The 57,671-nt window shown below is 37.7% G+C and carries 49 protein-coding genes and 1 riboswitch (1 of these 50 running past the window's edge); of the genes, 21 read left to right on the top strand and 28 right to left on the bottom strand.

Features of this window, described 5'->3' with window-relative positions; all coding sequences use genetic code 11:
- A partial coding sequence (locus tag VIG73_RS10895) for an HD domain-containing protein (protein ID WP_331641958.1) occupies positions 1 to 670 on the bottom strand: 670 nt, incomplete at its 3' end.
- Between the two features lie 130 nt (positions 671 to 800).
- Here VIG73_RS10895 and VIG73_RS10900 point away from each other — a divergent pair.
- The 5 genes from VIG73_RS10900 (at position 801) to VIG73_RS10920 (ending at position 4,276) form a co-directional block, all read left to right on the top strand.
- Positions 801 to 1,664 carry a lipoate--protein ligase family protein gene (locus VIG73_RS10900; protein WP_331641861.1) on the top strand — a complete coding sequence of 288 codons (864 nt, stop codon included), beginning with the start codon at positions 801 to 803 and terminating at the stop codon, positions 1,662 to 1,664.
- 398 nt (positions 1,665 to 2,062) lie between these two features.
- Complete coding sequence (gene hemQ, locus VIG73_RS10905; protein WP_331641863.1) at positions 2,063 to 2,812, top strand: hydrogen peroxide-dependent heme synthase; 750 nt, start codon at positions 2,063 to 2,065, stop codon at positions 2,810 to 2,812.
- A 268-nt stretch (positions 2,813 to 3,080) separates the two neighbouring features.
- Positions 3,081 to 3,503 carry a cell wall hydrolase gene (locus VIG73_RS10910; RefSeq protein ID WP_331641865.1) on the top strand — a complete coding sequence of 141 codons (423 nt, stop codon included), beginning with the start codon at positions 3,081 to 3,083 and terminating at the stop codon, positions 3,501 to 3,503.
- Positions 3,504 to 3,521: 18 nt separating this feature from the next.
- On the top strand, positions 3,522 to 3,956 hold the full coding sequence (gene gerQ / locus VIG73_RS10915) for a spore coat protein GerQ (RefSeq protein WP_331641867.1): 435 nt from the start codon (positions 3,522 to 3,524) through the stop codon (positions 3,954 to 3,956).
- Between the two features lie 71 nt (positions 3,957 to 4,027).
- Positions 4,028 to 4,276 (top strand): hypothetical protein, encoded by a 249-nt coding sequence (locus tag VIG73_RS10920; protein WP_331641869.1) that lies wholly within the window; start codon positions 4,028 to 4,030, stop codon positions 4,274 to 4,276.
- A gap of 3 nt (positions 4,277 to 4,279) precedes the next feature.
- Here VIG73_RS10920 and VIG73_RS10925 read toward each other — a convergent pair whose 3' ends face one another.
- From VIG73_RS10925 to VIG73_RS10935, 3 genes are all read right to left on the bottom strand, one after another.
- Positions 4,280 to 4,648, bottom strand: coding sequence for a DUF423 domain-containing protein (locus tag VIG73_RS10925; protein WP_331641872.1), 369 nt, complete (start codon positions 4,646 to 4,648; stop codon positions 4,280 to 4,282).
- Positions 4,649 to 4,693: 45 nt separating this feature from the next.
- The gene (locus VIG73_RS10930) at positions 4,694 to 4,957 is read right to left on the bottom strand and encodes a DUF5327 family protein (protein ID WP_331641874.1); all 264 of its coding nucleotides are present in this window, start codon (positions 4,955 to 4,957) and stop codon (positions 4,694 to 4,696) included.
- A 66-nt stretch (positions 4,958 to 5,023) separates the two neighbouring features.
- Entirely contained in the window at positions 5,024 to 5,200 is a 177-nt protein-coding gene (locus VIG73_RS10935; protein ID WP_331641876.1) for a hypothetical protein, read from the bottom strand.
- A gap of 326 nt (positions 5,201 to 5,526) precedes the next feature.
- Here VIG73_RS10935 and VIG73_RS10940 point away from each other — a divergent pair, with 326 nt between their 5' ends.
- Positions 5,527 to 6,870 (top strand): YjiH family protein, encoded by a 1,344-nt coding sequence (locus VIG73_RS10940; protein WP_331641878.1) that lies wholly within the window; start codon positions 5,527 to 5,529, stop codon positions 6,868 to 6,870.
- Between the two features lie 56 nt (positions 6,871 to 6,926).
- On the opposite strand, the gene VIG73_RS10945 is transcribed toward VIG73_RS10940, so the two are convergent.
- The 3 genes from VIG73_RS10945 to VIG73_RS10955 all read right to left on the bottom strand — a co-directional run bounded on the left by VIG73_RS10945 (position 6,927) and on the right by VIG73_RS10955 (position 10,548).
- Positions 6,927 to 8,216 carry a nucleobase:cation symporter-2 family protein gene (locus tag VIG73_RS10945; protein WP_331641960.1) on the bottom strand — a complete coding sequence of 430 codons (1,290 nt, stop codon included), beginning with the start codon at positions 8,214 to 8,216 and terminating at the stop codon, positions 6,927 to 6,929.
- Positions 8,217 to 8,224: 8 nt separating this feature from the next.
- A complete protein-coding gene (locus VIG73_RS10950; protein WP_331641880.1) occupies positions 8,225 to 8,812 on the bottom strand; it encodes a xanthine phosphoribosyltransferase in 588 nt (195 codons plus the stop codon).
- A gap of 178 nt (positions 8,813 to 8,990) precedes the next feature.
- A riboswitch (purine riboswitch) is annotated at positions 8,991 to 9,092 on the bottom strand.
- A gap of 622 nt (positions 9,093 to 9,714) precedes the next feature.
- Entirely contained in the window at positions 9,715 to 10,548 is an 834-nt protein-coding gene (locus tag VIG73_RS10955) for a Ku protein (protein WP_331641882.1), read from the bottom strand.
- A gap of 109 nt (positions 10,549 to 10,657) precedes the next feature.
- On the opposite strand from VIG73_RS10955, the gene ligD reads away from it, so the two are divergent.
- On the top strand, positions 10,658 to 12,427 hold the full coding sequence (ligD, locus tag VIG73_RS10960; protein WP_331641884.1) for a DNA ligase D: 1,770 nt from the start codon (positions 10,658 to 10,660) through the stop codon (positions 12,425 to 12,427).
- A 114-nt stretch (positions 12,428 to 12,541) separates the two neighbouring features.
- On the opposite strand, the gene VIG73_RS10965 is transcribed toward ligD, so the two are convergent.
- The 3 genes from VIG73_RS10965 to VIG73_RS10975 all read right to left on the bottom strand — a co-directional run bounded on the left by VIG73_RS10965 (position 12,542) and on the right by VIG73_RS10975 (position 16,433).
- Positions 12,542 to 13,936, bottom strand: coding sequence for an L-cystine transporter (locus tag VIG73_RS10965; protein ID WP_331641887.1), 1,395 nt, complete (start codon positions 13,934 to 13,936; stop codon positions 12,542 to 12,544).
- Between the two features lie 411 nt (positions 13,937 to 14,347).
- The gene (gene chrA / locus VIG73_RS10970) at positions 14,348 to 15,517 is read right to left on the bottom strand and encodes a chromate efflux transporter (RefSeq protein WP_331641889.1); all 1,170 of its coding nucleotides are present in this window, start codon (positions 15,515 to 15,517) and stop codon (positions 14,348 to 14,350) included.
- 130 nt (positions 15,518 to 15,647) lie between these two features.
- The gene (locus VIG73_RS10975; RefSeq protein WP_331641891.1) at positions 15,648 to 16,433 is read right to left on the bottom strand and encodes a TerC family protein; all 786 of its coding nucleotides are present in this window, start codon (positions 16,431 to 16,433) and stop codon (positions 15,648 to 15,650) included.
- A gap of 810 nt (positions 16,434 to 17,243) precedes the next feature.
- On the opposite strand from VIG73_RS10975, the gene VIG73_RS10980 reads away from it, so the two are divergent.
- A complete protein-coding gene (locus VIG73_RS10980; RefSeq protein WP_331641893.1) occupies positions 17,244 to 17,423 on the top strand; it encodes an SE1832 family protein in 180 nt (59 codons plus the stop codon).
- 45 nt (positions 17,424 to 17,468) lie between these two features.
- On the opposite strand, the gene VIG73_RS10985 is transcribed toward VIG73_RS10980, so the two are convergent.
- Positions 17,469 to 19,325 (bottom strand): sodium:proton antiporter, encoded by a 1,857-nt coding sequence (locus tag VIG73_RS10985; protein ID WP_331641895.1) that lies wholly within the window; start codon positions 19,323 to 19,325, stop codon positions 17,469 to 17,471.
- A 270-nt stretch (positions 19,326 to 19,595) separates the two neighbouring features.
- Between VIG73_RS10985 and recQ the strand changes: the two genes are divergently transcribed.
- Positions 19,596 to 21,743, top strand: a complete 2,148-nt coding sequence (gene recQ / locus VIG73_RS10990) for a DNA helicase RecQ (protein WP_331641897.1) — start codon at positions 19,596 to 19,598, stop codon at positions 21,741 to 21,743.
- A gap of 241 nt (positions 21,744 to 21,984) precedes the next feature.
- Here the strand turns inward: recQ and VIG73_RS10995 are convergent, their stop codons facing one another.
- Positions 21,985 to 23,223 (bottom strand): aminopeptidase, encoded by a 1,239-nt coding sequence (locus VIG73_RS10995; RefSeq protein ID WP_331641900.1) that lies wholly within the window; start codon positions 23,221 to 23,223, stop codon positions 21,985 to 21,987.
- A gap of 217 nt (positions 23,224 to 23,440) precedes the next feature.
- On the opposite strand from VIG73_RS10995, the gene VIG73_RS11000 reads away from it, so the two are divergent.
- On the top strand, positions 23,441 to 23,725 hold the full coding sequence (locus VIG73_RS11000; protein ID WP_331641962.1) for a winged helix-turn-helix transcriptional regulator: 285 nt from the start codon (positions 23,441 to 23,443) through the stop codon (positions 23,723 to 23,725).
- Between the two features lie 563 nt (positions 23,726 to 24,288).
- Here VIG73_RS11000 and hutH read toward each other — a convergent pair.
- The 5 genes from hutH to megL all read right to left on the bottom strand — a co-directional run bounded on the left by hutH (position 24,289) and on the right by megL (position 29,934).
- A complete protein-coding gene (hutH, locus tag VIG73_RS11005; RefSeq protein WP_331641901.1) occupies positions 24,289 to 25,770 on the bottom strand; it encodes a histidine ammonia-lyase in 1,482 nt (493 codons plus the stop codon).
- A gap of 263 nt (positions 25,771 to 26,033) precedes the next feature.
- Positions 26,034 to 26,267: an alpha/beta hydrolase family protein gene (locus VIG73_RS15755; protein ID WP_414648405.1), complete on the bottom strand. Its 234-nt coding sequence runs from the start codon at positions 26,265 to 26,267 to the stop codon at positions 26,034 to 26,036.
- A 204-nt stretch (positions 26,268 to 26,471) separates the two neighbouring features.
- Entirely contained in the window at positions 26,472 to 26,993 is a 522-nt protein-coding gene (locus tag VIG73_RS11010) for an acyl-CoA thioesterase (RefSeq protein ID WP_331641903.1), read from the bottom strand.
- A 99-nt stretch (positions 26,994 to 27,092) separates the two neighbouring features.
- Complete coding sequence (gene cls / locus VIG73_RS11015; RefSeq protein WP_331641906.1) at positions 27,093 to 28,535, bottom strand: cardiolipin synthase; 1,443 nt, start codon at positions 28,533 to 28,535, stop codon at positions 27,093 to 27,095.
- Positions 28,536 to 28,734: 199 nt separating this feature from the next.
- Positions 28,735 to 29,934: a methionine gamma-lyase gene (gene megL / locus VIG73_RS11020; RefSeq protein ID WP_331641909.1), complete on the bottom strand. Its 1,200-nt coding sequence runs from the start codon at positions 29,932 to 29,934 to the stop codon at positions 28,735 to 28,737.
- Positions 29,935 to 30,241: 307 nt separating this feature from the next.
- On the opposite strand from megL, the gene rarD reads away from it, so the two are divergent.
- The 4 genes from rarD (at position 30,242) to VIG73_RS11040 (ending at position 34,383) form a co-directional block, all read left to right on the top strand.
- Positions 30,242 to 31,162 (top strand): EamA family transporter RarD, encoded by a 921-nt coding sequence (gene rarD / locus VIG73_RS11025; RefSeq protein WP_331641912.1) that lies wholly within the window; start codon positions 30,242 to 30,244, stop codon positions 31,160 to 31,162.
- Between the two features lie 95 nt (positions 31,163 to 31,257).
- The gene (locus tag VIG73_RS11030) at positions 31,258 to 32,133 is read left to right on the top strand and encodes an SGNH/GDSL hydrolase family protein (RefSeq protein WP_331641914.1); all 876 of its coding nucleotides are present in this window, start codon (positions 31,258 to 31,260) and stop codon (positions 32,131 to 32,133) included.
- A 21-nt stretch (positions 32,134 to 32,154) separates the two neighbouring features.
- Entirely contained in the window at positions 32,155 to 32,784 is a 630-nt protein-coding gene (locus VIG73_RS11035; RefSeq protein WP_331641916.1) for a YpmS family protein, read from the top strand.
- A gap of 642 nt (positions 32,785 to 33,426) precedes the next feature.
- Positions 33,427 to 34,383, top strand: coding sequence for a nuclease-related domain-containing protein (locus tag VIG73_RS11040; RefSeq protein ID WP_331641918.1), 957 nt, complete (start codon positions 33,427 to 33,429; stop codon positions 34,381 to 34,383).
- Between the two features lie 545 nt (positions 34,384 to 34,928).
- Here VIG73_RS11040 and VIG73_RS11045 read toward each other — a convergent pair.
- Positions 34,929 to 35,909: a WYL domain-containing protein gene (locus tag VIG73_RS11045; RefSeq protein ID WP_331641920.1), complete on the bottom strand. Its 981-nt coding sequence runs from the start codon at positions 35,907 to 35,909 to the stop codon at positions 34,929 to 34,931.
- Positions 35,910 to 35,926: 17 nt separating this feature from the next.
- Positions 35,927 to 36,544 (bottom strand): hypothetical protein, encoded by a 618-nt coding sequence (locus VIG73_RS11050; RefSeq protein ID WP_331641922.1) that lies wholly within the window; start codon positions 36,542 to 36,544, stop codon positions 35,927 to 35,929.
- A gap of 233 nt (positions 36,545 to 36,777) precedes the next feature.
- On the opposite strand from VIG73_RS11050, the gene VIG73_RS11055 reads away from it, so the two are divergent.
- Positions 36,778 to 38,397, top strand: a complete 1,620-nt coding sequence (locus VIG73_RS11055; RefSeq protein ID WP_331641925.1) for an ABC-F family ATP-binding cassette domain-containing protein — start codon at positions 36,778 to 36,780, stop codon at positions 38,395 to 38,397.
- 110 nt (positions 38,398 to 38,507) lie between these two features.
- Here the strand turns inward: VIG73_RS11055 and VIG73_RS11060 are convergent, their stop codons facing one another.
- From VIG73_RS11060 to VIG73_RS11100, 9 genes are all read right to left on the bottom strand, one after another.
- Entirely contained in the window at positions 38,508 to 39,443 is a 936-nt protein-coding gene (locus VIG73_RS11060) for an L-threonine 3-dehydrogenase (protein ID WP_331641927.1), read from the bottom strand.
- Positions 39,444 to 39,485: 42 nt separating this feature from the next.
- Positions 39,486 to 40,676 carry a glycine C-acetyltransferase gene (locus tag VIG73_RS11065; RefSeq protein WP_331641929.1) on the bottom strand — a complete coding sequence of 397 codons (1,191 nt, stop codon included), beginning with the start codon at positions 40,674 to 40,676 and terminating at the stop codon, positions 39,486 to 39,488.
- Positions 40,677 to 40,960: 284 nt separating this feature from the next.
- Positions 40,961 to 41,731, bottom strand: coding sequence for a 3D domain-containing protein (locus VIG73_RS11070; protein WP_331641931.1), 771 nt, complete (start codon positions 41,729 to 41,731; stop codon positions 40,961 to 40,963).
- A 346-nt stretch (positions 41,732 to 42,077) separates the two neighbouring features.
- On the bottom strand, positions 42,078 to 43,898 hold the full coding sequence (gene opp4A / locus VIG73_RS11075; RefSeq protein WP_331641933.1) for an oligopeptide ABC transporter substrate-binding protein: 1,821 nt from the start codon (positions 43,896 to 43,898) through the stop codon (positions 42,078 to 42,080).
- A gap of 244 nt (positions 43,899 to 44,142) precedes the next feature.
- Positions 44,143 to 45,045 carry an ABC transporter permease gene (locus VIG73_RS11080; protein WP_331641964.1) on the bottom strand — a complete coding sequence of 301 codons (903 nt, stop codon included), beginning with the start codon at positions 45,043 to 45,045 and terminating at the stop codon, positions 44,143 to 44,145.
- A gap of 51 nt (positions 45,046 to 45,096) precedes the next feature.
- Positions 45,097 to 46,059, bottom strand: a complete 963-nt coding sequence (opp4B, locus tag VIG73_RS11085) for an oligopeptide ABC transporter permease (RefSeq protein ID WP_331641935.1) — start codon at positions 46,057 to 46,059, stop codon at positions 45,097 to 45,099.
- 6 nt (positions 46,060 to 46,065) lie between these two features.
- Positions 46,066 to 46,998 (bottom strand): ABC transporter ATP-binding protein, encoded by a 933-nt coding sequence (locus VIG73_RS11090; RefSeq protein WP_331641938.1) that lies wholly within the window; start codon positions 46,996 to 46,998, stop codon positions 46,066 to 46,068.
- A 15-nt stretch (positions 46,999 to 47,013) separates the two neighbouring features.
- The gene (locus VIG73_RS11095) at positions 47,014 to 48,009 is read right to left on the bottom strand and encodes an ABC transporter ATP-binding protein (protein ID WP_331641940.1); all 996 of its coding nucleotides are present in this window, start codon (positions 48,007 to 48,009) and stop codon (positions 47,014 to 47,016) included.
- A 503-nt stretch (positions 48,010 to 48,512) separates the two neighbouring features.
- A complete protein-coding gene (locus VIG73_RS11100; protein ID WP_331641942.1) occupies positions 48,513 to 50,021 on the bottom strand; it encodes an MFS transporter in 1,509 nt (502 codons plus the stop codon).
- A 270-nt stretch (positions 50,022 to 50,291) separates the two neighbouring features.
- Here VIG73_RS11100 and VIG73_RS11105 point away from each other — a divergent pair, with 270 nt between their 5' ends.
- The 6 genes from VIG73_RS11105 to VIG73_RS11130 all read left to right on the top strand — a co-directional run.
- A complete protein-coding gene (locus VIG73_RS11105; RefSeq protein WP_331641966.1) occupies positions 50,292 to 51,482 on the top strand; it encodes an MFS transporter in 1,191 nt (396 codons plus the stop codon).
- 424 nt (positions 51,483 to 51,906) lie between these two features.
- Entirely contained in the window at positions 51,907 to 53,565 is a 1,659-nt protein-coding gene (locus VIG73_RS11110) for a peptide ABC transporter substrate-binding protein (protein ID WP_331641944.1), read from the top strand.
- A gap of 324 nt (positions 53,566 to 53,889) precedes the next feature.
- A complete protein-coding gene (locus VIG73_RS11115) occupies positions 53,890 to 54,825 on the top strand; it encodes an ABC transporter permease (RefSeq protein ID WP_331641946.1) in 936 nt (311 codons plus the stop codon).
- A complete protein-coding gene (locus VIG73_RS11120) occupies positions 54,825 to 55,748 on the top strand; it encodes an ABC transporter permease (RefSeq protein WP_331641948.1) in 924 nt (307 codons plus the stop codon). The genes VIG73_RS11115 and VIG73_RS11120 overlap by 1 nt, the downstream gene beginning before the upstream one ends.
- A 16-nt stretch (positions 55,749 to 55,764) precedes the next feature.
- A complete protein-coding gene (locus tag VIG73_RS11125) occupies positions 55,765 to 56,796 on the top strand; it encodes an ABC transporter ATP-binding protein (RefSeq protein ID WP_331641950.1) in 1,032 nt (343 codons plus the stop codon).
- Positions 56,789 to 57,671, top strand: partial view of an oligopeptide/dipeptide ABC transporter ATP-binding protein gene (locus VIG73_RS11130; RefSeq protein WP_331641952.1) — the 5' portion only. The gene runs 110 nt beyond the window's last position; only the first 883 of its 993 coding nucleotides appear in the window; it begins with the start codon at positions 56,789 to 56,791; its stop codon lies off the right edge, out of view. The genes VIG73_RS11125 and VIG73_RS11130 overlap by 8 nt, the downstream gene beginning before the upstream one ends.

The raw sequence follows: 57,671 nt of genomic DNA on the forward strand, positions 1-57,671 counted from the left end.
GACTCATAATATAATCTTCTACAGCATGCATACCGGTGGACTTTATCACAACTTGGTCTTCTATCGGTCGCATCACTCGTAAGATCCGTTCCATATCAAAATGACCGTAACTGACACCGGTAAAGTAAGAGTCACGCTGTAAGTAATCCATTCGATCAGCATCAATTTGACTGGAAATTAAACTAACAACGAGTTTATTAGAATGCGTTTTATTAATGACATCAGCCACTTCTTGTGCAAATCCTGGATATACTTTTTCCAAGATTCGATTTGATTCTGTCTCTCCTAAAATAATTTGCTGTGTATAATGTTCATGATCCAGTTTGAAGACTTTTTCAAATGAGTGGGAAAACGGCCCATGTCCTAAGTCATGTAATAATGCTGCACAAAGACAGAGTAAACGATTCTCTTCATTCCAATGTTTTCTATGTCTAAAGTTATTGATGATGCGCCGAACAATTTCATACACCCCAAGAGAATGGTTGAAACGACTATGTTCTGCACCGTGAAATGTTAAATATGTTGTGCCGAGTTGTTTAATTCGTCTCAGTCGTTGAAATTCTGGCGTACCGATTAAATCCCATATCACACGATCACGCACATGGACATAGCGGTGGACGGGATCTTTGAATACCTTTTCTTCATGCAATTTTTCATCTTTGTATGCCATTTTTACCATTCAACTCGTTTCTTTTCGACGATGATTATGTATTATTATATAATAGTGTATCGAGAGTTAAAAGGGCAAATCAGATACGTCATTGTTTTTTCAAAATGAATGGTCTACGAAAGGAATTTATATGAAAACATTACATGATATTACCCAACATTCAATATTTCGTTATGTTGATCACACAAAAGAAACGACTTTTCAAAGCAAATCATATACAGCGGTTACATCTTTTGCGATTGATGATGCGATTGCAACAGCGGTTAGTCGCCATGCAGCGCCACCGACGATGCGATTATGGGTGCATCCAAAGACAGTTGTGCTTGGAATTCCAGACACACGTGTTCCTTATTTAGAGGAAGGGATTACGTTATTGAAAGAAGCAGGGTATCATGTCATTGTTCGTAATTCAGGTGGACTGGCTGTTCTATTGGATGAAGAGATATTAAATATTTCATTGATATTGCCAAATATGGGTGGAACTTCCATCTATGATTGTTATGAAGCGATGGTCACATTTGTTCAGTATATGTTAAAAGATGTGACACAAGATATCGAAGCATATGAAATTGTCGGTTCCTATTGCCCTGGTGACTATGATTTAAGTATTAATGGAAGAAAGTTCGCTGGTATTTCTCAGCGACGGATTAAAGATGCAGCGGCGGTACAAATTTATTTAGACGTGAATGGAGATAGTCAAAAGCGGGCACAGCTAATTCAAGACTTTTATCGGGTCGCCATTAAAGGAGAAAAGACGAAATTTACTTATCCTGAAGTTGACCCAAATAAAATGGCTTCATTAACAGAACTCACTGGTCACATAATGACGGTTGATGACATGATTCATCGAGCAAAGTCAACATTACAACATGTGAGTGAGGAGCTTGTCGAAGGGCGTTTTTCTTCAGATGAAATTGAAACGTTTCATTATCGCATGGGCATGATGGTAAAACGCAATGAAAAGATTCGGCAGATTGTAAATGACGTTCTTTAAGATAATGAGAAGCGATTGAGCCCTTGGGTTGATGAGTTTTCGGTTTCGGCTGGGACCGCGCAATTTTGACCCGGGATCGCGCGATTCTGCGATGCCAGGGCTCGGTTTCGGGTATCGGCGCTCGATTCTGAGGTGTCGGCGCTCGATTCTGGGGGGCCGCCGCTCGATTCTGAGGTGTCGCCGCTCGATTCTGGGGGACCAGCGCTCGATTTTAATTCATCGCTGCTATTTTTTACAAATTAGTGACAAATTGGTCAGCTTAAGTTCAATAGATTTGTTTTGTTATAGCGTCTGAAATGAATCCACTTCGAACGTTATGATATAGTAAAAATTAGGTTATGCTATGGATAACCGATTAGTCATGTTACTTATCATTTTACATAAAGGAGAGATGTTCGATGGTTGAAGCAGTAGAAACAATGGACGGTTGGTATTCTTTACATGATATGCGGTCTGTTGACTGGGTTTCCTGGAAGCTCGCGTCAGAACAAGAGCGTCAAGAGGCTATAACAAGCTTTCTGAAACTAATTGAAAAATGGGAAGCAGTTGAAGAAGCAAAAAATGGTAGCCATGCGATGTATACCGTCGTGGGGCAAAAGGCTGACCTATTGTTTATGTTCCTCCGTCCTACAATGGAAGAACTAAATGAACTAGAAACAGAATTGAATAAATCAAAAATGGCAGAGTTCCTCATTCCAGAGCACTCATATGTGTCCATTATTGAATTGGCAAAGTATCGCGAGTCAAAAGATGGTGTTGATCCGGAAACATTGCCAGAAATTCAAGCACGCTTGAAGCCAACTTTACCGAAATGGGAACATATCTGCTTCTACCCTATGAACCGACGTCGTATTGGTGATGAAAACTGGTATACACTTGAAAAAGATGTCCGTGGGAAGTTACTCTATGAACATAGTAAAACTGGCCGCAAATATGCTGGTAAAGTAAAGCAATTCATCACAGGTTCAATCGGTATCGATGATTGGGAATGGGGTGTGACTTTATTCGCGCATGACGCTTTAGAATTCAAGAAGATTGTCTATGAAATGCGCTTTGATGAAGTTAGCTCTCGTTACGGAGAATTCGGGTATTTCTTTGTCGGAAATATTTTAAAGAAACAAGCTGTTCCAGCGTTTTTACACGTATAATGCTATAAGGATAAGGGGTGTCGACAAGTCAATGATTGACTTGTCGACACCCTTTCTTGTAGATTGGTCTCTTGTTAAACGGGCTAGAAAATTAAATGAGATGTCGTGATTTCTCGATTGTAGTAAGCAAACACCCCTTATTCAATCCCAGGCTTTCTTCTTCTTTTTTCTTTTTCATCTCTAAAAACTCATTATCATATTTCTTCATCACTAACATACATATCAGTAATGGAATGCTAAATTTATGGACAGAAATGAGGTGGATTGTTTGGCTGTTGTTCCAATGACTGAAGAGAACATTAATCTTTTAGCACGGTTAATACGGGCTGAAGCGGAAGGTGATGGGAAACTCGGGATGCTGATGGTCGGGAATGTTGGCGTTAACCGTGTTTTGGCCACTTGTCTTGATTTTGTTGACATACGTACGATTCCCCAGATGGTCTTTCAAAGTCCAGGGGGGTTTGAAGCAACACAAAAAGGATATTTTTATCAACGAGCACGAGATATTGATAAAGAGCTAGCGAGGAAGGTGATGATGGGAAATCGGTCTCATCCAGCAACAAATGCGCTTTGGTTCTTTAAACCACCTGGAAATTGTCCAGCCCAATGGTTTAATCAGTGGAACAGTGGCAGATTTAAATCACACTGCTTCTATAGACCCCTACAATCAGAATGTCCGACTGTATATTAAATAATAGGAGGTTTTTTAATGAGTGAACACCATCATGGATATACGAGTAATCATAGTTATCCCTACTTTTATTATCCGGCATCATCGCCAGCATACTACCCGGCTTATGCTTATCGGCAGTTTGCACAACAAACACAACCAACGCAGCCTATACAAACACAAATTGATGTCCCTGGCATGTTACCTGCCGAACAATCGTATATCGAAAATATTTTACGCTTAAATCGCGGGAAACATGTGACAGCTTATTTACGTTTTAATAGTAATCAAAAAGCATTTAAAGGGCGTATTGAAGCGGCTGGACGGGACCATTTGATTCTAAGTGACCCCGAAACAAATAAACGTTATCTTCTGCTGATGGTCTATCTTGATTATGTCGTTTTTGATGAACCGATTAATTATGAATACCCATTTCAGAATCAAGGTCAAATGGCAACATACACACCGAGATAAAACATAAAAAAGGATAGCATCGTTTCCAATGCTATCCTTTCTTTTACCTTGTTAAGAATGAGGCGATGATGATGAGACATCCTTTTGAAAGACTCATGTTGTGGGAAATGGTATCCCTTGGTCTTGCTTTTCTATTCGGATTCATAGCACTTATCCGGGGGTCTTTTTCCTTTATGATTATGACCCTTTTCTTGCTCATCATAAGCCTTGTATGTAATGGCATGTTATTATTATATACTAATCGTTCGCCACTTGCGTTAAAACAAATTCTACGAGGTGTGCTTGTCTTTATTATTATCGTAATATTATTTATTCAATGATAGTCATACGATTTTCATTACAGCGTATCCAAGGAGAACCCAGCCAATTAAAAAGGTGACCCCACCAAATGGTGTAATCATAGCTAATGCGCGAACGCCTGTTGTCGCATAAAAATATAGGCTTCCTGAAAACAAGACAATGCCAATTAGAAATGCCCAACCAGCCCATGTTAAACTTGCTAAATGACTCTTTGCTAAAAGTAAGCCTGTCACTAGCAGTGCCGTCGTATGGAACATTTGGTAATTTACGGCCTTTTCCCAAACTTTTAAGGATTGATCAGAAATTTTCCCTTCTAAACCGTGTGCACCAAAGGCCCCTAAGGCAACAGCAAGAAATCCGTTAATAATACCAAAAAGTAAAAACAACTTCATGTTTGATATCCCTCTTTTTCTATGTTCTGTTCTGAAACATCTTATTTAAAAATCAAATATCGATGTTCCATTTGCTTCTTCATGATGAATGGATGGCTGCTTTTTTTGTTGACCGAGCATCACTTTCATTTCTTCATCTGTTATATGTTGTGATGACGGAACAGATTTATGTTGTTCAGCCTCCAGAAATAATTCACATAACAGTTTTATTTTTTCTATATGTTTAATGAACGTTTGGGAATCTGCTTTTGTTGCGTGTTCTAATTCTTTCTGCATTTTTTGTAAAATAATGGTGTTTTTTACCGCCATTCTTACAACTCCTTCCCATCATTAAATAGTATAGCACGTTCTTATTTGATTCACGAGAATGTTAGTCTAAATGAAGAATGTATTGTGATAATAAGACAATGCGGAGGTTAGAGGTGTGCGTGTTTCCTGTATTTCTATGAGGTGGCGTTCATATAATTCAGACACAAACTCCAATTCCTCTTTTTTTAAGGGACGACCGAGTTCTTTTTCAATCTTAAGTTTCCACTCTAATAAAGATTCCACAAGAAATCCTCCTTCTTTCACACACACATTTTTGTTTTATTGTACCTTTATTTCATATAAAAGGCAAGATTTCGAATTTATATAACAGTTGGAATTGAATCTTTCCCTTACAAATCATTTTACCCTTTCAATTTTATACATTTTTTTGTATAATAATAAAGTATTAAACTTCATTTTAAAATATAAAAAAGGAATGACCTCCCTAGATCTCGATAATTGGGAGTTGAATAAATTGCCTCAAAATCCGAGAAGTACTCAGTAGCACTCTTGTCCAGTAGAGACTAAGAATGACGCAATTCACTATTATACAGATTGGAAGATAGCTAATGAAAAAGTTTACAATAAGTGACCAGTTACGGTTTATCGTACCGTCTTTGATCGGTGTATTATTATTTATGGTCCCCATTAAAATGAATGATGGATATTCTATCTTAATTGCCCTATTTGCTAACAAAGTTCAAGATGCTTTAAAAAATGAATTATCCTTAATTATGATGAGCATCATTATTTTAACAGCTATATTGACCCTTGTTGTGAGACTAATAGGGGAAGAAAAAATAAGACAGATGCCTTTTATCTATAAATTATTTTATGTTAGTCCTTTTTGGGTTATGACTCGTCTTTTGGCCGGTGTTTTTTCTATTATGGTTTATTTTGAATTAGGCTCTGAGGTCATCTATGGCGAAAATACGGGTCAGCTTTTGCTTGGTGATTTATTACATGTTCTATTCTCAGTCTTTTTATTTGCTGGACTATTTCTCCCACTGTTAACGAATTTTGGTTTATTAGAAATGGTCGGAACATGGATGACAAAGATTATGCGACCATTATTTAAGTTGCCTGGTCGGTCTGCTATTGATGCACTTGCATCATGGATTGGTGATGGGACAATTGGTGTCCTATTAACGAGTAAACAATATGAAGGTGGCTATTACACGAAACGAGAAGCTGCTGTGATTGGGACAACATTCTCGATTGTCTCCATTACGTTCACCCTTGTCATAATTGAACAAGTTAATTTACAACATATGTTTGTACCTTTCTATTTAACAGTTCTTTTAGCTGGGTTTGTCGCAGCGATTATTATGCCACGCATTCCACCACTTTCGAAAAAAGAAGATACGTATGTTCGAAAGTCAATTAAACCCGTTGATGAATCGATTCCTGAAGGTTATAACTCCTTCTCATACGGTTATAAAAATGCTGTTGAGCGTGCTAAAAAAGAAAAAGGTTTTGGTCAATTTTTAAAAGAAGGGATTCAAAACGTCTTTGATATGTGGATGGGAGTTGCGCCAGTTGTCATGGCGTTTGGACTGATTGCATTAATGATTGCCGAGTACACACCTCTATTTCAGTGGTTAGGATATCCGTTTATCCCGCTTTTAGAGCTCATGCAAGTCCCTGAAGCTGCGAAAGCATCCGAAACAATGTTAATCGGTTTTGCTGATATGTTTTTGCCAGCTGTATTAGGTGCTTCTATTGAAGCTGAGATGACGCGATTTATTATTGCAACTTTATCGGTTACACAACTGATTTATATGTCTGAAGTGGGTGGTCTTTTACTCGGTTCGAAAGTACCTGTTTCATTTAAAGATTTATTTATCATTTTCCTACTACGAACGCTTATTACATTACCGATTATTGTAGGAATAGCTCACTTGTTGTTTTAATAATGCATCTTGATACAAAAAAGGTGTCCCAGCTTAGGAGTCGGGACACCTTTTTTCTATGCTTTATGAGGGACGCTTTGTTCAGTTTCTTTTCTTGAAGAAGGCAACATATGAAAGATAATATTTAATATTATAGCAGTAAAACTTCCCGCGACAATGCCGTTACTTGTTAAGATTTGGATGCTTGCAGGAAAAACACCGAAAATTTCTGGAACGACGGTTACACCAAGACCAAGCCCAACAGAACAAGCGACGATTAAAGCATTTTCTTGAGATTCAAAAATCGTTTTAGATAACATTTTAATACCTTGAGCAACAACCATTCCAAACATGGCGACCATTGCTCCACCAAGAACAGCAGGTGGAATAATTGTTGTTAATGCGGCTACTTTCGGGAAAAACCCGAGTAGTACAAGCATAATACCCGTAATTGCAATGACTTTTCTAGAACGAACACCTGTCATTTGTACGAGTCCGACATTTTGTGAGAACGCTGTATAAGGAAAAGCATTAAAAATACCACCTAGAACTATAGCGAGTCCTTCAGCACGATAACCACGGACTAAATCATTTTTATTCATATCCTTTTCACAAATATCACCGAGAGCGAAATAAACACCGGTTGATTCAACGAGTGAAACGATGGCAACGAGAATCATCGTAATAACGGCCGACCATTCGATTGTTGGTGTACCAAAGTAAAAGGGTTGTATCATATGAAAGAAAGATGCCTCTTTAACAGGAGCAAAATCAACCTTACCCAGAACGAATGCTGCGATTGTTCCGCCAGCCATCCCTAGCAAAATAGCAATTGAGCGGGTAAAGCCTGTTGTATATTTATATAATAAAATGATAAGACATAATGTCCCAAAAGCTAGGCCGATATTTGTTAGTGAACCGAAATCGCTCGCACCTTGGCCACCACCCATATTATTGATTGCTACAGGTATTAACGTAATTCCAATAATGGTAACGACTGATCCCGTGACGACTGGAGGGAAGAATTTTACGAGATGGCCAAAGACACGACTAATTAACATAACAAAGATTCCTGAAATAAGAATCGCTCCATAAATAGCCGAAACACCGTACTCCCCACCGATAGCTAACATTGGACCAACTGCTGTAAATGTACAGCCAAGCACGACTGGTAAACCGATTCCGATTGCTTTTCCACGTATGACTTGTAGAAGAGTCGCAATACCACACATTAAAATATCAATCGCAACAAGATATGTGAGTTGTTCAGACGTTAGTCCGAGTCCTTGACCAACGATAAGCGGTACAATCACTGCTCCGGCATACATCGCTAATAAATGTTGTAACCCGAGCGCTGTTAATCTCATATTCGATTTCATCTCGTGATGTTCTCCTCTCTAAAACGGATCTGTCCATTAGATAGAGAGTCAATAATAGCAAGTGATTCGACGCGAATACCAGCCTCACGTATTTTTTCGCCTCCGGATTGAAAGCCTTTTTCAATCACAATCCCTGCTCCCGCAATATCAGCTCCTGCTTGTTTGACTAAGTCATAAAGGCCTTTTAATGCTTGGCCATTTGCTAAGAAATCATCAATGAGTAAAATAACATCATCTTTTTCAATCATATTTTTTGATATCGAGATGTCATTTGATTCTTGTTTTGTAAACGAGTAAACCGTTGCTGTATAGAGATTGGAGGATAATGTAAGTGATTTTCTTTTTCTAGCAAAAACAACAGGTAATTGCATTTCTAGCCCAGCCATGGTTGCCGGTGCAATACCTGATGATTCAATCGTAACAATCTTAGTAATCGGTGCATCACTAAAACGTTTAGCAAATTCTTTTCCAATTGCTTGCATGAGTTGAGGATCGATTTGGTGATTTAAAAATGTATCGACCTTTAGCACTGTGTCTGATAACACTTTCCCTTCGCTGATAATTTTTTCCTTAAGTGCCTTCATTCTACTATTGTTCCCCTTTCCGATTAGATATCTCGGCATATGATATTATTAGTCTTTTAGAATATACGCGCGTCTTCCAGAAATAAAAAAAGCCCTGGAAACTCCATAACATGAGTGGAGCTATGTCCCAAGGCTAGTACCTGTCAAACAGGAAGCAGATAGATGATTAAAAAAAATCTATCCAAACAAAGCTACTCATAGTCGGTTTGTTTCCGGCAAACCGGTAGAAACTCGCGAGCCATATTCTCGCCATTATATGAGAGTGAATTTTTAATTGAATATTTTTATTATAGCATGAGAAACCTAATTTGCAATGGAAAATGTTGTCCTTGTTCGGGATATAATTAGAATTAATCTCCACTTGCCACTCCTTCTAGCGAGGGACGGACTTACATACCGACTTGTCGTTTCTTTTTCACGAGAGGCTGTATTGGAGCTTCAATGTGTTGTCTCGTTGGGGTTTATCGCCACGAGAGGCTGTATTGAAGCTTCAATGCGTTGTCTCGTTGGGGTTCTATCCCACGAGAGGCTGTATTGATGCCTCAATGCGTTGTCTCATTGCGTTTTTTATCCACGAGAGGCTGTATTGGAGCTTCAATGCGTTGTCTCGTTGTGGTTTATTCCCACGAGAGGCTGTATTAGAGCTTCAATACGTTGTCTCGTTGCGTTTCTTTCTCACGAGAGGCTGTATTAGAGCTTCAATACGTTGTCTCGTTATGTTTTTCTCCGGCGAGAGGCTGTATTGAAGCCTCAATGCTTTGTCTCATTGCGTTTTATCATCATGAGAGGCCACATTAAGTCCTCAACGCATTGTCTCCTTCTAGTTGAACTTCGGAAAAATATGGTTTTGGGCAAAAAAACTAACCTCAAGCGATATGAGACAGTGTTTAATTACGACGCGGTTATTCAGCTGTTTTCTTCTTAGCTGTTTTTCTTTTTGGCTGACGCGGTTTTGTTTTTTCTTTTCTCGCCTTTTCTAAAGAAGCCTGGAGAACTTCCATGAGATCAGTTACATTATCAGGTGTTGGTGCTTTCGTCGTTGTTGTCACGTCTTTCTTCTCTTTTTTCTCTTCAATTAAACGAATTAATGCGTGACGATACTCGTCTTGATATTTTTCAGGGTCAAATGTTGTTGTCAGTTGGTCGATTAATAACTTTGCTGTGTCCAATTCCTTTTTAACGGTCTCGACTGCTTCTGGGACGTTTGGAACATCGGCGACTTGTCTCACTTCATCTGGATAATGGATTGTTTCTACGACGATTGTATTTTCATAAACACGAATAACAGCAAGCCTCGCTTTAGAACGAATCATCATTTTAGCAACACCGATTTTCCCTGTTTCATGAAGTGCTTGGCGTAGTAGACCGTATGCCTTCAATCCACCTTCGTTCGGTGATAAATAATAACTTTTATCAAAATAGATCGGATCAATCTCCTCAAGTTTCACAAAATCAATAATTTCTACTGCTTTATCGGTCTGTTCTCTTTGAATCGCTTTTAAATCATCTTCTTCTAAAATGACAAATTTATTTTTCACATATTCATACGCTTTGACGATTTCATCATTTTTAACCTCTCGCTCACATACGGGGCATGTTTTTTGGTAATTAATCGGTGTTTGGCATTCTTTATGGAGCTGACGCAGGGAAATATCCTTATTTTCAGTAGCGGCGTGCATTTTTACAGGAATGTTCACAAGACCAAAGCTGATTGTTCCTTTCCACATGGTATGCATATCAATCGCTCCTTTTCCTTTAGTTTGTGATAGGGATTATAATCTATTCATTTACATAGGATGATTTTTTAGAAAATGGCATAACCTAGTTTTTAAGGAGCGTGTACATATGGACATAATGAAACCTGTCGTTTCGTTGGATTTACCTATGGGTGATGACTGGTCTTATGAGATTAAATATGATGGATTCCGCTGCGTCTTAAAGTGGACTAAACGAGACATTCGTCTTTTGAGTAAAAATAATCACGATTTAACAGATAAATTTCCGGAGATAATTGATTTTTGCCAAGCAAATAAATCGTCCGTTTCAACTATTCTTCCCCTTACGATTGACGGTGAATTAGTTATTTTAAATCATCCGTATCAAGCGAATTTCTCACTTATGCAATCACGAGGAAGGTCAGGGAAAAGAATGAAGCCAGCACAATTCATCGCTTTTGATTTATTAACACGAGATGGACAATCACTTGAACAGCAAACTTATAAAGAACGACGACAGCAATTGGAAACATTATTTAAAATTTTGCCACACGACATTTTTTCGCCATTGCGTCTGATTGAAATTTTTTCCAAAGCAATAGAGTGTCAACAGATTGTTTTTGCGAATAAAAGTGAAGGAATCGTTGCCAAGCGAAAAAGTAGTCTCTATCGCCCTGGTAAAAAACATCATGACTGGTTTAAAATTAAAAACTGGCGGAAAATAACGGGGATTTTAACGGCTTATGATGAACAGAATGGTTATTTTTCGGTTGCCGTTTATGATCGGGATACATTGAGTCACATTGGAAAATGTAAGCATGGTTTACGTGGTGATGAAGCTGACATATTGCGACAATTTTTCCGAGAAAACGGGGAGATCTCGGGTTCTATATTGCATTTACCGCCAACGATATGTTCTGTTATTAATACGCTTGATTTACATGGTAATGAACTTCGTGAACCACAATTTGTCCGACTTGCACCTGATATTCAGCCCAAGGCGTGTACGATTGAACGGCTAAAACAAGATATGGCGATGCTTCCTCCATCGATTTCTTTTTCTAACTTGGAAAAAGATTATTGGCAAGATGTCACGAAATTGGATTTTCTCATCTATATGCGTGAAATCTCCCCTTATATGTTGCCTTTTCTAAAAAATAAAGCAGTCACACTCATTCGGTCTCCGGATGGCATTTTTGGGGAGAGTTTTTTTCAAAAACATGTACCACCTTATGCTCCTGAATCCATTCGCAACATGTCCGACGGTGAACTGATTCGTTGTGACGATTTAACAGCTTTCCTTTGGTATGCTAATCATGGTGCGATTGAGTACCATCTCCCTTTTCAAACCATTGGATCTGATTATCCTGATGAAATTGTGTTTGATCTTGATCCACCTGATCGCGATTATTTTTATTTAGCCGTGCGAGCAGCGCTTTTAATTAAGCAGATGCTTGACCACTTTCATTTATATGCGTTTGTTAAAACATCGGGTAACAAAGGCATACAAATTCATATCCCCATTCCCGAGGGCAGTCTATCCTATCAAGATACTGGCGTATTTACACAAGCAATCGCTTTTACCGTTGAAAAGCAATATCCCGATTTATTTACGACTGAACGCTTCATTGCTAAAAGAGGTAAACGATTATACTTAGATTATGTGCAACATGGTAAGAACAAAACGATTATCGCTCCCTACTCTCCGCGGAAAACCGAAGAGGCAAGCGTTGCAACCCCTTTGTTTTGGGAAGAACTAACAGAATCATTCAAGCCTGAACAGATGACAATGACACATGTACTAGAACGGGTGAAGTTGAAGGGGTGTCCATTCGGATCCTATCATGTCGTCCGAGAAATACAACCGTTGGAGAGAGTTTTAAAAATGGTACGTGATTAGAATGGATAAGGTAAAAAACTACCGGATATCATTAACACTTGTTCAGTGTTTTGAATACCCGGTAGTATATCTTAAAAAATTGCATCCCTCTATGTTTACATACAGTCCCTCATGCTAGAGTACCATCTTCTCATCAAGGGTCGTTTTGTCGTGGAATTGCTTGATATTTAATTTCTTCAAAATGCGAGCTGTTAACGTTCCTGCTAAAATACTATCATTGACATTAACTGCTGTACGTCCCATATCGATTAAAGCTTCGATTGAAATTAAGATCCCCGCTAGAGCAACAGGTAAGCCCATTGATGATAGAACGATTAACGCAGCAAATGTTGCCCCTCCACCGACACCAGCGACACCGAATGAACTAATACCAATGATGAGGACAAGTTTTACAATAAATTCAGGTGCTAATGGGTCAATTCCGACTGTCGGAGCAATCATGACAGCAAGCATCGCTGGGTAGAAGCCCGCACAGCCATTTTGCCCAATGGTTGCTCCGAATGAAGCAGCCATATTTGCAATTCCTGGTTCTACACCGAGAGTTTCACGTTGTACTTGACTTGTCAAAGGAATTGAACCTGCACTTGAGCGAGATGTAAAGGCAAACGTCAAGACGGGCAAGGCTTTTTTCAAATAAGTGAAAGGATTTAAACCAAACAGTGCGAGCAAGACAAGATGAAAAATAAATATAACGAATAAACCGACATACGAAGCAATGACAAATTTACCTAGTTCCATAATGCCTGATACACTCGTTTTCGCAACTGTGTTAGCCATTAAAGCTAATATCCCAAACGGTGTTAAACGTAAAATTAAAGTTACCATACGCATAACGACCGCATGAACGGCATTCACGATTTTCGTAAATAGTTCAGCTTGCTCTGGTTTTTTCCGTCGTAAACCAAGAACTGCAATACCAACAATCATTGAAAAGATAACGACTGAGATTACAGATGTCGGTCGCTCTCCTGTCATATCTAAAAAGATATTAGACGGGATGAAGCTTAATATTTTTTGTGGTGTAGATAGATCTTCAACTTCAGTCAGACGCTCCTCCATCACAAGTCCGCGTTCTTCTTCTGCCTGCCCTGCTTCAATTTGGGCAGCATCTAAATCAAACACGGTTGATGTTACAATCCCAATTAAAGCGGCAACCATCGCTGTTGTGACGAGAATACCGATAATCCAGGCAGAAATTTTCCCTAATTCACTCGACTTCTCCATATTAATAATCGATTGAATGATTGAGACCATGACTAATGGCACAACGATCATCATTAGAAAGCGGATGTAACCACTCCCGACAATACTATACCAATCAACTGTTTGTGCCAATACTTCTGATTCAGCACCGTAAACATATTGCAGTAAAACTCCAAGTACAATACCGATACCGAGTCCTGTAAAGACGCGCTTCGAAAAAGATACATGTTTCTTTTGCATATAAATTAACAGACCAATAAAAACTAGTAATATAATAACGTTTATAAGTACAAACCATGAATCCATTTTCTTTCCTCCTCGTTATTTTATTCATCGTATGTCCTGAAATCAAAATACGTTACATACAATTCATATGGATTTACTATGAATTAACTATACAAAGGGTTGTGAAAAATTTCAAGTGAATGCTCTTATTTTCTTTACAAAAAATATAACTTCCGGAAAACTGAGTAGTCAATTATTTTCGAATAAAAAAAGCTTATTCCCCTCGTCATGTTTGAACCCAATTTTATCGTCCTAATCTTAATTGGCCTATATCTCATTATTACTCAATATATTGCAAGTCTTACGATTCTCCGAAAGAATAAAACCACATGATATCAAATTTTAAAAAGCTGCTCTCTTTAATCCTTCAGACCTGAAATAGGAACTATTAAAAATAGCTCCCGCATGATACTGGGAGCTTTTCTTATTTTATTAAACGTATGTTAATACTTCACCAAAAACGATACCTAAAATAACAATGAACCAAGCTGGTAATTTCCACACATTCAGTAGGAAAAATAATATAAGTGCCAAAGCAAAGTCAGCACCGCTAAATATTGAACTTGTGAAAACTGGATCATAAAAGGCTGCTAATAAAATACCGACAACGCTTGCATTAACACCTGTTAATATCCCTTGAAAACGAGGACGTGTTCTTAATTCTTGTAAAAAAGGTAATGTACCAATGACAAGTAAAAATGATGGCAGAAATATAGCAATAGTAGCCAATATAGCACCAGGAATGCCGTTAATCATTGCTCCGAGATAACTAGCGAACGTAAAGAGTGGACCTGGTACAGCTTGGGCCATCCCATACCCAGCAAGAAACTCACCACTAGTAATCAAGTCAGGAACAACTTCTCTTTCTAAAAGGGGCAAAACGACATGACCGCCACCGAAGACTAATGACCCGACCCGATAAAAGGTATCCATAAGATTCAGCGATTGGCTATTCAGTAACAGAGCCCCGATTGGTAAGCCAATGATGAGTATGGTAAAGAGTATAAGAGCAAAGATGCCATGTTTTTTTGAAAACGGAACATGGAACTGGATGTTTGCCTCTTGCTCTTTACCTACGAACAAGATATAACCTATGATCCCAGCAACTATAATGACAACAATTTGTAACCACGCCGAAGCGAACAAAAGCATAGCAAGTGCTGATGTTAAAGCAATTGCTAAACGGGGGCGGTCTGGTGTTAGCTTTTTCCCGAGGCCAATTAAAGCATGTGCGACGACTGCCACAGCAACAATCTTCAAGCTACTAATCCAAGTCGCATCCCCTAATGTATAGGATTGATACACAAATGCAAACAGAACTAGGACTAAGACAGATGGCAACGTAAATCCAATCCAAGATAAGATGCCACCTGCTAGGCCACCGCGTAACATACCGATCGCCATGCCGACTTGACTACTAGCGGGTCCAGGCAAAAATTGACAAAGCGCAATCACATCTGCATAGGTCCGATCATCAAGCCATTTGCGTTTATCAATATATTCATCTTTAAAGTAACCGAGATGTGCAACCGGTCCGCCAAATGAGGTTAAGCCTAACTTTAATGAAGCTAAAAAGATTTCAAGTAATGACTGTTTCTTCATATTGCCTCCCATAAAAACTCATTTAGATAGTCTAAAGATAGCATATGACAGTTATTTTGTATCCATTTTTTACAAACTCTTTACATAAATCTAGAGATTTTACTCATTCCAGACAAAAAAAACGAGCGGATTAAACACGCTCGCTTTGTTTGTCTCTACCTGATAAAAACCAACCGAGAACAGCTACCCCAACTAACACAGAGTAGAAAATGATTTTCCATAATGTTGAATGTGGAAATTCGTGTGGAATCAAAGCGATTTCCTCGTGGGCGAAAACGAGTAAGGCTAATTTAACACCGACCCATCCAACAATGATGAATGCTGCGATTTCGAGACCAGGTTTTTTATTTAATAACTCGACGAATACATTAGCAGCAAATCGCATGATAATTAATCCAATCATACCACCAGCTAATACAACGGTAAATTGTCCGGCATCTAAACTACCGATTTGTCCTAATCCTGTAGCAGGGAGGGCGACAGCCAAAGCAACCGCTGCTAAGATGGAATCAACCGCAAAGGCTAAATCCGCAAATTCAACTTTGACAACTGTCATCCAAAAACTCGCTTTTGACACTTCTTGTTGCGTTGTATCTTCTGGTAACGGTTTTTCTTCTGTATCATCTTTTGATCTTAATTTCGTATACAGGTGATGAATCGACATAATTAGTAAATAGGCCGCACCAAGTGCTTGTACCCACCAAACATCGACAAGAAACGAAATAATAAACAATGATCCAAAACGTAAGACAAAGGCACCGAGTAAGCCATAAAAGAGTGCTTTTTTTCGTTGGATTTTCGGTAAATGTTTAACCATAATTGCTAAGACGAGCGCATTATCAGCTGCTAATAATCCTTCTAATCCAACTAAAATAGCTAAAACCCATATATATTCCATCAATAATTGTATATCCATTATCTTCACTCCTATATCATTCAGTCCGGCAAAAGTTACGGTTTATTTCGCATATTGCTATTCTTAGTTATCATTCCCTCCCACTAATATTCTAAAAACAAAAAGGCCTCTACCATGAACGGTAAAGGCCATTAAAAAAGAGACCTCTACCTTGACTTGGTAAAGGTCTCGCTAACAATTCAATATCATTGCCAGATTAAGCCGGAGATTTCTCTCGTCATGACGACTTAAACTGTACAGCTACTCCCCTTTAGGAATATGCGATTAATTTCATTAAACACTGTTTTGCAAAAAATGTCAATCATTTTTTATAGATTTATGCGTTTTCTTATCATGAGAGGCCGTATTGGGGTTTCAATGCGTTGCCTCATTGGGGTTTATTCCCACGAGAGGCCGCTTTGACGATTCAATGCGTTGCCTCGTTGGGGTTCATCGTCACGAGAGGCTGTATTGAAGCCTCAACGCGTTGTCTCGTTGGGGTTCATCGTCACGAGAGGCTGTATTGAAGCCTCAATGCGTTGCCTCGTTGGGGTTCATCGTCATGAGAGGCTGTATTGAAGCCTCAATGCGTTGTCTCGTTGGGGTTCATCGCCACGAGAGGCTGTATTGAAGCCTCAACGCGTTGTCTCGTTGCGTTTTATTCCTACGAGAGGCCGTATTGACGCTCTAACACAATGATGTCTTTCGAAGCTTTTTATCATGAGAGGATGCATTAGTGTTTCAGCGATGTATATAGTCGGCTTTCTAACAGCATAGCCATTGCAGTTATTTTAGTGACTTGCTACACTAAATTTAAAGGGGTGGTTAAATATGTCAAAAAAAGCATTGCTAGATGAATTAGATAATTTAAAAGCAGACTATGCACGGATCCAAAGCGACATGGATAAATTAGAATATGTTAAAGGAAGAGTTTCGTCTGCAGAAGAGCAACTTATTCGCCTGGAAAAAGAAATTGCGGAAGTCTATAAGAAGCTCGAAAAATATGACTAAATATAGAAAACGCTTAGACATTTTATAGTCCAAGCGTTTTTATATTTATTCTTCTGAGTCATTGTTTCGCTTTTTTTCAATCTTTGCTTGAATTTTCGCTTGTTCTTTCGTTGGAGGTGTGATACTAACGATAACATCACCAACTTCTGGTACTGGCTTCATGTCCTCTGTAAAAAACTTCACCGCACCAGATGGTTTAATCAAATAAAGATAAATGGTGTTATTGTCTTTCTCATCCATATAGTGTTTAAACGTAAATTGATTCGTAATCGTTGTATGACGAAAAACAAATCCGCTCTCAAGCATCTGATTTAATTCAGTCATCGTCACTTCTTCTTTAAATAAAACACGCCCCGCAACTTTTGGCACGATTTCACGTGTTGTGTTAATGTTCATTTGGTCATATGGACTGACTTTAAACACATTGGTGCGACCGTATTCAGGCATAAATGTTGTACAAATAAGTGAATTATAAAATGGATCATCTGATGCGGCAATTAAATATTCATAAGGCATCGTATCGAAATGGTATTCCGTTTGCTCGGAAAGCATCTCACCATGATAGAACGGGATACCTGCTTCGCGAGCACGGCGTAATTTCCGCCATGACGAGTCAACGATAATAACTGGAATATCTACTTTTTGTAACGTTTTTGCTAATTCAACAGTGAATCGGTTGCAACCAACAATTAGCGTCCCTGGATGCCCTTCCATTGATAGGTTTAACTTTTTCGCCAATGGCCCGATTGAAAACCCATGTGCTAAAACGGTAAAGAATACTAAGCCGAATGTTAATGTCGTCAGGATGGTTGCATCTTTAAACCCTGCTTCTAGGAGAATACCTGCAAAATAACTCGATACAGTTAATGCGACAATTCCCCGTGGAGCAATCCAACCGACAAGCATTTTTTCATTAAGCGTCAAACTCGTCCCGATCGTCGATAGGAAAATGGATAGTGGGCGAACAGCAAACATCATTAATAACACATAACCGATAATATTCGGCTGGAAAATTTGTAATAACGTCTCAAGTTGTAACGATGCAGTTAGCATGATGAAAATAGCCGATATTAAAAGAATCGACATATTTTCTTTAAAATGCCTCATCTCTGTGACAGAACTAACACCGATATTAGCTAAAGTGAGACCCATTGCTGTAACTGAGAGTAATCCGGTACTGTGAACGATTTCGTCTGGAATGGTAAAACAGAGAATGACGACGATAAATACAGTCGGAGATTTTAAAAATTCAGGGATATACCCTCTTTCAAACATCCAACCAATTCCACGACCACATGCCCATCCAAAAAGAGCAGCAAAGACAGATGCAGCAAAGAAAAGGAGAAGTCGTGTACCACTTGGATCTTCAGCAGTGAAGTACAAAATAATTTCAAAGGCGAAGACAGCGAGTAAGGCACCAATCGGGTCAACAATAATCCCTTCCCATTTTAAAATCTTCGCTGGGCGTGGTTTAAGTTTTGATTGTCTTAAAAGTGGCATAATAACCGTTGGACCAGTGACGATAAACAGCCCACCGATAACAAAAGCAACTGCCCATGATAAGCCTGCTATATAATGTGCTGTGAGCGATCCAAGGATCCAAGCAATAAATGCACCTACCGTGGCAATACGAAAAATCGGACGCCCGATACCTGTTAATTCTTTAAAACGTAAATTTAAACTACCTTCAAAAAGAATAATCGCAACGGCCACGGAAATAAATGGATTATATAAACTTCCAAAGTCTTCTTGTGGATTAATCCAACCAAAGATAGGTCCGATTAATAGTCCGGTTATCGACATAATGACAATGGCAGGCATTCTAAAACGCCAAGCAATCCATTGTGAACCAATCCCCAAAAGACCAATTAACATAATTTCAAATAATAATGATGGATTCATGTCATCCCCCTGTGAATTCTAATTTTTAGTAAAATATAAAGACATTGTATATGGGTTTGAACAAAAAGTAAACAGCTACCCTTAAAAAATTCACTTTATTTATATGACAGTAACTTTATGTTTTAATTTCCCTAGATAAACATAAATTAATCACTTTCTGATATGAAATGTGAATAACTTGACATTGTGCATAGGAAAATCATATTTTTATGTTTTCATTTATTACTAAAAAATATGATAGGATTGAGTAGAAGAAAGAGAGGGATTTCCATGTCTAATCAACCAGAGAAAATCCTACAAACCTATTTTGGTTATTCATCTTTTCGACCAGGTCAGAAAAAGGTAATTGATCATATTTTACATAGACGGCATACACTTGCCGTTATGCCAACTGGTGGTGGAAAATCTTTATGTTATCAGATTCCAGGGCTCATTATGGATGGAACAGCTATTATTATCTCTCCCCTTATTTCATTAATGAAAGACCAGGTTGATGCCCTGATATCATTAGGAATTGCAGCAACATTTATTAATTCATCTTTGTCTAATGATGAGCAACGAGACAGACTAAAGGGACTGCAGGCCGGACGATATAAATTCGTTTACGTTGCGCCAGAACGTTTTGATTCCAATTGGTTTATGCAAATCATTCAATCGATCCCTATTTCATTTGTTGCCTTTGATGAAGCACACTGTATCTCACAATGGGGTCATGATTTTCGCCCAAGTTATCGTTTGATTGTCCCCGTTTTAAAACAATTAAAGCATGTTAATACATATGTTGCTTTAACGGCTACTGCTACAGAACAAGTGATTTCAGATATTCAATCATTATTAGATATTCAACCAGATCATATTGTCAACACGGGTTTTAAACGTGAAAATTTATCTTTCCACGTCGTTAAAGGGAAGGATAAACGCAGCTATTTACGAACATTTTTAGAAAAGCGAACCGAGGAATCAGGAATTATTTATACTGCGACACGAAAACAAGTTGATGGTTTATATGAATGGTTAAAGAGAGAAGACTATTCGGTCGCTAAATATCATGCTGGCTTATCAGAAGAAGAGCGACAGCTTGCACAGACGCAATTTGTTCATGATGAAGTCAACATCATGATTGCAACGAATGCATTTGGCATGGGAATAGATAAATCAAACGTTCGTTTTGTTATCCATTATGCGATGCCAATGAATATCGAATCCTATTACCAAGAAGCTGGACGTGCTGGTAGAGACGGTGAACCGAGTGATTGTATTTTATTGTATTCTCCACAAGATGTGCAATTGCAAAAGTTTCTAATCGAGCAATCCATGATGGATGACGTCGCGAAACAAAAAGAATATGAAAATTTACAAGCAATGGTTAATTATTGTCATACCCATAGCTGTTTAGCCTCATATATTTTGCAATATTTTAATGATGTGGAGCCAATTGAAGCATGCGAGAAGTGTAGTAACTGTACGTTTCGTAAAGAAAAAGTCGATATGACTGAGGAAGCACAGATGATTTTATCCTGTGTGAAGCGGATGGGTGAACATTATGGGATTAGTCTAACGGCCAAAGTGTTAAGAGGTTCACTCGATAAAAAAGTACGCCAACTTGGGTTTACGACGTTATCAACGTATGGGTTACTTTCAAATTATACCGAAAGAGAGATTACAGGATGGATTCAATTTTTAATCGCAGAAGGCTTACTGCAATCTGTCGGCGGGCGTTATCCGACGTTAAAATTAAATGCTCAGTCGGTCGATGTGTTAAAAGGGAAACAAACCGTGACCATGTATACCGCTCCCATTCCAACCGTTGAAACAACCGATTATTACGAAGATTTATTTATGGAATTGCGACAACTTCGTAAGCAAATTGCGGATGAAATGGAAGTCCCGCCATATGTGTTATTCTCAGATGCGACATTAAAAGATATGTGTCGTTACCTTCCGAAATCGAAGGAGGAATTTTTACAAATCAAAGGTGTCGGTGAACGAAAATATGAGCAATATGGCGAAACTTTTCTAGAGGCCATTGCAACCTGGCATGCTTCCCATCCGGAGAAAAAGGCACGGATTCAGATTACAGATTGGACAGAGTCATCTTCGCGTCCATCGCATCGTGAGGATTCGCGCGCTAGCCACTTAATCAGTTATGAGCTTTTTAAGTCGGGAAAGACGTTTAAGGAAATCGCCATCATGCGTGATTTGTCACAACAGACGATTGAAAGTCATATTTTTAAAGCATATCAAGAGGGCCATACAGTCATCTGGGATATTTTTTTCAATGAGAAAGAAGAGGCACTCGTTTTAGAAAAGCACCGCGAAATCGATGAACCGCGGCTAAAACCATTAAAAGAAGCCTTGCCTGAGGAATATAGTTATACGCTAATTAAAGCTGTCTTAGTGAAACATGGATTGATGTAGAGAGGAGGGTAGTCGTTACGGGCTCTATATGAAGAGGCGATTTTAGACTTTAGTTAGTATCTTGTTCATTTGGGGAGTGTGCTGGACGCTAAGTTGAGGCGTGGGGTGCTCGATTCTAGCCTGAGGCCGTTCGATTTTGGGCGTGGAGGGCTCGATTAGTCGTGAAACCCCCGGCTTTCGCCTACCTCACTATAAAATAAACAAGGTGTAGAAAAACAAGCATTTTCTACACCTTTTCTTATTATTTTATATCTATGGCCCAAGTACCGTTTCGAAAGACGGGTTCTGTTGTGCCATCAGCAAGGACACCATCAATATCAAGTTTTTCTGAACCGATCATAAAGTCTACATGGGTGATGCTATCGTTAACGCCGTGCTTGTCAAGCTCTTCTTTTGTCATATCAGAACCGTCAGCTATGTTAATCGGGTATGCTTTACCGAGTGCGATATGACATGAAGCATTTTCATCAAATAATGTATTATAAAAAATTAATCCTGATTGTGATACAGGCGATTCATGTGGAACGAGAGCTACTTCACCAAGACGCTTCGCACCTTCGTCGGTATCAAGCAAATGTTTTAACGTATCTTCACCTTGTTCTGCTTTATAATCAACGACTTTTCCGTCTTTAAACGTTAAGCTGAAGTTATCGATGAGGCTACCACCATAGTTCAATGGTTTTGTACTTGATACGGTTCCATTGACACCATATTTATGCGGCATTGTAAACACTTCTTCAGTTGGCATATTCGGGTTAAACGTAATCCCTTCTGCTGATTTTTCAGAGCCCCCTGCCCAAATATGACCATCTGGTAGTTCGATTTCTAAATCAGTTCCAGGTGCCTTAAAGACAATTTTCTTATATTTTTTCTCATTTAAAACCGTACGTGCCTTATGAAGTGTTTGGTTATGCTCTTCCCATGCTGCAATTGGATCTTCTTGATCAACGCGAACAATTTTCACAATCGCTTCCCATAGACTTTTTGTTGCTTCTTCTTTCGTTAGATCTGGGAAGATTTTTTGAGCCCAGTCACCTGTTGGTACGGAAATAATCGACCATGTTATTCGGTTGGTCATTGTATATTCCCGAAACTTCGTCAATGCTTCCCCTGATGCTTTGTTCGCTAAAGCAATTCGTTTCGGATCCACGTCTTTTAAGAGGTCTGGATTTGTGGAAAAGATATTGAGGACCGCGCCTCCATCTTCTGCAATTGAATTATAAAGTTTCACACGCCATTCAGGAAACGAACCAATTACTTCTTCTGGAGCATGCTGAAATTTCAAAAGTTGCAGCTCGTCATCAACCCAATTGATAAGGACATCTTTAGCACCGATTTCCCACGCTTTTCGTATAACAACTTTTGTGAAATCTGCCGTTTCAATTGGAGCTGTAATCATAATCGGTTGACCTTTTTGTAAATTTACTCCTGTTTTCAATGCTAATTCCGCATATTTTTCCATCGTTTTTTGATTAATCATCGAATTCCCTCCATTACACTTGATTCTTTAATTATTTCACAAAACAAGAAATAGTACAATTAAGAGTGTAAATGTATAAATCCCCTATTTTACACCTAGTTTACATTATGTTATGATAAGTATAGGTTACTTTTTGTAAGTTATTATATAGTTAAAATAGATATTATAGATAGAGGGGATATTTTTGGCTCCATTATGTCCGAAGTTTGAAAAAGCGATGCAGTTATTTAGTAAACGATGGGTTGGACTTGTCCTTTCTGAATTATTAAAAGGTACAAAACGTTTTTCAGAGATGGAGGCGGACTTACCTATTAGTGGAAGGCTACTTTCCGAACGTTTAAAGTTGCTTGAAAAAGAGGGGATTGTCGATCGGAAAGTTTATTCCGAATTTCCGGTTCGCATCGAATACTCATTAACTGAAAAGGGAAAAGCATTAGAACCAGTTATTCGAGAAATCGAGGACTGGGCAGAAAAATGGGTCACGCTTAAATGCGAGAAATAATAATGTAAAATGCATTATATTACGTTGCGTTAAAGCTTCAATACAACCTCTCACGAGAAAAATACAGAACGAGGCAACGCATTAAAACCCCAATGCAGCCTCTCACGATGAAAATACACAGCGAGGCAACGCATTGAAGCGTCAATACAGCCTCTCGCGTGAAAAATACGCAACGAGACAATGCATTGGAGCTTCAATACTGCCTCTCACGATGAAAATACACAACGAGACAACGTATTGAAGCCCCAATACAGCCTCTCACGAGAAAAATACGCAACGAGACTACGCATTGAAGCCTCAATACAGCCTCTCAGCATGAAAATACACAACGAGACAACGGATTGAAGCCCCAATACAGCCTCTCACGAGAAAAATACGCAACGAGACAACGTATTGAAGCCTCAATACTGCCTCTCAGCATGAAAATTCGCAACGAGACTATGCATTGAAACCCCAATACTGCCTCTCACGATGAAAATACACAACGAGGCTATGCATTGAAGCCTCAATACAGCCTCTCAGCATGAAAATACACAACGAGACTACGCATTGAAACCCTACAATTAGTTTTCTTTAAGCCATGTCGTTAATTTCTCAATATCTGTATGAAATATTCGGTCTCTCTCAATCGATGGAACGACTTCTCTCGCCTGTTTATATAATTCGCGTGTTTGTGAAGCCATTTGGTCAACGCCATAATGTTCAACCGCTTGCATGGCACAAATTAATTCAATGGCAATCACCATCCGCGTATTTTGTAGCATCATATAAGCATGTCTGGCAGCAATCGTTCCCATACTAACATGATCTTCTTGATTAGCTGATGATGGAATGGAATCGACACTTGCTGGGTGTGCTAATGTTTTATTTTCTGATACGAGTGATGCAGCGGTATATTGTAAAATCATCGCCCCGGATTCAAGACCTGGATTTGGACTTAAAAATGGTGGCAAACCGTTATTTAATTGCGGATTGACTAAACGTTCAATTCGTCGTTCTGATAAATTTGCTGTTTCTGCAACGCCTAATTTCAAGAAGTCCATTGCAAATGCAATTGGTTGCCCATGGAAGTTTCCTCCTGATATTACTTTTTCAGCTTCTGAAAAAATCAGTGGATTATCGGTCACGGCGTTGATTTCGGTTTGCAATTTCTCTTTAGCATAGTGAACGGTTTGCCAAGATGCGCCAAGTACTTGTGGTATACAACGTAATGAATAGGCATCTTGGACTCTTACTTCTCCCTGCTTCGTAATAAGAAGACTATCCTTTAATAATTCACGCATCCGTCTAGCCACTCCAATTTGTTCCTCGTGACCACGAACCACATGTACCGCCTCATCAAAGGCATCGATAATCCCCCTTAGCCCTTCGAATGTCATCGCAGCAATCTGCTCACTCTGATAAAGGAGTTTCTCCATTTCGAAAAAGGCAATGGCCCCAACGGCAGTCATCGCTTGTGTCCCATTAATAAGCGCAAGGCCTTCCTTCGCTTCAAGTCTCAGTGGTGTGAGCTGGGCCTGAGCCAAAGCCTCTATCGTTGGCATACGTTTCCCTTTATAAAAAACCTCCCCTTCACCAATCACAGTTAAAGCTAAATGGGACAGGGGTGCGAGATCACCACTTGCACCGAGTGAACCTTGTTCAGGGATAACTGGATGAATCCCCGCATTAACATAATCTAATAATTGTTCAACTAAGCGAACTCGAACACCGGAATACCCTTTACTTAAGGCGATTGCTCTTAATAGAACCATAGCACGACTAACATGCTCAGAAAATGGTTCACCTACACCACAAGCATGGGAACGGATCAAATTTAATTGTAATGTTGTTAAATCTTTACTTGGAATAATCACATCACTAAATTTGCCAAATCCTGTATTAATACCATACATTGTCTGTTCCTTATCAATCAGCTCTTCAACTATTTGCCGATTAGCATGAATTCGAGTTTTGACTTCACCGGATAAGGTGACCTTCTCCCCATGTAATACAATTTTCTTTACTTCTTCTAGTGTAATACCGTGTTCTGATAAATATATCATCTTGCACCTCCATTGCATTACTTTAATGTCATAAAGCGCATAAAAAAAGGAGACTATCGAATGATAGCCTCCTTAAAAAATTAAATAACGGAATGAATCCTAATTGATACATATCCTCCACACCTTATAACCTTTATAATTATATTGTAAGCGCTTACTATTTATTTGACAAGGATTTTTTTACTTATAGCGTAGCGACCGCCCATTTAATGCCAAAGCATCATAAATTTAGTATTCGCTACACCTACATAAAACAATCGACCTTACAAAAATCGATCTAAAAACTCGCGAATAGCACGAAAACCTTTGATTCGATTTTCTCGTTTAGACAAGCCATGGCCCTCATCTTTAAATATGATATATTCAACTGGTACACCATTTTCCCTTACCTTTTCAACAATATCATCAGACTTTACTTGTGAAACGATAAGTGGCTTGTTAATTTTTGAGCGTGAAAGAGCGGTGAAATACTGCTGATATATTCTTTCTGTTTGTATGGATCACCAATTTTTTTATCAACCCTTCACGCATACTTTCCCACCATTTGAAGAAAATAATCATACAATTATATTCAAATTTAAAACGGAATACTCCACACTTTTTAAGAGATCCTGTTTTTATGTATATTAAAGTGCTTTTTTCAAAAATCAGACCTTTGACGAAAAAACCCCGAACGGTTAAAATCGTCGGGGATGATTAGTTTACTTAGAACGTAGCCATGGATATTCTGTTCCAAAAATTTCAGTGAATTGTTTAGACTGTTGTCTTCTTTCACGACGTTGTGCCGCACGGACAGGTGCTCCGGCATGTAATAACTTCTCATGTTCGCTCTCAGGATAAACTGGCGGAACTGGAATTGGTCGGCCGTCTTCATTTACTGCCACAAATGTTAGAAATGCTGTAGCACATACTTGACGCTCACCGGTAATTAAATCTTCTGTAATTGCCTTAGCAAAAATTTCCATCGATGTTTTATGTGTCCATGTAACGTATGCTTCGACACAAATTGAATTGCCCGCTTTGACTGGTGCAATAAAATCAATGGAATCTGTTGATGCTGTGACAACATTTTCTCGCGCGTGACGAATAGCGGCGATAGCAGCCACATCATCAATATATGCCATTAATTTTCCACCAAATAATGTGCCGTGAGGGTTTGTATCTGGTGGCATCACTTGTGAAATTTTTACTGCTAATGAATTTGAACATGGTTTTGCCTTCATGATGTCATTTCCTCCCTATTCCAATCGTAGTGATCTTGCTACTTTCATTTTAGCATTTTTGTACCCCTTATGACAAAATTGCAAGTATTCTCGCCCCATTCATAAAATTGGTGACAAGAGCCTCGAGATGGATTCTTTAAAGCGAATGCCCAATGAACGCTTATCATACAATGATTTAGGCATTTGTGTTGAGTTAGCCATATCCTTTTCAAAAATTTTCGCAAGCTGTTGTGCAATATCAATATCATAAATAAAAGCATTGACCTCAAAATTAAGCCGAAAGCTGCGCACATCAATATTTGCAGTACCAACTGAAGCAATTTTCCCATCGACAACTATCGTTTTAGCATGCATAAATCCTTTTTGATAAATATATGTTTCTGCTCCAGCTTTTAATAAATCACCGATATGTGAAAATGTTGCCCAATAAACAAATGGGTGATCTGGTTTATTCGGTATCATTATTTTTACATCGACTCCTGACAAGGCGGCGATACGTAAAGCGTCCCGCAAACTTTCATCTGGAATATAATATGGGGTCTGAAGGTATATATATTCTTTTGCCGACATAATCATTTTTATGTACCCATTTTTAATTTGTTCCCAATGCGAATCAGGGCCACTTGAGACAATCTGAATACCCGTATCCCCTTTTGGAATCGCATCATAGAAACGTTTTTCATATGAAATCCTGTTTTTCGAAGCCTGATTCCAATCTAAAATAAATCGTGTTTGCATATTACGTACTGAGTCTCCTTCGATACGTAAATGTGTATCACGCCAATAACCGAACTTCTTGCTCTTTCCTAAATATTCGTCCCCGATGTTAAATCCTCCGATATAACCGATTTTCCCATCGATAATCACAAGCTTACGATGGTTACGGTAATTAATTTTAAAGTTTATTTTTGGTATCTTTGGTGGAAAGAATGAATCGACATGAACCCCGGCTTGCCTTAAACGACGGACAAATTTCGGCCGTAACATTCTTGAACCCATATCATCATAGAGCACACGTACTTCTACGCCTGCTTTAGCTTTTTTAATTAACGTCTTAGCGATTCGTTGGCCGAGTTCATCATGACGAATAATGTAGTATAATAAATGGATGTGGTCCGTTGCTTGCTCCATGTCTTTAATTAAAGCTGAGAATTTATCATGGCCATCTGTGAAAATATCAACTTGATTATTTTGCGTAAAAATCGCCTCATCATTACGTAAATGCAAATAAAACAAATCTTTGTATTCCATCAATTCCTTTTGTCTGAAGTAGAATTGATTTTGTTCTAAAGCTCGCATCTGTTCACGAACGGCCTTTTCTACACCAAGTCTGCTCTTTTTATCCCATTTAAAAATACGTGTTCCTCGTAATGGCTTTCCAAAAATCAAATAGAGTAAAAATCCGGCAATTGGAATAAAAAATAAAACCATCAACCAAGCCCATGTTGCTGGTGCATCTTTTCTTTCTAAAAAAATGACCGAGATGGCTAAGCCGATGTTAATAATAAAAACGAGAGCAATTAATAAAGGTACTATCTCCATTGACGTCACTCCCTTTTCAACGAACAACTGACAATAATTAACTCTTATTCTTTAATATAGCATAAAAAACAGGCTATCGTTACTATGATGACGATGTTTCCTACATTTTTTTCCTTTTGTTATTGCAATGATATGATTGTTGAACGAAAGTTCGCTTAACACCATTAAAAAAAAGGGGCGAGTTTGCCCCATATTACCATTATGATTTTGTTATAACAGATTGAGCCTCTGCTTGAACATGATCAAGTGCCTGTTTTAAATCAGACCAGATATCTTGCCACGCTTCTAATCCGACTGATAGACGAATCATTTGATCGGTAATCCCCATTTTAAGCCGTTCTTTTTCCGGAACAATCGCATGGGTCATTGTGGCTGGATGCTCAATCAATGTCTCCGTATCACCTAAGCTGACTGCAATTTTAATTAATTTCAACTGATTTAGTAATGATTGGGCAGTATGTTTATTGCCGAGAACTTCAAAGGAAATCATCGCACCGCCATGACGCATTTGCTTTTGTTGAATCGCATCATTCGGATAATAGACAGCAGTTACAGAAGGGTGATGTATGAGCTTTTCGGCAATTTTCTCTGCTTGATTACAGTGACGGTCCATTCGAACAGGTAATGTTTTTAATCCGCGTAATAAAAGCCAAGCTTGAAATGGGGAGATAATCCCTCCAATATCTTTTTGGGTTGTCATTGCGACCGTATCAATAAAATCGTTCTTGCCGACAACAAGTCCTGCAATCACATCACCATGACCCCCAATATACTTCGTCGCACTGTGAATGACAACATCACAACCTAGTTCAAGTGGACGCTGTAAATAAGGTGTTGAAAATGTATTATCAACAACGACAGGGATGTCATATTCTTTAGCAACTTCACTGACCATTTGTAAGTCGATCAACTGCATCGTTGGATTAATGGGTGTTTCGATATAAATACATGCTGTTTCAGGACGTATGAGGGAGCGTACTTCTTCTTTCGTACGCATTGGTGAAAAGTCGTGGGTGATGTGATATTTCTCTTTCATCATCGTTAATAAGCCGAAAGTACAACCATATAGACCAACTGAACAAAGAATATGGTCGTTTGCCTTTGTTAACGCGAAAAGGACTGCTGAAACGGCCGCCATTCCTGAGGCAAAGGCAAGCCCTTTCTCGCCACCTTCTAATGTGGCAATACGTTTCTCTAAAATTCTTACTGTCGGATTCCCTAATCTAGAGTAAATATAACCCGATTCCTCGCCTTTGAAACGCCGTTCACCTTGTTCTGCTGATTCAAAAGCAAAGGTAGACGTTTGGAAAATAGGTGGGGCTAAACTCCCGAACATATCTTCTGAAGCATAGCCTTCATGAATGACAGCCGTTTCAAAATGTTTATATTTTTTACCCATATCTTTAACCTTCCCTTCCCTTATTCTACTCTTATCATACGCAATTCACACCGAAATTGAAAGCGTTTTCAGAGATGTTTTTAGCTCCTTGATATATTGAGTTTGTCTTGCTTTTTGCGATTGTTAGATTTACATTAGATGTCAATTCATTTATTATACGTTTTCTTTATTCAGCATTTATCGCATTTACGATTTTAAGTTTATTTAACGAAATGGTTGCATTTTTATTGAAATGGTCTAAAATTTAATTAATTTACCTTTTAAGCCTGATCCAGATAAAAAATAAGAAGAATGGGGAGGAAGACGCTTGAAACATGATCACACAACCAAACTAGGAACATTATATGCTGTTATTGCATATGTACTATGGGGCGTTTTACCAATTTATTGGAAATTTGTTGATCACATTGGATCAGGTGAAATATTAGCTCATCGGATTATTTGGTCATTTGTCTTTATGATTGGTATGATAACCATTGTTCGCGGTTGGCCTAAATTTATCTCAACATGTCGTGATATGTTCTTACATAAGAAACGATTATTAGCGATTGTATGTGCTTCTATTGTCATCAGTTTAAATTGGTTGACGTATATATGGGCGGTTAATCATGATTTCATTATTCAAGCAAGTCTTGGTTACTATATCAATCCATTGATAAGTATTTTATTAGCTGTTGTCGTTTTAAGAGAGAGACTGACAACAAGGCAAGTTTTTTCCGTTATTCTTGCCGGTGTCGGTGTCGTTTTATTAACCGTTCATGCAGGCGTATTTCCTTGGGTGTCTATTTGGTTAGCTGTCTCTTTTGCCATTTATGGTTTGATAAAAAAAATCGTTGATATGCCAGCCATGTTTGGTCTAACGATTGAAACGATGATTGTGACACCACTTGCTTTAATCTATGTTTTATCGCTTCCCGAGAATGCCTTTACACTCCATTCTTTTACAAGTACACACGCTTTATTAATTGGAGCAGGAATGATTACGGCTGTGCCACTTCTCCTTTTTGCTAAAGGAGCGCAATTTATACCGCTATCTTTAATTGGTTTCTTACAATATATTTCACCGACTATTATGCTTATTATCGGTGTCTTTGTATATGATGAAACATTTTCTAACATACATTTATTATCTTTTTCATTAATATGGATTGCATTATTGATTTATCTCTTATCCATATATAAGAAGCCAATGAGTGAAAGGACGTCAAAAGTTAAACATCCTTCATGACCATCATGAAGGATGTTTATCATTTTCTTTATTAAAAAGAGTTATAATGATAATATATATAACATTTAATAAGTCATATTTTGGTGTGATAATATATGAAAAGAAAATCATTTTGGCTAATCTTATTGTTCCTAATTCCTTTTGTAATAATGATCAGTTTTTTTATTGTTGAAAAGCCAGATACCGAAACAAAAGTTTCTAACTTTAAAGAAAGACTTGATGATCAAATTGAGGAGCAAACTGAAGAGGAAAAAGAGGAAAACTATTCGCAAACACCCTCATACAAGGAACGGCTGCAGTATATCATCGATCATGCGCAACATATTTTTGCAAATAAAGCGGCACAAATTGTGGCTATTGGTGACTCGTTAACTGAAGGGGTTGGCGATGAAACGAAGCAAGGCGGATACGTCGGTATGCTCGAGCAAACGCTTCAAGAAAAAAAAGTGCTGGCTCGTATTGAAAATCTCGGTAAGAGCGGCAATCGAACGAATCAATTGCGTGAGCGTTTAAACGAGGTGGATATCGCTCAATCTATTAAGCGTGCTGATATGATTTTCATAACGATTGGTGCTAATGATATCATGTATGTTCTAAAGAAGAATATTACCAATATTACGATCGAACCTTTTATTAAAGAAAAGGAACGTTATGAAACACGACTGAAAGATATTTTTACACGACTTCGCGAATTAAATCAGGATGCTGAAGTATATTTAATTGGTTTTTATAATCCTTTTGAAGCTTATTTCCATGATATTGAGGAATTAACCGAGCTAACTAGACAGTGGAATGAAGTCGGACAGGAAGTAACTGCAAATGATTCACGGGCATATTTTATCCCTACTGCAGATTTATTTGTCGGTCGAACGAGCGAATTATTGTCTGATGATTACTTCCATCCAAATCAAGCGGGATACGAAGTAATTGCTAATCGAATTATCCAGTTTTTAAATCAGATGGAACGGTAATATTGGAGAGGGCGAATAACTATGTCAATGTCAAGAAAAAATGTTGAAACAAAGAAAAGAAACTGGAAACGGTTGTTCTTTATCCTTCTGACAGTGAATCTCATCATCGTCGGTAGTATCTGTCTCTTTTTTCTTTGGCCGACAAAACCGTTAGACATACCGAAAAAAGATATCAATTTCAATGACCGATATTCCGAGTTTACAATCCAGACAACGAAAGAGAATGTCAATGAATTGGTCAATGCTTATCTAGAGCATTTATTAAGAAAGACGGAACACCATTATCAAATTTCACTCGAAGATGATGTTCACTTACTTGGGGAGTTACCTGTTTTTTCCGCTAAAGTACCATTATCTGTTCATTTAGAGCCTGAGGTCCAGCCCAATGGTGATGTGGTGTTGAAACAAAAATCAATCTCCCTTGGTTTATTAGAACTGCCGAATAAACAGATTATGCGATATATGAAAACATTTCTTCCCGTTCCAGATTGGGTTTATATTGATCCGAATCAAGAAGAAATCTATGTAGCAGTTACTGATATGGATATAAAAAGTAATTTTCGCGTTAAAGTAAAAACATTTGATTTAACTCGTGATGATATTAATTTAAATATCCAGATTCCATATGAATCGTTAGGGATAGAGGATTAGATTAGGGGGGATGGGGCTCTTGAAAACAGATCCGCTGAATAATCCGCTGAACATGGAAAAAGTAAGTATATTTGGCCTCTCATGAGAAAGAAGCGCAGCGTGGCGGCGCATTGAGGGGGGCAATGAAGCCTCTCACGGATGAAAAGCGGAACGAGACAACGCGTTGAAGCTTCAATACGGCCTCTCACGACGATGAAACGCAACGAGGCAACGCATTGAAGCGCCAACACGGCCTCTCGCGGCGATAAAACAGAACGAGACAACGCGTTGAGACTTCAATACGACCTCTCGCGGCGATAAAACAGAACGAGACAACGCGTTGAAGCTTCAATACGGCCTCTCGCGGCGATAAAACAGAACGAGACAACGCGTTGAAGCTTCAATACGGCCTCTCGCGGCGATGAAATGCAACGAGACAATAAAATCAGACCAAAGTGTGATTAAGTCGTATTGAGATTTCATATATTTCTTCAATATTCCTAAAAAATCTATATCCTAATCTTAATATTCTCTATGAGATAATTAATATTTCTATTAAAAACTCACCTGGAATTTCTCTATTACAAAGTTGATTTAATACTTGTTCTAGCTTAAATTCTATATAACATATTTTAAAAGTTTTATAATAATATAGGTGATAATATGAAGAATGTTAAAAAGGAACTAGAGAAGCCAAAATCACTACAAAAATTACAAATCCTTTTCGCACGAAGTAATCTTTCTAGGCAAGAGAAACAAAGATATAACAAGAAAATGAAGGGATACATCGGTGAAAAGGAATTTTACAATTTACTTAAAAAAAATCTCCCAACAAATGCTATCATTCTCCACGACTTACTACTCGAGAGTAATAACTCCATTTTTCAGATTGATAATATACTTGTACATGGTAAAACGATTTTTTCATTTGAGGTTAAAAATTTCGAAGGTGAATTTTATATAGACAACGGGAACTGGTATGTGAAAGCAACTCAACAAGAAATTAGAAATCCGTTACATCAATTAAAGAAAAATGACTATTTATTGCGTCACTTAGTACAACAGCTTGGATATAACATTCCAATAAAATCTTATCTCGTTTTCGTAAATCCTGAATTTACTTTATATCAACTACCTGTCAACCTACCTATTATACTTCCTACTCAACTAAACCGCTTCTCTCAAAATTTAAACAGATCATTTACTCCTCCAAATCAAGGGCATCATCAGTTAGCTAAAGAATTAAAAAACCTGCAAATCACTGATTCCCCTTTTGAAAATATTACAAACTACAATTTTAAGCAACTCAAAAAAGGAATTACTTGTCCAAAATGCTTTTCCCTTTTAAGTCGTCACACCCTTAGAACTCTAATGTGTGGAAATTGTGATTTTTCAGAGGAAATGAAACATGCCATATTAAGAAGTGTAGTGGAGTTTAAAATACTATTCCCTAATAAAAAAATTACAACAAACATAATCTACGAATGGTGTGGAAAAATTGTCTCTAAACAAACTATAAGGAAAATTTTATCCGAGAATCTTATTATTATTAAAACGGGGCGATATTCATATTATGAGTTCAGAAATAAAGCGGATGCTGTTAATAATTCAAATGAATAAAGTGAACCTTTAAGTGAGGCGAAGCATTTTAATAAAGTAAAGTATCCCTAAGACTGATACATTTAATCTGTAAGAAGATTGCCTTTTTTATTGCATTCCTTTTCACTGTTTAAAACAAGGCTATTATCGTTTAATTTTTCTATGTCTAGTAAATTAATTTAAGCTATCATGCTTTCCTCAGCGTCACAGAAGCTTTAACAGATAATTCTAATAAGCGGTTTCTACTTTCTCTTTAAATATTTATTTGGGGGCATTCTTTCATACCATCATATTTATTTTCATGGTCGAAAACATTGTAACATGGGTCATGAAAGATGACCTCTCTTTACACAATTATACTAACTTTATCCGATATAACGCGTTGAAGCTTCAATACGGCCTCTCGCGGCGATAAAACAGAACGAGACTACGCGTTGAGACTTCAATACAGCCTCTCGCCGAAGAAAAACACAACGAGACAACGCATTGAAACACAAACGCGACCTAATATCAGAAAACCAGCACAAAAGGTGTGTTGACGGCCAGATCAACACACCTTTTGTTAATTATGATTCATATAGATTTTTCATTTGTTGGATTCTTTCTTTTATCGCTTCTATTACATGGTCGGGGGATAAGACTTTTGCTTGGTCTCCCCAGGAAAGTAACCAGCTGATTAGCCCGTCAGATAGCTTTGCCTTTGTTGTTAACATGAAGTGTTGATCATCGATGGAGCGAATGCGTGCATCATGTCCGAATCGATCAAGAATCGCATTGATCAAGTGGTTTTTGAAACGGACTTTAAGCCATGTATCTTTGCCTGCAAACATATGGAAGGATCGATTGACATAAGACTCTAAGTCAAAGTCTTGTTTACGAAATGTCCTTTCACTTAGTTCGATATACCGAATTCGATCAAGGCGATAGTGGCGAATCTCATCTTCTTTAATAAACCTTCCGATCAAATAATAATAATCATTTTGCCAGATTAAGGCATACGGTTCCACTTCATAACGTTCACCATTACGATTATGTGTAAACTGCTTATTTACGTTATATTTCCCATATTGATATGTGATGACTTGTTTCTTATTTATAGCCCGATGCACTAAATCAATATTGATCTTTACTAAATCATAATCGATATTCGATGACGGACTAAAAAGGAGCGGACTCGGTAATGTCTTGGCAATATGCCTACTAGTTAATTGTTTAATCTTTTTGATTAAACGTTTCTTCTCATTTGAAGTAATAAACCGCGCTGATAGAATGGCATCATTTAAGAGACGCAATTGATACGTTTCAAATAAGCGCGATTGGTGGCTATAGTAAAGCTTTCCGTACTTCCCCTTATTTTGTATAACTTCAAATCCCATATTTTCTAATACATTCATATCGCGCTTTATCGTCCGCACATCGAACTCTTCATCCATGATATCTTGTAATCTTTCATTAATCTCTTTAATCGTTAGTTGATTATTCTTATCTGTTTCCGAAAATAAGATATCTTTTAGCTTTAATAATCGATAGCTATTTCCCGTTTTCATTATGACACCACCTCTCTCTATCTCATTACCATTTCTCTTACTTTATTTCTTAATAAAAACATGAGGGAAGTTTTCTTCATATGAACTTGCTCTTCATTAGGCATTAGTGGCTGCCTATCGTATTCTCCTAAAACACCTTGATAGACTAATGTCATACCCTTTTGACTACGAATATCTTCAGGTTTTGTAAAACAGGTTGGTTTTGATAGTTCAAAAGATTGACTATAGCATAAAAGTGTTGCAACAAACTGTGAACAAAAAAACGCCCGCTTACGTTTAATCTTAATTCGAAATAAAAATCCCAGCAGTCCAAGAAAGTTATAGCGGTATTGATCCTTGTTTCTTACAAACTGTTGAACGAGTTGATGAATCTGCTGATATTCTGTTTCCGTAAGACGAAATGTATAAAGAGCACAACGAGCATTTCTTAAATATTTACTACGAATATCTTCTCGAACGAATCCTCCACTAAAAGGGTTGCGTGGCTTCTTTCGTCCAAAACTGTATACCTCTTTTAGATTTTTATCAAAGGCAATCGATACATGGTTTAATGGTTGTTTTGTATATAAATGGATTAATCGGGATAGATATGTCCCTGTATCCATGAATAGGATGTAAATCGTTCGTTCATGCATAGAAATTTCCCCCCGGCTTCTATGTGATGATACGTTTTAAGTAGGAAAAAGGTTTCATTTTCCCTAAAATACGCTCGGTAACCGTGCTGCGGAATATCTTTGGCTTTTTATTATACCCCTTTTTCTAAACAATTTCAGTGTTAACTAAAACGAAACATCATTGACGAATGGTTATCTTATCCGTTAAGCTTACCTTATTATTATTTTATTTTATATGTTGGAGGAAAACAAATATGATTACAGTAAATCAGGTCAGTTTACGATATGGTGATAAGAAATTGTTTGAGGATGTCAACTTAAAATTTACACCAGGACATTGTTACGGGGTTATTGGAGCCAATGGAGCCGGAAAATCAACATTCTTGAAAATATTATCTGGTGAAATCGAGCCACAAACAGGCAATGTATCCATGCCGCCTAATTTTCGCTTAGCTGTTTTAAAACAAGACCACTTTGCATATGAGGATGTACAGGTGCTTGAAGTCGTATTAATGGGGCATGAAAAATTATATGCCGTGATGCAAGAAAAAAATGCCATCTATATGAAAGCGGATTTTTCCGAAGTGGATGGGATGCGTGCAGCTGAATTGGAAGGTGAATTTGCTGAGATGAATGGCTGGGAAGCCGAATCTGATGCCGCGATTCTTCTTAAAGGACTTGGAATTGATGAACCATTACATGATAAAAACATGGCAGAATTGACAGAGTCTGAGAAGGTTAAAGTGTTGTTAGCACAAGCCCTTTTTGGCAATCCGGATATTTTATTACTAGATGAGCCGACAAACGGATTAGACATTCAAGCGATCCAATGGTTAGAAGAGTTTTTAATTCAATTCGAAAACACCGTTATCGTTGTTTCCCATGACCGGCATTTTCTTAATAAAGTATGTACTCATATTGCAGATGTTGATTATGGTAAGATTGAAATATTTGTTGGTAATTACGACTTTTGGTATGAATCAAGTCAGCTAGCTCAGCAGATGGCCCAAGAACAAAATAAAAAGAAAGAGGAAAAGATTAAACAACTTCAAGCCTTTATTGCACGCTTTAGTGCTAATGCTTCAAAGTCACGACAAGCTACATCTCGTAAAAAACTGTTAGAAAATATTACGCTTGATGATATCAAACCTTCATCAAGGCGTTATCCGTATATCGCTTTTACCCCTGAACGAGAAATTGGTAAAGATGTGTTACGTGTTGAAGGTTTAACAAAAACAATTGACGGTAGGAAAGTTCTCAACAATTTAACTTTCACAATGAAACGTGATGACAAAATCGCCTTTATCGGGCCTGATGAAATCGCAAAAACAACGTTATTTAAAATACTGACAGGGGAACTTGAACCCGATTCAGGAACATACGAATGGGGTGTAACAACATCCTTATCATATTTTCCAAAAGATCATAGTGCGTATTTTGACAATAGTGATTTGACATTAGTCGATTGGCTTCGACAGTTTTCACCAGAAGATGAAACAGAAACATTCTTACGTGGATTTTTAGGCAGAATGCTCTTTTCTGGGGAAGAGGCACTAAAGAAAGCCGACGTCTTATCTGGTGGTGAAAAAGTACGTTGCATGCTTTCAAAAATGATGTTATCAAATGCAAATATTCTCATTCTTGATGAACCTACAAACCATTTAGATTTGGAGTCCATTACGGCGTTAAACGAAGGTCTCATTAAATTTAAAGGGGCAATGTTGTTTACATCACATGACCATCAATTTGTGGAAACAACAGCAAATCGCTTAATCGAAATAACACCTCAAGGCATAATTGATAAAGAAATGACCTATAATGAATACATTCAAGACGAAGCTTTACAGCAGCAGATTGCAGTATTGTATCAATGAAGAAAGTCATAGATTAAATCAAAAATTCAACCGCATGAAATCGGATTTATTAACGTTGATTTCATGCGGCTTATTCATTTTAAAAGGGTTTTGTCCCAGCTTCTTTCATTTTATTTGAATTTCGCTGCTATTTTTTCTAGCATGTCTTTTGTCATACTATCTAAATCGTACTGTGCCTTAAATCCCCATTCTTCCGCAGCAGCTGAGGAATCAATAGAGTTTGGCCAACTATCAGCGATTTGTTGACGTACGGGATCAACATGATAATCGAGTTTAAATTCTGGCATATGGACTTGAATCGCTTTTGCAAAATGCTCTGGAGCTGCAGAAATGGCAGAAATATTAAAAGCGTTACGGTGTTTTAACTTATCAGGGTTTGCTTCCATAAGCTGAATAATAGCTGTTAACGCATCTGGCATGTACATCATATCCATATACGTACCCTCTTTAATATAAGATGTATAGTTATTATTTTTCACCGCTTCATAGTAAATTTCTACCGCATAATCGGTTGTTCCTCCACCGGGTGGCGTGACATAAGAAATTAATCCAGGAAAACGAACTCCGCGTGTATCGACTCCAAAACGATGGTAATAATAATCACATAATAACTCTCCAGATACTTTATTGACCCCATACATCGTTGTTGGACGTTGGATTGTATCTTGTGGTGTTTGATCTTTCGGTGTTGTTGGACCAAATGCACCAATCGAACTCGGTGTAAAAAACTGCAATTCAAGTTCTTTAGCTACTTCTAACGCATTAATTAAACCGCCCATATTAATATCCCAGGCACGTTTTGGCATTTTTTCTGCAGTCGCTGACAATAAGGCTGCTAAGTGCATAATTGTATCAACTTGGTACTGTTTGGCAACTTCGAACAGACGCTCACCATCTGTAACATCAACTTTTTCAAATGGCCCAGCATAGTCCCCTGCTTTTATATCTGTTGCAATCACATTTTCTTGACCATAAATATCGCTTAATTTACTAATTAACTCTGAACCGATTTGACCAAATGCACCGGTTACTAAAATTCTTTTCATTCCGAAAACCTCTCTTTACTCGGATTGCCCTTATAAACAGTCTTAAATAATATCCATTTCTTTACCGATTTTTTCATAAATTTTTAGGGCATCGTCTAGCATCTCTTTCGTATGAGCTGCTGTTGGCATATTTCTAACCCGAGCTGTACCTCTTGGAACAGTTGGGAACACGATTGATTTCGCATAAACGCCTTCTTCAAATAGACGTTTACTAAATGCTTGAGCTTTCTTTTCGTCACCAATAATACAAGGTGTGATTGGTGTTTCACTTTCACCGATATCAAAACCTAATTTCTTCAGTCCTGCTTTTAAATAATTTCCATTTTCCCATAGTTTGTCATGTAGCTCTGTACTTTCCATTAATAATTCAATCGCTTTACGACTAGCAGCTGCATCAGCAGGTGAAACGGCTGTTGAAAATAAAAATGGACGTGAGCTTACCTTAAGCCAATCGATAAGATTTTGCTTTCCGGCGACATAGCCACCGATGACACCAATCGCTTTAGAAAGTGTTCCCATTTGTAAATCAACTTTATCTTGTAAACCAAAATGTTTGACTGTCCCTGCTCCTTTACCAAGTACACCTGAACCATGTGCATCATCTACGTAGGTGATTAAATCAAATTCCTCAGCAATTTCAACGATTTCTGGGAGCTTAGCAATATCCCCATCCATTGAAAAAACGCCATCAGTAATAATCATGATTTTCTTATATTGACCAGATTGGACAGCTGCTTGGGCTTTCTTTCTTAGATCATCCATATCTGAATGGTTATAGCGAATGATTTTTGCACGGGATAGACGGCAACCATCAATAATCGATGCATGATTTAATTCGTCGGATAAAATGGCGTCTTCCTTGTTCATGACAGCAGAAATAGCTGCCATATTACAATTAAAACCGGATTGGTACGAAATTGCTGCTTCCGTTCCTTTAAACTCGGCTATTTTCTTTTCTAATGCCACATGAAGATCTAATGTTCCATTAATCGTTCTAACAGCACCAGCTCCGACGCCGTGTGTATCCACCGCTTCCTTCGCAACTTTCCTTAGACGTTCGTCTGTTGCTAATCCTAAATAATTATTAGAAGAAAGGTTAATGAGAGATTTACCATCTATTTGAATGGTTGGTCCATTTGCTCCCTCTACAGGATCAATTTCATTATACATCCCTCGTTCTTTCAAATCAGCGATGCTATTACTTAAAAATGTATCTAATGTTTTACTTGACATCACTTATTCCTCCTTTAAATTGTAAGCGTTTTAAACACAATTGTACACTCCAAATGCACACAATTAATCAATAACCCTTAATTCATCTATAGTTTAACATATTAACGATAAAATGTTTACCTGAAAAAAACAATCTATATAAAGTAGACTTGGTTTAGGTGAAGCTTTTACTCCATCTAAACCTTTCGTCGCACATATTTCGAAGCTTCTAGCGAGTTTAGTACGAAGATAAAAAGGAAGCATCTTTTAAGATGCTTCCCCGTCTATCTTATTTTTATCCATATTTACTTTCCAAGCACTGTAACTTTTACTGTTCTTACACCCCATTGTTTGGCGTCTTGTTTTGTTGGTACATGAATATCAATTTTATTTCCTTTTATAGCTCCACCTGTATCACCAGCTATAGCGTAACCATATCCTTCAACATGGACACGTGAACCAAGTGGTATAATATTTGGATCAACAGCGATAACTTTTTTATTACGGTCATTATTTAAATTAATGCCTGTTGCCGTAATTCCTGAACAACCGTCACATTGTGCTGTATATGCAGTTGCCGTGACAGTTAATGTTTTTCCTTCTGGCTGACTCTCATTTTTTTCTTCCTTTTTAGACGTTGTTTCCTTTACTTGTTTAGGTTGTTGTTTAGGTTGTTGTTTTGGCTGTGTCGTTGTTGAAACGATTTCGTTTTCAATCTCATGACCTTCGCTGTTAATGTACAGCTTTTGGCCAACTAAAATGAGATCTGTGTCTAAATCATTCCATTTCTTCAACTCATCAACCGTTACATGGTGAGCTTTTGCTATCCCATATAATGTATCATCTTTCTTTACTGAATATGTTTCTTGAACAACTAATTTTTGTTCTGGTTGAATGATGGTTGTTTCCAAGTTGTTCATCTCTATTAATTGATCGACTGTGGTTTCGAATTGATTAGCAATTGTCCATAGATTATCTCCTGGTTGTACGGGATAATTCTCTGCTGCTGATGCTGTAGATAGACTTGCTCCTACAAGTAATAGCCCCATTGACATGGATGCAAATATTTTCTTCATTGTAGTCCCTCCTTGAGTTTGACATAGGTAAGCTTAACATAGATAACACACCTATGCGTTTACAAGACTTTTAAGAGTCTATTACAAGGGTTACCAGAATTAGAAGAAAATATAACAAAGATGCTAGATTTGTAATATAGGTGTAGTGATATGACGGTTGTTTGATTTTTTATATGATTCTGTCATAACTGGATGTAATCTATCTGACCGTTCAACAGGTTAGGTCGGATTAACGACTCAACGCGTGGTAATCTCTCTTTCCGTTCACCAGATTTAGGTCGAACTATATAAAGAAAGACAGATAAACAAAAAAAGGCCCTCATTCAAGGGCCTTTCTTTCACCACATTACTTCACCGGTTCCTCTTCTGTAACACCGATTTGGTAAAGTCTTAAATCTGTTCCTTTATCAATTGAATAGTTAGTCACACGTTTATTAACAGGTACTAACTTCGCACGGTAAAGTGTTGGGAATACTGGAATTTCTTCAACCATAAATTCTTGCCACTCTTTATAAGCTTCTTGACGGAATTCTGCATCAAATGCATCTTCTGACAAACCTTTAGTTAGAAGCTCATCATTCTTTTCACTATGGTAACGTGGGAAGTTATAGAGCGCTTCTGGACCATATAAACCTGATGGGTCAACATCACTTGCTACACCCCATGCACCTTGGAAAATATCAACTTTTGGATCGTCATCACCTTCGCTACCAACACGCTCATAGAACGTTTGGAACTCTTGAAGACGTCCGTCTAGTAATTGGACATTTAAGCCAATTTCTTTCCATGCTTGGATATAGTATTGTGCTAACGGTTCAGCTGTGTCGCCACCAGCCATTGAAGCGAAGTTAATAACTAATTCTTCACCGTCTGGCGTTTTACGGAATCCATCTTCGTCTCTTTCTGTATAGCCTGCTTCATCTAAGATTTTATTTGCTTTATCGGGATCGTATGTTGGCGCTTCAATTGTTTCATCATGATATGTTGGATGTGACGGTGGAATTAATGTTGTCGCATTCCAACGTAAGCCGTGATAGAACTTGTTACCTACTGCATCGTTATCAACTGCATGCCACATTGCTTTTCTTAAGTTGACATCAGCCATTTTAGCGTTTGGATCTGGTTTAACTTGTTTCTTTTCTTTATCCCATGTTCCTAGTTTGAAACCAATATATGTGTAAGCCATATCAACATCGCCCAAGAACTCGACGTTTTTCATATCTGCATTATCTGGATATTGGTCTGTTGGGAATTTATCTGCCATGTCGATTGAACCATTTTCTAATTCGTTCACAACAACTTGTGGACCAACAACTTTAAGTGTTACTTTGTCTAGATTTGGCTCGCCTCTCCAGTAATCTTCAAATTTTGTATATACGACAGACTCACCTGGTACGATTTTTTCAACTTTGAAAGGTCCCATACCAATTGGATTCTTACGCACTGCATCTGATGATGACATATCTTTTACTGGAATATCCTTGAAAATATGCTTAGGAAGTGCATAAGGCCAAATTCCACCTGATAATAGTGATGGTGTAGCTTCTTTATACGTAATTTTTAATTGTTTATCATTTAAGACTTCAATACCAGAAATCGTATCTGCTTCTCCATCGTGATATTCTACAATACCTTCAATATTTCTTAATGTTGAATCAAAACGAGGACCATCATAATCATTATGTGCAATGACTTCGTGTGCAAATGCCCAGTCTTCTGCTTTTACCGGTTCACCGTCTTGCCATTTTACTTCATCACGAATTGTAAATGTGAATGTTTTGTTATCTTCACTTACTTCAAATGTTGCTGCACCATCTTGTGTGTAGTTGTAACTTTCATCCATGTCAAGTAATGATTCATCCATCCATTTAATAACTTCATTATCAATTGCATCTGAATAGAAGTTAAAATTTAGCGTTCCTGCAAATGGAGAATCTGTTACAAGACCAAAAGTAAGTTCTCCACCATCAATTGGTTCCCCATCATTCGATGCATCTTTAGAGAAGTCATCGATTGAATATAGACCATCTTCTGTTTTCGTTTCTTCTTTGGCTTTATCAGAGCCTTTTTTGTCTGCATCGTCCCCGCCTTTACCACAGGCAGCAAGAGCCAGTACAAGAACGAACATTAGTGCTAAGAGCACTTTACCAAAACGTTTGTTACTCATGTTGTTTTCCTCCTATTTATATGATTTTTACGGTTACCCGCTTTGTATATATACACACCACTAAAATGAGTTAGGGTGGTGGTATCAGAGTCAATCCATTCTATTTAAGGTCTCCTGTAGCGAATGGCAACTACATTCATCGACATATTAATTATTTGTAAATAACTGTGCAACATTCAAAAATCAGCTCATATTCAGAAATTAATGCGTATAAGCGAAGGCCAATATTGGCCCTCTTTGATTCTTATCCTCTTCGCTGTCTTGCGTCTGTTGCGCGTTTTAATGCTTGACCGACGTTATTAACACTTAACATTAAGAATAAAATTAACAGTGCTGCTGGTACCCAAATCCACCATCTATACTGTAATGTTTGTGGATTTGTCGCATAGCTTAGTAAGGTTCCTAAACTTGGTGTACTCTCTGGAAAACCGAAACCTAAGAAAGAGAGACCAGATTCCAATCCTATATTCGCAGCTAAATTCAAAGTCATATTAACAATAATAATTGAACTTAAATTAGGTAAGACTTGTGTAAACATAATTTTCAAGTTGGATGATCCAAGTGTTTTTGATGCTTGGACATAATCAAGCTCTTTTTCCGCCAATGTTTTCGAGCGAATGAGCCTAGCAATCCCCATCCATAAGAATGCCGTCATAATTAAAGAGAATGTCCAGACACTGTATTTTGGCACTAACGCAACGAATACGATAACGATCATTAAGAATGGTAAGACCATCATAAAGTCAAGGATACGCATTAAAATGTTATCAACTTGACCACCAAAATATCCTGCTGTTAGACCGTAAATAATTCCAAATACACCTGTCATCAACGTCACTAAGAATCCAATCGCTAGTGAGTTTCTCGTACCGATAATTAATTGACCGAACACATCACGGCCACCATAATCCGTTCCGAGTATAAATTCATCTGAAGGTGGTTGATGAATGGAAAGTAAATCAACTGTTACAATTTGATCCTGATCTAAAATTAACGATACTCCAAATACAATTGTTGTAATTAAGACGATAAAAATGAGTGAAATAAGGGCGACTTTGTCACGGACAATTTCGCGCCAAAGAATCTTTAAACCTGTTGGACTCTCACTCTTTACTTGTTCATCTGGTTGTTCTATTGTTTCTGTCATTGTTGTATCATCTTTTTTCATCTATGTTCACCTACCTTATACACTTTCGTTCTATTTAATTCGAATTCGTGGGTCCACCAGGCTTAAAATAATATCTGATAATAATGCCCCTAAAATCGTTGCAATACCAAACAATAACGTGAGTGATGTCGCCACACTATAATCACGTTGCACAATCGATTCTAAAAAGAGTTGGCCCATTCCCGGATAACTGAAAATACTTTCAACGAATACTGTACCACCAATTAATCCTGTAATCTCGTAACCGAAAAATGCCGCGATTGGTAATAGAGAGTTCCGTAAAATATGACGGTTATACACCCGAGATTCAGATGCTCCTTTTGCTCGAGCGGTTAAGATAAAGTCCTTCTGTTTCGTATCAATGATTTCATTTCGTAAATATTGGACTGTGCTGACAGTCGTAATAAGCGCCATTGATAGGGCAGGTAAAAACATATGATAGATTCGGTTCATGATATATTCAAACGTTCCTGATTCTACCCCAGGCTGAACACTTCCACCTGTAGGGAACCAACCTAATGTAAAACCGAAAAACCATAACATGACAAGTGCAAAAATAAATAGCGGTGTCGCAAAGCCGATATATGTGTAGCCTGTGATTGCTCGATCTAACCATGTATCATTGTAACGACCACTAATTAATCCTAAAGGTATGGATATGGCGTAAATTAACACGAGCGTTAATATGGACAGCCAAACTGTATTTGCAAGGCGTTGACCAATGAGTTCTGTCACTGGCATCTTATAGCGAAAAGATATACCTAAATCGCCCTGAAATAAATCCTTTACCCAGTTAGCATATTGGATATGCCACGGATCATTTAAACCTAGCTTTTCTCTTTGTTCTTCAATTGTTGCTGGATCAATATTTGGATCAATTAATCCTGAAAGTGCATCTCCTGGCATCATCTTTGCCATCATAAATATCAAAACACTTAGCAAGATGACTTGAGGAATCATAATTAATATTCGACGTACCGTAAATTTCCACATAAACTATCAACCTTTCTTAGGCAAAGCTACTAAATGTGTATCAGAAATGGATTGTAAATCATATGCTAAGCCATTTTCATCAAAGTAGTCATTGAATGATTGCTCATATTCTATCTTGACTTCTTGCCTAAATTTAGCATGTTCATCACGTTTTTTAGGATCAATATCTGGAATAGCAGCTACAAGGCGCTTCGTATAAATATGTTGTGGATTATGAAAGATATCTTCTGTCATTCCTTCTTCAACATACCGTCCTTTATACATGATTCCAATCCGATTACACATATGTCGGATAACACCTAAATCATGGCTGATAAACAAATACGTTAAATCGAGTTCCTTTTGAATTTCTTGCATAAAGTTTAGAACTTGTGCTTGTACCGATACATCTAATGCGGAGACCGGCTCATCAGCAATAATTAATTTCGGTTTTAATGCAATGGCACGGGCAATTCCAATCCGCTGCCTTTGACCACCTGAGAATTGGTGAGGATATTTCAAAATACTTTCAGGACTTAATCCGACCAATTCTAATAATTCTTGAACACGTTTCTTTTCTTCTTGACGTGACAATTTTTCAAAGTTTCGTAAAGGTTCTGCCACGATGTCCAGAACACGCTTTCTCGGATTAAGTGATGAATAAGGATCCTGAAAAATCATTTGAACATCTTGATAATAATCTGCTTTCGCCTTTCTATAGGATGAAATATTTTTCCCTTCAAAGAATACATTTCCTGAAGTAATTTTATTCAATCCGATAATGGCACGACCTGTCGTTGTTTTTCCCGAACCTGATTCACCTACAAGACCATATGTCATCCCTTTTTCGATGGAAAATGATACACCATCCACCGCTTTGACATGATCGACCGTTCTTCCAAATATTCCACCTTTTATAGGGAAATGGACCTTTAAATCTTCCACTTTTAGAATTGACATCTCGACTTTTCCTCCTTATTGCACTTCTTCTTCAGGGAAATGAAAGTGTTTGTAGCACGAGCAGCGTACAAAGTGTCCCGATTCAACCTCATGTAATTCGGGATTTTCTTCATGTGCCGATTGATCAATCCACGGAATACGTGCACTGAAACGGCACCCTTTTCGGGGTAAATATTGCAATGATGGAACAATCCCTTGAATAACGTGCAATTTCGATGATGCCTCTTTATTGTTTGGTACTGAATTTAATAATGAACGTGTATACGGATGTTGCGGATTTTCGAATAACGTATACACATCAGCAATTTCAACAATTTGTCCAGCATACATAACGGCAACACGATCTGCCATCTCGGCAACAACCCCAAGGTCGTGTGTAATCATGATAATCCCCGCGTCCATGTCTTCCTTCAATTGTTTCATTAAATCAAGAATCTGTGATTGGATCGTCACATCAAGAGCAGTTGTCGGTTCATCTGCAATCAAAAGTTCTGGTTGATTGGCAATGGCCATCGCAATAACGACCCGCTGTCTCATTCCACCTGATAATTCATGTGGAAATTGTTCATAGACCCTTTCCGGATGTGGGATACCAACTTTTTTAAGTAATTCTACAACTCTAAGTTTTCGCTGTTCTTTAGATACACTTTTATTATGAAGTAATATCGTTTCACCAATTTGTTCACCAATAATCATTAACGGATTTAATGCAGTTAATGGATCTTGGAAAATCATACCCATCTCTTTACCACGAATTTTACTCCATTCTGAAGGTGAGGCATTGGCGAGGTCCTGACCTTTAAACAAAATATTCCCCTCTATTTTCGCTCGGTTATGTAACCCCATAATAGAGAAGGCTAACGCACTCTTTCCACAACCAGACTCACCAACGATAGCAAGCACTTCATTTTTATTAACATTTAGAGAAACGTCATCAACCGCAGCGTAATAATCATCTTTAATGCGGAACGACGTTTTTAAGTTTTTAATTTCTAGCAATGCTTGACTCACTTTCCAGTTCCCCCCTCAGATTACTGACAAAAAACTCTATTTTATGAATCTACAAATAATTTACACTACATAGCTTATTTAAAATATAGCGCAACGTATGCCACTTTTCTTATTTCCTACGCATATCATGTTAAATATTCTGTCAATTCAACCTTTATAATTGTTATGCTGTCCATTATACTATGACTTTCAAAAAATTGCACTAGTTTTTTAAATTTATATTACAAATAAATTAAGACGTTCTATTTCTTATTTTCCAACACTTTACCATTTGTTGATTTGTCTAAACATTGTTAAATCACCGTTTTTTATAAACATCATATAAACTAGGGCTTTTTTATTGAACTAAAAACTATATTTATGAAAACGCATTCTTTATCTATTTAACGACACTTTCTACTATATTGCAAGAAAAAAACTATCTAATCTTGTGTTAAATTAAAACAAGAATTAGATAGTATTTTCAGTTATATATATTCTTTTTAATCATATTAACCGACATATTAGACGTTTTTTCGTGTTAAATAAATACCGATGAAGATAGTAATAAATGCTAAACAGGCGGCAACCATAAACATACTAGAAAATCCTAACTCAAGTGTTCTAGATATTGTCGCTAATATTTCCGATTTCAAATGCGGATCTATAAGCTGCTCAACTTGTTCGATTAAAAGGCTATAGTTTTCAGTACCTACATCAGACAGTTGAAGTTTCCCTGAGTAGCTAGTCTCTAATACATGCTCTAATCGGATGTAAGCCTTAGTTAATAATCCAGCATATAATGTAGGAAATAGAGTAAGTCCGATTTGGCGAACGAGAGATAGTGTCCCTATTGCTGTTCCTTTATTAGCTTGTCCGGCGCTCTCCCCAACTAAAACATTTAAAGGCGCTCCTAACAAAAATCCTAACCCTATCCCAGCAAATACACTCGCTATTAAATAAGAAATAAATCCACTCACCCAGATAGGAAATGAAACGAATCCGGTTAACCCAATCACTCCGGCTATAATAAGTGTTTGTCGAGCGCCAATTTTATCTGTTAACACTCCACCAAGCCCTGCACCAATTCCTGATGCAAGTGCCATCGGGGTTAACCAGTAACCAGCTTGTTCTACAGGTACTTGTAATACTTGTTGTACGTACGCTGGGATAAAAATAATTCCTGCTAAAAAACCACCTGATAATAACCCAATAAATAAAGTGATGCGAAATAATTGGCTTTTCAGAAGGGATGTTGGAATGATTGGTTCGTTGCCTTTTTGTTCAATGTATTTTTCGTAACGAATCAATAAAATAAAAAGAATTGTTCCTAGTACAAGATATGGCCATACACTTAGCTCACTTTCAATATTCGTTAAACCAAACATAATAGCTAATATCCCAGCGCCTAATAAAATTGACCCAATGATATCTAATCTTCCTGCTTGTGTAGATTTTGTTTCTTGTATTTTAATGTATCCGAAGACAATTAGGAAGATAACAATCGGTATATTAATTAAAAACATCCATTGCCATTTACCTGTGAGCTGTAGGATAACCGCTCCTAAATTGGGACCAATAACGGCCGAGAGACCGTGCATACCACCAAAGATACCAAGTACTTTTCCCTGCTTTTCTTTTGGTAAGGTGGCGAGAATATAAGAGGTTCCAATAACGAAAATACCACCGCCACCAATCGCTTGAATGAAACGAGACAATAATAAAAAGGTGAAATTAGGGCTTAATGCGACTAATAAAGACCCGATTCCAAACAACGTAATTTCAGTTAAAAATAATCGCTTTCTTCCATACTGATCTGACAATTTACCAATAATCGGAACGCTAATGGCAATTCCAAATGTATAAATGGTAACTGACCATGCACCCCAGGATGGCGACACATGGAAAGAATCACTAATTGTTGTCAATGCTGTGCTAATGATTCCGTTATCCAATCCCGACATAAAAACCGCAATCGTAAATAATGTAATCGCCCATGTTTGTGATGTGATTGCTTTCTGCTCTTCTCCCATACTTCTCACTCCTGTCTTGCACAACTTTCTTCCTATTAATATGTATATATGGGTTGGTATTTTTTAGCTATATTCTTTTTACTAACATATCCATTTTAACGCTTGCCATTCGTTTCACCAAATGATTACTCATTATATTAGTAAGCAGATAACTTTATTTTCTATTCTCTTCATCTATAATAGATATTTAGAATAACGAAATATTTACGGAAAGAAGTGTGTATATTTATTAATTATCCAATACGAGATGTTAATCGTAACTTGGTAATCATGTGGATTGCGAATTTCTTTGTCTCAGGGAGTATGACTATGGTTCTCCCCTTCATTTCTTTGTACGTCAATTCTCTTGGGGACTTTTCCACGAGCTATGTACAAAATTGGTCAGGGTGGATTTTTGGTATTACATTTGTTACCGCCTTTATCTTTTCACCCATTTGGGGAAGATTTGGCGATAAACATGGTCGGAAGACAATCCTCGTCCTTTTTGCCCTCGGTATGAGCCTGACTGTATTTCTTATGGGATATGCCACAAACGTTTGGCAACTGTTTATTCTAAGGTTTATCATGGGAGTCTTTACTGGGTTCGTTTCGATGTCACAAGCATTGATTGCGGTCCAGACACCACAAGAAATTGCCGGACGGGTACTTGGCACATTACAAACCGGTAGTATTACCGGCGCTTTATTGGGACCTATGATTGGCGGTATTTTTGCTGATACATTTGGTTTTGCTGAGACGTTTAAGTGGACAGCTATGGCCCTACTATTATCAGCAATGATCGTTGCTTTCGGTATCAAAGAGATGCAAGTCAAGGTCAGTAGTAAAGAAAAAGCATCCTATTCTTCTAAGGAAGTTTTATTGCATATTGTGAGACACCCTGTTTTACTTGTTGTGATGTTAATGTCTGCCGTCGTTCAGATTGCTCACTTTAGCATTCAACCAATCCTTCCACTTTATGTAGCTGAATTGAATGGTCTGCAACATATTGCTCTTTTTTCTGGTATGACATTCTCAGCTGCTGGACTCGGTAACTTATTTATGAGTCGACGTTGGGGAAAACTCGGTGATCGAATCGGTTATATGAAAATATTAATTATTCTCCTATTCATTTCCGGACTTGTCTATTTACCAGGTGCATTTGTCACAAGTGTGTGGCAACTCATTCTGTTACGCTTTTTACTTGGTATTTCACTTGGTGGTATCGTACCACTTAGAATTGCTTATATTCGCCAAGAAGCACCAATGGCCATGCAAGGTGAGGTACTCGGTTACAATACGAGCTTACGATTCTTCGGAAATATGGCAGGACCTGCCCTTGGTGGTATGTTGGCCGGATTCTTCGGCTTTGAGGCTGTCTTTTTTGTGACAAGTGGCATACTGATTTTAGGAGGAATCGCTACGTTAACGGTATGGTATAAATATGAATATGCGGATAATAAGTCCCATTCCTGGAGTTCTTAAAAAGCTAGAAAGACTTTCATCATATGAGGATGTCTATATGTCAGATGATTTGATATATAGACATTCTCTTTTTTATATGTCGTTTATTTTAGCACAACATGAGATAAAGTCTAACGCTTTTTTATTTAGCATATTTTATGATCTACGACACATATGATTGTATTAGAAGTACTGTAAATATACAAAAATATGCTATACATTAATATGTTTACCAATATTTTTTCTAATTATATCATTAGAGCAAAAACATTATAATCATGGGATTTAATGGACTTATCTTATTTACTACTTACTTCGTATTTTTACAAATTAAGTGAATTTTTAGTGGAAAAAACGTAAAATTGTTGTATAATAGTCACAACGATGAATTGAAAGATATTTCAGTTTGTCGAAAAATTACACAAAAAGTGGGAGGGTCATCCATATGAAATGGAGAAAATTATCGTTACTACTTGCTTTGGTTTTAACCATGGGGATTTTTTTAGCAGCATGTGGTGGTGACAACGAGGGGAAATCCAAAGATGAAGGTACCTCAAAAAATGGGGGCACAAGTAGTCAAGTAGCAGAGGATCAGACACTTAATGTGAATATCCGTGAAGAACCACCTTCACTACACCCTGGACTTGCTACAGATACAACATCTGGAGCTGTACTCAATCAGGTTTTCGAGGGATTAATGCGTGTAAACCAAGATAACGAAGTTGAAGAAGCAATGGCGGAAAGTTACGAGGTATCAGAAGATAAATTGACCTATACGTTTAAGATCCGTGAAGATGCAAAGTGGTCTAATGGAGACCCTGTAACAGCTCATGATTTTGAATATGCATGGAAATGGGTACTCGATCCAGATAATGCTGATACAGACTATGCATACCAACTGTATCCTATAAAAGGAGCTCAGGATGCTAAAGAAAATGGCGGATCATTGGATGATATTGGTGTTACAGTAGAAGATGACCATACATTAGTTGTAGAATTAGAGCAACCCACAGCATACTTTTTAGAATTAACAGCATTCTACACGTATTTCCCAGTTAATCACAAGGTCGTTGATGGCAATGATAAATGGGCTCAAGAAGCATCAGAAGATTATGTAACTAATGGTCCATTTTTATTAGAGTCATGGAAGCATAAAGATGAAATCGTACTTAAGAAAAATGAAGATTACTGGGATGCAGACACGGTTAATTTTGAAACAATTAATATGTATATGATTGATGACGAAAACACAGCTAAACAAATGTTTGATAGTGGCGAATTAGATTGGCTCGGATCACCAACAGATTCAGTTCCTTTAGCAGCTATTCCAGCATATAAATCTGAAGGTATTTTAAACATCGCGCCACAATCAGGTATTTATTACTACGCATTTAATGTTGAGGAAGAGCCTTTCAATAATGTTAATATCCGTAAAGCTTTTGCTCTAGCGATTAATCGCCAAGGAATCATTGACAACATTACACAAGGTGAACAGCAACCTGCTATGGCATTAGTACCATCAGCCATCTTTGCTAAAAACGAACAAGGGTACTTCAACGATAACGATGTTGAAGAGGCTAAAAAATATCTTGAAAAAGGTTTAGAAGAACTTGGGTTAGATAGCTTACCTAATGTTAAGCTGTCGTATAACACGAGTGAAGCACATGGCGCTATTGCACAGGCTGTTCAGGATATGTGGAAAGAAAATCTCGGAGTTGAGGTTGAATTAAACAACGAAGAGTGGGCCGTATACCTAGATTCTATGGGTGCAGGTAACTTCCAAGTTGGCCGTATGGGATGGATTGCAGACTTTAACGATGCGATCAATTTCCTAGAGATTTTTGAAACAGTTGGCGGTAACAACTACACAAATTGGGAAAATGCTGAATACCAAGAGTTACTCAAGAAATCACGTACAGAAACAGATATCGATGCACGTGAAGAGTTACTGCATCAAGCAGAAGATATCTTTATGGAAGAATTACCAATTGCTCCTGTCTACTTCTATACTAACGTCTGGACTAAAAAGGACTATGTTAAAGATGTAGAAGTGTCACCACTTGGAGTTGTTCAGTACAAGTGGGGTTATATTGCAGAAGAATAATGTTAAAAAATGGAATGACAAGGTATATAGATTTCTATATACCTTGTATTTTCTAATTTACTACTTACAATAGCAACATGAAATAGAAAATCATAATAACAACATAGATCATCATCTCCTTATAGAATTAGTAAACAATACCATTGATTTAGTAAATCATTATTTCTATTTCATGTGTTATACAAGATTAATAGAAATAAAGGAGTGATGAATGTCATTCCTCTTTTTCTTTTGTGGACATGTTTGTTAAATATTACAAAATGAAAGAACTATAGATTTATATTTACGTCCATTCATTTTGAACTATATATGGAGGTGTAACACTTGGCTAGATATCTATTAAAAAAAATAGGGTCAATCATCGTTTCTTTATTTATTATCATTACAATTACATTTATTTTAATGAAAATTGCTCCTGGTGGGCCGTTTACATCTGAAAGAAAAACATCACCTGCCATTGAAAAACAAATGATGGAAGCATATGGATTGAACGATCCAATACATGAACAGTACTTTGATTATTTGATTAAAGCAGCCAAGTTTGATTTTGGACCGTCATTCAAATATGACGGTCAAGAAGTAACGGATATTATTAAGAGAAGTTTACCTTATTCGTTAATATTAGGGGCAGAAGCAATCTTTATTGCTCTAGCATTCGGGGTATTGCTCGGTGTTATTGCTGCTATACGTCACAATAAATTCGCCGATTACACAGCAATGATTATTGCAGTCCTCGGTATATCGGTACCAAGTTTTATCATGGCTACCATATTGCAATACATCTTTGCTATTAAATTACAGGCATTGCCCATTGCTAGATTTGAATCATTTGCACATACGATACTTCCAGCTGTTGCATTAGCAACAACACCGCTTGCATTTATTGCACGACTGATGCGGTCAAGTATGTTAGAAGTTTTGAGTGCAGATTATATTAAAACGGCTAAATCTAAAGGATTAAGTGAACGTGTTGTCACGTATAAGCATGCTCTTCGAAACGCCATGCTTCCAATCGTTTCATATATGGGGCCTTTAGTTGTGTCGGTACTCACAGGAAGCTTTGTTATTGAAAAAATATTCGGTATCCCTGGTTTAGGTAATGAGTTTGTCGTTAGTGTAACTAACAGGGACTATACGGTTATTATGGGTACAACTGTCTTCTTTAGCGTACTCTTATTAGTATCTATACTAGTCGTTGATCTCATTTATGGTCTTGTTGATCCACGAATTAAAGTAACATCACAGGAGGCTGGAAAATAATGTCTCAAGTACATTTACGTGACTCCGATTTTGAACCGATTCAAATTGATCAAAAAGAAGCAGAAAAAATAGCCGGTCAAAGTACTTCTTATTGGAAAGATGCTTGGCGACGTTTTCGCAAAAACAAACTTGCATTAGCAGGTATTGTCATTATTATCTTACTTGCCTTTATGGCTCTTTTTGGCGAAACTATTTCAGGGCAAAATTATCGTGATAACGATTTAATGAATGCTAACAAGCCCCCTTCTGCAGAACATTGGTTTGGAACTGACAATCTAGGGCGAGATATTTTTGCTAGAACATGGTATGGCGCAAAGATTTCTTTGTTTATCGGTCTTATGGCATCACTTATCGACCTTATTATTGGTGTTATATGGGGTGCTGTCGCTGGATTTTTCGGTGGAAAAGTTGATGAATATATGATGAGAATTGCTGATGTCCTTTACAGTGTTCCATATCTACTAGTCGTCATATTACTGATGGTGGTTATGAAACAGGGATTATGGACATTGATTATCGCCATGACGATTACAGGGTGGATTAATATGGCGCGGATTGTACGCGGGCAAGTGATGCAATTACGCTCAGAAGAATATGTAATGGCATCAAAGTCACTCGGGGCAAGTGATTTCCGACTATTATTCAAACATTTAGTCCCAAATACGATGGGACCAATCATTGTCACACTGACATTAACTATTCCGTCAGCTATTTTTACTGAAGCATTTTTAAGCTATCTCGGCTTAGGTGTACCTGCTCCAAAAGCGAGCTGGGGGACGATGTCTTCAGATGCGTTAGCGTCATTCCAATATTATCCATACCAGTTATTCTTCCCAGCGTTTTTTATTTGTTTAACGATGCTGGCATTTAATATTGTTGGTGATGGATTAAGAGATGCACTAGATCCAAAAGAACGGAAGTAATGGGAGAGATGCCAAAATGAAAAAAATATTAGAAGTTAACGATCTTTCCATATCGTTTGACACATATAATGCAGAAGTTAAAGCTGTCAGAGGGGTTACTTTTCATCTTAATGAAAAAGAAACATTAGCGATTGTAGGTGAATCTGGTTCAGGAAAAAGTGTTACTGCTCAATCAATCATGCAATTAACACCTATGCCACCCGGAAAGTTTGTCGGTGGTTCTATCATTTTTAATGGAGAAGATTTGACAAAAAGGTCTGAGAAACAAATGGAAAATATTCGTGGAAAAGAGATAAGTATGATTTTCCAGGATCCGATGACTTCATTAAATCCGACAATGACAATTGGTAAGCAGATCGCAGAAGGTCTTATCAAACATCAAAACATGTCAAAAAAAGATGCTCACCAACGTGGGATTGAATTACTTAAACTTGTTGGAATTCCAAATCCAGATGTTCGAATTAACCAATATCCTCATCAATATTCCGGAGGTATGCGACAGCGAGCGATGATCGCTATAGCTCTAGCTTGTAATCCAAAAATACTCATTGCTGACGAGCCTACAACAGCACTTGATGTGACCATTCAAGCACAGATTCTTGATTTAATGCGTGAACTACAAGAAAAAACAGGAACAGCCATCATCATGATTACACATGATCTCGGAGTTGTTGCTAATACCGCTCATCGTGTTGCAGTCATGTACGGTGGAAAAGTTGTTGAAACGGGTACTGTTGATGAAATTTTCTACAATCCTCGACACCCATATACATGGGGCTTACTAGGATCCATGCCGAAAATAGATCAAAATAAAGATGAAGAGCTTCAAGCCATCCCAGGTTCACCACCTGATTTGGCAAATCCACCAAAAGGATGTCCTTTTGTGACGAGATGTCCATATGCAATGAAGGCATGCAAAGATCATATGCCAGAGTACACGAAGTTATCTGATACACAAAAAACCGCTTGCTGGCTTTTAGATGAACGAGCTCCTAAAGTTGATATACCAGAAACTGCGGTCGTAGGAGGTACGAAAGTTCATGACTAATCCTAAGAAAAAATTACTCGAGGTGAACAATTTAAAAAAACATTTTAAACTAAATCGTCAAGACGTTTTAAAAGCTGTTGACGGGGTTACTTTTAATATTTATAAAGGTGAAACGTTTGGACTTGTTGGTGAATCAGGATGTGGCAAATCGACTGTTGGGAGAACAATTTTACGCTTATATGAAGCAACAGAGGGCGAAGTAAAATTTCGTGGTGAAGATGTTCATGCCATTAAATCTAAAAAAAAGCTAAAGAAATTCAATCGTAGCATGCAAATGATTTTTCAAGATCCATATGCTTCACTTAACCCAAGAATGACTGTAAAAGATATTATCGCTGAAGGTATGGACATTCACCAACTTACAAAAAACAATAAAGAAAGAATAAACCGTGTTAATGAATTATTAGAAACAGTTGGTCTTAATAGCGAGCATGGTAACCGTTATCCACATGAATTTAGTGGTGGACAGCGTCAGCGTATCGGCATTGCCCGGGCTCTAGCTGTAAATCCTGATTTTATCGTGGCAGATGAACCGATTTCTGCCTTAGATGTTTCCATCCAGGCACAGGTTGTTAACTTATTGAAACGATTACAAAAAGATCATGGACTAACTTATTTATTTATTGCCCATGATTTATCGATGGTGAAACATATTAGTGATCGTGTTGGTGTCATGTATTTGGGTAAAATGGCAGAAATAGCACCGAGTGACAAGTTATACGAAGACCCTCTACACCCTTATACAAAAGCATTATTAAGTGCTATTCCATTACCAAATCCTAAGGTGGAACGAACAAGAGAAAGAATCATTTTAGAAGGTGATCTACCAAGTCCAGTTAATCCACCAAGTGGTTGCCGTTTTAGAACAAGATGTC

Source organism: Cerasibacillus sp., from assembly GCF_036516575.1.
Classification (GTDB): domain Bacteria; phylum Bacillota; class Bacilli; order Bacillales; family Amphibacillaceae; genus Cerasibacillus.

Coding starts and splice junctions, on each gene's coding strand:
- VIG73_RS10945 (WP_331641960.1), bottom strand. CDS start 8,216: ATGAGATTAACAGCGCTCGGGTTACAACATTTATTAGCGATGTATGCC.
- hutH (WP_331641901.1), bottom strand. CDS start 25,770: ATGATATATTTATCAGAACACGGTATTACACTAGAAGAAGTAAAGAAA.
- VIG73_RS10955 (WP_331641882.1), bottom strand. CDS start 10,548: ATGCATACCATGTGGAAAGGAACAATCAGCTTTGGTCTTGTGAACATT.
- VIG73_RS10920 (WP_331641869.1), top strand. CDS start 4,028: ATGAGACATCCTTTTGAAAGACTCATGTTGTGGGAAATGGTATCCCTT.
- VIG73_RS11045 (WP_331641920.1), bottom strand. CDS start 35,909: ATGAAAACGGGAAATAGCTATCGATTATTAAAGCTAAAAGATATCTTA.
- VIG73_RS11000 (WP_331641962.1), top strand. CDS start 23,441: ATGCAGTTATTTAGTAAACGATGGGTTGGACTTGTCCTTTCTGAATTA.
- VIG73_RS11120 (WP_331641948.1), top strand. CDS start 54,825: ATGTCTCAAGTACATTTACGTGACTCCGATTTTGAACCGATTCAAATT.
- VIG73_RS11010 (WP_331641903.1), bottom strand. CDS start 26,993: ATGAAGGCAAAACCATGTTCAAATTCATTAGCAGTAAAAATTTCACAA.
- VIG73_RS11060 (WP_331641927.1), bottom strand. CDS start 39,443: ATGAAAAGAATTTTAGTAACCGGTGCATTTGGTCAAATCGGTTCAGAG.
- VIG73_RS10975 (WP_331641891.1), bottom strand. CDS start 16,433: ATGGATATACAATTATTGATGGAATATATATGGGTTTTAGCTATTTTA.
- chrA (WP_331641889.1), bottom strand. CDS start 15,517: ATGAAGAAACAGTCATTACTTGAAATCTTTTTAGCTTCATTAAAGTTA.
- VIG73_RS11090 (WP_331641938.1), bottom strand. CDS start 46,998: ATGTCAATTCTAAAAGTGGAAGATTTAAAGGTCCATTTCCCTATAAAA.
- VIG73_RS10930 (WP_331641874.1), bottom strand. CDS start 4,957: ATGGCGGTAAAAAACACCATTATTTTACAAAAAATGCAGAAAGAATTA.
- VIG73_RS10980 (WP_331641893.1), top strand. CDS start 17,244: ATGTCAAAAAAAGCATTGCTAGATGAATTAGATAATTTAAAAGCAGAC.
- VIG73_RS10965 (WP_331641887.1), bottom strand. CDS start 13,936: ATGGATTCATGGTTTGTACTTATAAACGTTATTATATTACTAGTTTTT.
- VIG73_RS11080 (WP_331641964.1), bottom strand. CDS start 45,045: ATGACAGAAACAATAGAACAACCAGATGAACAAGTAAAGAGTGAGAGT.
- VIG73_RS10900 (WP_331641861.1), top strand. CDS start 801: ATGAAAACATTACATGATATTACCCAACATTCAATATTTCGTTATGTT.
- VIG73_RS10940 (WP_331641878.1), top strand. CDS start 5,527: ATGAAAAAGTTTACAATAAGTGACCAGTTACGGTTTATCGTACCGTCT.
- VIG73_RS11125 (WP_331641950.1), top strand. CDS start 55,765: ATGAAAAAAATATTAGAAGTTAACGATCTTTCCATATCGTTTGACACA.
- VIG73_RS10925 (WP_331641872.1), bottom strand. CDS start 4,648: ATGAAGTTGTTTTTACTTTTTGGTATTATTAACGGATTTCTTGCTGTT.
- VIG73_RS11110 (WP_331641944.1), top strand. CDS start 51,907: ATGAAATGGAGAAAATTATCGTTACTACTTGCTTTGGTTTTAACCATG.
- VIG73_RS11065 (WP_331641929.1), bottom strand. CDS start 40,676: ATGTCAAGTAAAACATTAGATACATTTTTAAGTAATAGCATCGCTGAT.
- ligD (WP_331641884.1), top strand. CDS start 10,658: ATGGACATAATGAAACCTGTCGTTTCGTTGGATTTACCTATGGGTGAT.
- VIG73_RS11050 (WP_331641922.1), bottom strand. CDS start 36,544: ATGCATGAACGAACGATTTACATCCTATTCATGGATACAGGGACATAT.
- VIG73_RS11040 (WP_331641918.1), top strand. CDS start 33,427: ATGAAGAATGTTAAAAAGGAACTAGAGAAGCCAAAATCACTACAAAAA.
- VIG73_RS11035 (WP_331641916.1), top strand. CDS start 32,155: ATGTCAATGTCAAGAAAAAATGTTGAAACAAAGAAAAGAAACTGGAAA.
- VIG73_RS11055 (WP_331641925.1), top strand. CDS start 36,778: ATGATTACAGTAAATCAGGTCAGTTTACGATATGGTGATAAGAAATTG.
- recQ (WP_331641897.1), top strand. CDS start 19,596: ATGTCTAATCAACCAGAGAAAATCCTACAAACCTATTTTGGTTATTCA.
- VIG73_RS11100 (WP_331641942.1), bottom strand. CDS start 50,021: ATGGGAGAAGAGCAGAAAGCAATCACATCACAAACATGGGCGATTACA.
- hemQ (WP_331641863.1), top strand. CDS start 2,063: ATGGTTGAAGCAGTAGAAACAATGGACGGTTGGTATTCTTTACATGAT.
- cls (WP_331641906.1), bottom strand. CDS start 28,535: ATGGAGATAGTACCTTTATTAATTGCTCTCGTTTTTATTATTAACATC.
- VIG73_RS10995 (WP_331641900.1), bottom strand. CDS start 23,223: ATGATTAATCAAAAAACGATGGAAAAATATGCGGAATTAGCATTGAAA.
- VIG73_RS10950 (WP_331641880.1), bottom strand. CDS start 8,812: ATGAAGGCACTTAAGGAAAAAATTATCAGCGAAGGGAAAGTGTTATCA.
- VIG73_RS11105 (WP_331641966.1), top strand. CDS start 50,292: ATGTGGATTGCGAATTTCTTTGTCTCAGGGAGTATGACTATGGTTCTC.
- gerQ (WP_331641867.1), top strand. CDS start 3,522: ATGAGTGAACACCATCATGGATATACGAGTAATCATAGTTATCCCTAC.
- opp4A (WP_331641933.1), bottom strand. CDS start 43,898: ATGAGTAACAAACGTTTTGGTAAAGTGCTCTTAGCACTAATGTTCGTT.
- megL (WP_331641909.1), bottom strand. CDS start 29,934: ATGGGTAAAAAATATAAACATTTTGAAACGGCTGTCATTCATGAAGGC.
- opp4B (WP_331641935.1), bottom strand. CDS start 46,059: ATGTGGAAATTTACGGTACGTCGAATATTAATTATGATTCCTCAAGTC.
- VIG73_RS11030 (WP_331641914.1), top strand. CDS start 31,258: ATGAAAAGAAAATCATTTTGGCTAATCTTATTGTTCCTAATTCCTTTT.
- VIG73_RS11070 (WP_331641931.1), bottom strand. CDS start 41,731: ATGAAGAAAATATTTGCATCCATGTCAATGGGGCTATTACTTGTAGGA.
- VIG73_RS10985 (WP_331641895.1), bottom strand. CDS start 19,325: ATGAATCCATCATTATTATTTGAAATTATGTTAATTGGTCTTTTGGGG.